Source organism: Vibrio sp. 10N.286.49.B3, assembly GCF_002873395.1.
In the GTDB taxonomy this organism is placed as follows: domain Bacteria; phylum Pseudomonadota; class Gammaproteobacteria; order Enterobacterales; family Vibrionaceae; genus Vibrio.
Map to the genome: position 1 here is coordinate 230686 of NZ_MCUV01000046.1, position 50606 is coordinate 281291.

General features: G+C 42.6%; 40 protein-coding genes and 1 riboswitch (1 of these 41 running past the window's edge). Of the genes, 7 read left to right on the forward strand and 33 right to left on the reverse strand.

The features are described 5' to 3' along the window. Positions 1-869 carry the 3' portion of an alkaline phosphatase gene (locus BCU68_RS15290; RefSeq protein ID WP_102565604.1) on the forward strand. 628 nt of this gene lie to the left of the window's left edge, so 869 of the gene's 1497 nt are visible here — the last part of the coding sequence; its start codon lies beyond the left edge, outside the window; the stop codon is at positions 867-869. 101 nt (positions 870-970) lie between these two features. On the opposite strand, the gene BCU68_RS15295 is transcribed toward BCU68_RS15290, so the two are convergent. The 29 genes from BCU68_RS15295 to BCU68_RS15435 all read right to left on the reverse strand — a co-directional run bounded on the left by BCU68_RS15295 (position 971) and on the right by BCU68_RS15435 (position 33780). Then, the gene (locus tag BCU68_RS15295; RefSeq protein WP_102565605.1) at positions 971-1423 is read right to left on the reverse strand and encodes an MSHA biogenesis protein MshP; all 453 of its coding nucleotides are present in this window, start codon (positions 1421-1423) and stop codon (positions 971-973) included. Then, entirely contained in the window at positions 1413-2153 is a 741-nt protein-coding gene (locus BCU68_RS15300) for a prepilin-type N-terminal cleavage/methylation domain-containing protein (RefSeq protein ID WP_102565606.1), read from the reverse strand. Before BCU68_RS15300 ends, BCU68_RS15295 begins: the two co-directional genes overlap by 11 nt. After that, positions 2153-2695, reverse strand: coding sequence for a prepilin-type N-terminal cleavage/methylation domain-containing protein (locus BCU68_RS15305; protein ID WP_102565607.1), 543 nt, complete (start codon positions 2693-2695; stop codon positions 2153-2155). The genes BCU68_RS15300 and BCU68_RS15305 overlap by 1 nt, the downstream gene beginning before the upstream one ends. Then, a complete protein-coding gene (locus BCU68_RS15310) occupies positions 2692-3228 on the reverse strand; it encodes a prepilin-type N-terminal cleavage/methylation domain-containing protein (RefSeq protein WP_241901388.1) in 537 nt (178 codons plus the stop codon). The genes BCU68_RS15305 and BCU68_RS15310 overlap by 4 nt, the downstream gene beginning before the upstream one ends. Positions 3229-3412: 184 nt before the next feature. Beyond that, the gene (locus tag BCU68_RS15315) at positions 3413-3877 is read right to left on the reverse strand and encodes a type II secretion system protein (RefSeq protein ID WP_102565654.1); all 465 of its coding nucleotides are present in this window, start codon (positions 3875-3877) and stop codon (positions 3413-3415) included. Between the two features lie 49 nt (positions 3878-3926). After that, positions 3927-4484, reverse strand: a complete 558-nt coding sequence (locus BCU68_RS15320; protein ID WP_102565608.1) for a prepilin-type N-terminal cleavage/methylation domain-containing protein — start codon at positions 4482-4484, stop codon at positions 3927-3929. Positions 4485-4563: 79 nt separating this feature from the next. Further along, entirely contained in the window at positions 4564-5031 is a 468-nt protein-coding gene (locus BCU68_RS15325) for a hypothetical protein (RefSeq protein ID WP_102565609.1), read from the reverse strand. 1 nt (position 5032) lies between these two features. Next, positions 5033-6247 (reverse strand): type II secretion system F family protein, encoded by a 1215-nt coding sequence (locus BCU68_RS15330; protein WP_102565610.1) that lies wholly within the window; start codon positions 6245-6247, stop codon positions 5033-5035. An 8-nt stretch (positions 6248-6255) separates the two neighbouring features. Next, a complete protein-coding gene (locus BCU68_RS15335) occupies positions 6256-7989 on the reverse strand; it encodes a GspE/PulE family protein (RefSeq protein WP_102565611.1) in 1734 nt (577 codons plus the stop codon). Continuing rightward, the gene (locus BCU68_RS15340; RefSeq protein ID WP_102565612.1) at positions 7979-9127 is read right to left on the reverse strand and encodes a tetratricopeptide repeat protein; all 1149 of its coding nucleotides are present in this window, start codon (positions 9125-9127) and stop codon (positions 7979-7981) included. The genes BCU68_RS15335 and BCU68_RS15340 overlap by 11 nt, the downstream gene beginning before the upstream one ends. Then, the gene (locus BCU68_RS15345) at positions 9124-9969 is read right to left on the reverse strand and encodes an AAA family ATPase (RefSeq protein WP_102565613.1); all 846 of its coding nucleotides are present in this window, start codon (positions 9967-9969) and stop codon (positions 9124-9126) included. The genes BCU68_RS15340 and BCU68_RS15345 overlap by 4 nt, the downstream gene beginning before the upstream one ends. A 17-nt stretch (positions 9970-9986) precedes the next feature. Then, the gene (gene mshL / locus BCU68_RS15350; RefSeq protein ID WP_102565655.1) at positions 9987-11600 is read right to left on the reverse strand and encodes a pilus (MSHA type) biogenesis protein MshL; all 1614 of its coding nucleotides are present in this window, start codon (positions 11598-11600) and stop codon (positions 9987-9989) included. Between the two features lie 15 nt (positions 11601-11615). Further along, positions 11616-11936 (reverse strand): MSHA biogenesis protein MshK, encoded by a 321-nt coding sequence (locus BCU68_RS15355; RefSeq protein WP_241901389.1) that lies wholly within the window; start codon positions 11934-11936, stop codon positions 11616-11618. A gap of 7 nt (positions 11937-11943) precedes the next feature. Further along, entirely contained in the window at positions 11944-12594 is a 651-nt protein-coding gene (gene pilO / locus BCU68_RS15360) for a type 4a pilus biogenesis protein PilO (RefSeq protein WP_102565615.1), read from the reverse strand. 2 nt (positions 12595-12596) lie between these two features. Then, the gene (locus tag BCU68_RS15365) at positions 12597-14048 is read right to left on the reverse strand and encodes an MSHA biogenesis protein MshI (RefSeq protein ID WP_102565616.1); all 1452 of its coding nucleotides are present in this window, start codon (positions 14046-14048) and stop codon (positions 12597-12599) included. A 21-nt stretch (positions 14049-14069) separates the two neighbouring features. Further along, positions 14070-16052, reverse strand: coding sequence for an RNase E specificity factor CsrD (gene csrD / locus BCU68_RS15370; protein WP_102565617.1), 1983 nt, complete (start codon positions 16050-16052; stop codon positions 14070-14072). Positions 16053-16369: 317 nt separating this feature from the next. Next, positions 16370-17185: an endonuclease/exonuclease/phosphatase family protein gene (locus BCU68_RS15375; protein WP_198591752.1), complete on the reverse strand. Its 816-nt coding sequence runs from the start codon at positions 17183-17185 to the stop codon at positions 16370-16372. Between the two features lie 87 nt (positions 17186-17272). Further along, positions 17273-18901 carry a PTS transporter subunit IIBC gene (locus tag BCU68_RS15380; RefSeq protein ID WP_102565618.1) on the reverse strand — a complete coding sequence of 543 codons (1629 nt, stop codon included), beginning with the start codon at positions 18899-18901 and terminating at the stop codon, positions 17273-17275. A gap of 59 nt (positions 18902-18960) precedes the next feature. Further along, entirely contained in the window at positions 18961-20694 is a 1734-nt protein-coding gene (locus tag BCU68_RS15385; RefSeq protein ID WP_102565619.1) for an alpha-glucosidase, read from the reverse strand. A gap of 72 nt (positions 20695-20766) precedes the next feature. After that, positions 20767-21732, reverse strand: coding sequence for a LacI family DNA-binding transcriptional regulator (locus BCU68_RS15390; protein WP_102565620.1), 966 nt, complete (start codon positions 21730-21732; stop codon positions 20767-20769). Between the two features lie 549 nt (positions 21733-22281). Further along, entirely contained in the window at positions 22282-23022 is a 741-nt protein-coding gene (locus BCU68_RS15395) for a PaeR7I family type II restriction endonuclease (RefSeq protein WP_102565621.1), read from the reverse strand. Beyond that, the gene (locus BCU68_RS15400; RefSeq protein WP_102565622.1) at positions 23023-24693 is read right to left on the reverse strand and encodes an Eco57I restriction-modification methylase domain-containing protein; all 1671 of its coding nucleotides are present in this window, start codon (positions 24691-24693) and stop codon (positions 23023-23025) included. Between the two features lie 271 nt (positions 24694-24964). Continuing rightward, entirely contained in the window at positions 24965-27154 is a 2190-nt protein-coding gene (locus tag BCU68_RS15405; RefSeq protein ID WP_102565623.1) for an AAA family ATPase, read from the reverse strand. Then, positions 27151-27594: a VPA1267 family protein gene (locus BCU68_RS15410; protein WP_102565624.1), complete on the reverse strand. Its 444-nt coding sequence runs from the start codon at positions 27592-27594 to the stop codon at positions 27151-27153. The genes BCU68_RS15405 and BCU68_RS15410 overlap by 4 nt, the downstream gene beginning before the upstream one ends. An 8-nt stretch (positions 27595-27602) precedes the next feature. Further along, positions 27603-28043 (reverse strand): hypothetical protein, encoded by a 441-nt coding sequence (locus BCU68_RS15415; RefSeq protein WP_102565625.1) that lies wholly within the window; start codon positions 28041-28043, stop codon positions 27603-27605. Continuing rightward, positions 28043-30166, reverse strand: a complete 2124-nt coding sequence (locus tag BCU68_RS15420; protein WP_198591753.1) for an integrase — start codon at positions 30164-30166, stop codon at positions 28043-28045. The genes BCU68_RS15415 and BCU68_RS15420 overlap by 1 nt, the downstream gene beginning before the upstream one ends. After that, positions 30166-31737 (reverse strand): site-specific integrase, encoded by a 1572-nt coding sequence (locus tag BCU68_RS15425; RefSeq protein WP_198591754.1) that lies wholly within the window; start codon positions 31735-31737, stop codon positions 30166-30168. The genes BCU68_RS15420 and BCU68_RS15425 overlap by 1 nt, the downstream gene beginning before the upstream one ends. Further along, positions 31730-33046 (reverse strand): site-specific integrase, encoded by a 1317-nt coding sequence (locus BCU68_RS15430; RefSeq protein WP_102565626.1) that lies wholly within the window; start codon positions 33044-33046, stop codon positions 31730-31732. Before BCU68_RS15430 ends, BCU68_RS15425 begins: the two co-directional genes overlap by 8 nt. Before the next feature lie 179 nt (positions 33047-33225). Beyond that, a complete protein-coding gene (locus tag BCU68_RS15435) occupies positions 33226-33780 on the reverse strand; it encodes a single-stranded DNA-binding protein (protein WP_102565627.1) in 555 nt (184 codons plus the stop codon). A gap of 272 nt (positions 33781-34052) precedes the next feature. Between BCU68_RS15435 and BCU68_RS15440 the strand changes: the two genes are divergently transcribed. Next, positions 34053-34697 carry a LuxR C-terminal-related transcriptional regulator gene (locus BCU68_RS15440; protein ID WP_102565628.1) on the forward strand — a complete coding sequence of 215 codons (645 nt, stop codon included), beginning with the start codon at positions 34053-34055 and terminating at the stop codon, positions 34695-34697. Between the two features lie 138 nt (positions 34698-34835). After that, entirely contained in the window at positions 34836-35708 is an 873-nt protein-coding gene (gene galU / locus BCU68_RS15445) for a UTP--glucose-1-phosphate uridylyltransferase GalU (RefSeq protein ID WP_102565629.1), read from the forward strand. 176 nt (positions 35709-35884) lie between these two features. Here the strand turns inward: galU and BCU68_RS15450 are convergent, their stop codons facing one another. Together BCU68_RS15450 and BCU68_RS15455 are read right to left on the reverse strand one after the other, a co-directional pair. Continuing rightward, entirely contained in the window at positions 35885-36538 is a 654-nt protein-coding gene (locus BCU68_RS15450; RefSeq protein ID WP_102565630.1) for a DUF2959 domain-containing protein, read from the reverse strand. A gap of 12 nt (positions 36539-36550) precedes the next feature. Beyond that, a complete protein-coding gene (locus tag BCU68_RS15455; protein ID WP_102565631.1) occupies positions 36551-36775 on the reverse strand; it encodes a hypothetical protein in 225 nt (74 codons plus the stop codon). A 196-nt stretch (positions 36776-36971) separates the two neighbouring features. Between BCU68_RS15455 and uvrA the strand changes: the two genes are divergently transcribed. Together uvrA and BCU68_RS15465 are read left to right on the forward strand one after the other, a co-directional pair. Continuing rightward, positions 36972-39797: an excinuclease ABC subunit UvrA gene (uvrA, locus tag BCU68_RS15460; protein ID WP_102565632.1), complete on the forward strand. Its 2826-nt coding sequence runs from the start codon at positions 36972-36974 to the stop codon at positions 39795-39797. Positions 39798-39880: 83 nt separating this feature from the next. Next, entirely contained in the window at positions 39881-41689 is a 1809-nt protein-coding gene (locus tag BCU68_RS15465; RefSeq protein WP_102565633.1) for a PglL family O-oligosaccharyltransferase, read from the forward strand. A gap of 60 nt (positions 41690-41749) precedes the next feature. Here the strand turns inward: BCU68_RS15465 and BCU68_RS15470 are convergent, their stop codons facing one another. Further along, positions 41750-42868, reverse strand: a complete 1119-nt coding sequence (locus tag BCU68_RS15470) for an alanine--glyoxylate aminotransferase family protein (RefSeq protein WP_102565634.1) — start codon at positions 42866-42868, stop codon at positions 41750-41752. Between the two features lie 239 nt (positions 42869-43107). Next, positions 43108-43285: riboswitch (Lysine riboswitch) on the forward strand. A 112-nt stretch (positions 43286-43397) separates the two neighbouring features. Here BCU68_RS15470 and lysC point away from each other — a divergent pair. Next, complete coding sequence (lysC, locus tag BCU68_RS15475) at positions 43398-44753, forward strand: lysine-sensitive aspartokinase 3 (protein ID WP_102565635.1); 1356 nt, start codon at positions 43398-43400, stop codon at positions 44751-44753. A gap of 103 nt (positions 44754-44856) precedes the next feature. Here lysC and metH read toward each other — a convergent pair whose 3' ends face one another. Next, on the reverse strand, positions 44857-48534 hold the full coding sequence (gene metH / locus BCU68_RS15480) for a methionine synthase (RefSeq protein ID WP_102565636.1): 3678 nt from the start codon (positions 48532-48534) through the stop codon (positions 44857-44859). 191 nt (positions 48535-48725) lie between these two features. On the opposite strand from metH, the gene BCU68_RS15485 reads away from it, so the two are divergent. Continuing rightward, positions 48726-50033, forward strand: coding sequence for a sodium:proton antiporter (locus BCU68_RS15485; RefSeq protein WP_102565637.1), 1308 nt, complete (start codon positions 48726-48728; stop codon positions 50031-50033). Positions 50034-50606: the final 573 nt, after the last annotated feature.

Sequence of the window (50606 nt, forward strand, 5' to 3'; positions counted from 1 at the left end):
GTCATGATATGTTAACTAATGGTAAAGCAGATCTAATTATGGGTGCGGGTCATCCAAACTTTAGCAGTAAGAGTATTCCTCGTGATGCGAGTAACTTTAATTACGTTAAAGAGTCTGACTGGGTAGCACTGACTAATAATGCACTGAAGCCAATTGGTTCAGATTTAGCATGGAACTTGATTGATGAAAAAGCTGATTTTGAAAGGCTAGCAAATAATGAGTTCGGCGATGATATCATGGGCGCTCCGTTATTTGGTTTAGTGCAAAACAGCTCAACATTACAACAAAGCCGTAACTGTGAAGATGGTCAAGATGCTAATGTTGCATTCGACTGTACTTACTTAGATGCAACACCTTCACTAGAAACAATGACTCAAGGCGCACTTAACTACCTATCTCAAAACGAGAAAGGCTTCTTCATGATGGTAGAAGGCGGCGCGGTTGATTGGGCTGCACATGCGAGAGACTCTGCACGTATCATTGAAGAGCAAATTGATTTCAATGACTCTGTTGCAGCGGTTGTTAACTGGGTAGAAGAGAACAGTAGCTGGGAAGAAACACTACTTATCGTAACAACGGACCACGGTAATGCATACGTTTTAGGTGGGACATCAGATCAAAATGCTTATGCACCAGTTGAAAACCCTGGTCAAGGTAAGATGCCAGAAGTGAAATACTTCAGTGGTAGCCACACGAACGAATTAGTACGTTTCTACGCTAAAGGTAATGGCGTTGAAGGTCTTGCTGATTTAGTTCAGGGTACTGATGCTGGTTATGTTGAACATTACCAAAATGAAGGCTCAACGGGTGACTACATCGATAACACCAATACGTTTGACCTAATGAAGCAGGTTATTACTCAACCTTAAGCAATACCATATATCTTATGTTGAGATAGCTACGATAGAATATTATCCCCGGTCTTATTAAAGATTGGGGATTTTTTGTTTCATCAAGAGACACCATCCTTTTATGCCCCATTACTCTCTTCCTTCACCCAGAGTTCTTGATTACGGCGCACTTCACTTTTGCCGCTGCCACATATTGCTGTGGACTTAAGTTTATAAAATGTCTCTTCGTTTAAAGTGCCAAACTCATCACAAACTAGTGTGATCGTATGGCAAGGGATATCGGTTAACAGAGCTTGTGGGGCGCTTGAATTTGGAATGCTCACACAAGCACTACTCACGGCTGAAGAAGCACCAAGTGGGTACATTTGAGTTAACGCCCATTCATTACTTGAGTGCGCCAACAACCAAGCCTGAGTGCCTAGCTGCTCTTTAGTTAATGCATCATGATTCGACCATTGAATGCGCCCCAAGAGCATGGCAAGAAAGCCCATTACCGTAATGACAAAAATCGCGACAATATACAAACTGCCACGTTGCTTTCGAGGTGAAGCTTTCCTTGCTTTATGGGACATTAAACACCTGCACGTCTTGTTGGTAATTACTGCTTTCATCTTGTTGAGTAAAGACAAAACTTAAACTGACCAGCCCAGCTTTATGCAGCTCTGGTGGCGTATAAGTAAAATCGGCACTGGTAATGCTATCGGCAACCGTGATGAAGTCATTAGAAGAGTCAACTTGACGAGATAGCTCTTGCCCCGTTAGACAGTACTTCACTTTTTCATCAAAGATATAGTGACGATCGGCAATCGAACGACCCTTTAATGAGGTATTCTCTAAAGTATAAATAAGATCCTCAGCCTGCAAGTCACCGACAGGATGAATATAGTCACTATCTATCAAGTCTTCTTGTCGAGTAGGGTTAATCACTAAGGTTAAGTCGGCAGGTAAAATATTATCGTCAGCAAGGCTATCAGAACCAATCAGAAACTGAATATCACTGCCTATCTCAGCATAAAAACCAGAATAGACGATGGGATAAAATGAGATGCATGGTTGACCCGCTAAAATTTCAACCTCTATACTATTAGGCACAGCATGACGCAGTTCACGGGTCATTTTTTCGATGGTGAATTGCGCTTGAGTTTGAATGCGTTGTCTATCCACAGAATCGATAAAACCACGCGTTCCTAATTCGACAAAGCCAGCAATACCAAGCACTAACACACCCCCAACAATAATGGTGAGGATCAGTTCGACCAATGTAAAACCTTGCTGCTGAGATGTGCCTCTTGCCGCTCGCATTAGTAGTTACCTCGATACGCAATCAACTCAAACTCAATATGACGACTGGCCTTCACCGTTAAGGTGATCTTTTTCATCATATCGTCACTTGCTACTAACTCTGATGTCGCCTCAACTAGTTCAATGTTGATCAGCACGTGCATGTTTTTATATTGCTGATAACTATCTTCAAACAACATGCTTAATTCATTTTGCGGCTCTGCTGGATAGTCACTGCATTGAGTGATATCACTGCCATACCAGCAGCCTTGATAGTCATCGATGCCATCAAAAGTTAAGCTGCCACTTGAGCTTGCACACACTAAACCATTTTCACCACAGCGCACCGCCCCACCATCAGCGCCACTGTTTGCGGCGAAGTTTTTCGAGAGAATTTGATCCATTAAGCTTTGCCCTAAAGCCACACTACGCGTTTGATAATGCGGATCAGCAGAGCGCTCGATTTGTGGGAAGAGTAAACTGGTTAAAGTGATCATAGCGATCGCCATAATGACCATCACTACGATACTTTCGATTAAGGTAAAGCCAAGTGTGCGCTTCATTGGCAACCTCCTTTGCTCACGTAACCTTGCGAGTTGATGCACAGTGGTGCGTCTCCACCAGCGGTATGTAAAGTGATATCAACGCCACTGGACAAGGCTAATAAAGGATTGCCGAGTAAGTCAAAGGTAACCAGCCCTTGACCACTGTTAATTGAGGCGCTGATAGCAAGGTGATCACTGGCGCTGTCTTGATTCTGGTTTGTGCATGCGTAGACGCTACCTAAGCAGTTGGGTGACACTTCTAACTGGGTGCGCTGGCACATATTACTTAGCGGGTTACTTGGGGTGCTGAGATCAGGATCGCATTCGCTATCAGCATAGTTGGTTTGCATACGGGTGAGTTGCACTTGACGAATGATAGAGATGGCCTGATCTTGCAATGGTCCAGCAGAAAAACTGGACACACCAATATATCGGCTCGCCGCGTAGCTTGATATGATAGCAACAAGAATGATCACCACAATCAGCTCGACTAAAGTAAAGCCATGCTGTCTGTTTTGTGCGCTCGATGTTGGGGTGATCATGGGCTTCATTGCGTACTTCCTGTTGCAAAATGGTCATGTCATTTGCAGGTTAACTGGATGTCTGCAGCATCGGTTCAACCGTGTTCGAACATGCGGTATTTTTACTTGAAGCTATCAGGTAGGGTTAACTTCAAGTAAAAAAGGCCAACTTAACGATAAGCTGGCCTTTCACGTTGACGAGGCAACTTAACGATTAGTCACAGTCTTTTACTTCAATTGTTGGTTCTGCTGAAGCTGAATCTGCTTCTGTATAAGCTACATAACATTTATCAGTTACTGAACTATTTGAAAATGAATAGTATATAGCACTAGATGCTGGTGAATCTGGTGTTATTATTTTCCAATCCTCAGAAGCCAGTCCACTTACCGCATTACCAATACCAGCTGATGTTGCCGCTGGGTAGCCAAATGCTAACTTGATACTATCAACTGCAGCGCTAGCATCTGATGAGTCGAGAGCTTCAACACCATTAATCGCTGCTTTGCCGTAAACGATACCAGCTGCGCCAGCCATTGCGCCCTTAAGACCTTGCAGTGATGAATTACGTGCATCATCTTGTAAGTTTAAAAAACGCGGTGCTGCTGTTACGGCTAAAATGCCTAGAATAACAATAACCACGACCAATTCTATTAACGTAAAACCATTTTGTTTTTTCATATCCATATACTCTAGCTATTTAAAATTAAACACATTTATAAAAAAGAACTTAGTCTTTTAACACCACGTTTACGCTGCCATTTTTCACATCGTAATCGAAATAATGAGCTTTGCCTTCGTTTTGCGTATAGCGACATACACTGTCAGTGTTGGGTACGAGTTCAGCAAAGTATTTAATGCCACTTTCCGATGACGTAGCAAGCGTCACTTTTGGTGGGTTCTGTAATAAGGTTTCCATCAAGCGAATACATCTATCAGCATCAACTGTCACAAGGTAGCTATCAGACTCACCCGTCTCGTCACCTTTAACAACAGCAGGGTAACCATCACGGTAATCAGGTGTTGAACTTGTTGTAAGCCAGAACTCCTGCCCGTCATAGTCGACAAGGTTGTCACCATTCGCATCAACAGGGCGAGCTTCGGCTTCCCATTGTGCACGAGCCGATAAAACAGCGGTTGCAAAACCACCCGCAACACCTTCAATACTGGCTTGCTTAGCTTGGTCAGTCACATTCAAAAAGCGTGGTAAAGCGGCAGCCGCTAATAAACCCAACACCACAATCACGATGACTAATTCAACAAGTGTGAAACCTTTTACTCTATTCATTTAATTATCCTTAACTATTAAGCGCTTGCATTATAACCTGATGTAAAATTAATTCATTATCTAACGTCAAATAAATCACTCACGACAAAAAAACAACACTTACTCGTATACTATTGATTTTATCAACAATAATCACAACTTCTTCATTGATCTTAAAATGACATCGATAGCTTTCCTCTCTATCTACCTCATCCTGCGTTACCTGCGCATCATCGAAGTTATTTGTCGGTAGTGTCAGCAGGGTTAACAAAAGGTTACAATTGTTTTTACCACTCTTTAATGGCTTGATCCAGCCTTTACTATCAAAGTTAACTTGTTGTTCATAAAAAAAAAGTGATGCTGGTTGACCATTCAATTGCCACGCTTCATGGTATTGGTTGGCTTGCCTTTGCATTGCGTTCGCCAACACCATACCTTGCACGCGTTGCGCCTCATCTTCGGTTGTGCGCCAAACGTGCAAAAAGAGAGCAATACACAGCAAGACAACGCTATAAGCGACTAACCTGCGCAGCCAAACTAGATTCAACAACGCATAGAATCGATCCATGTTAACCCTTCATTGCGTCCATCATTCCCCACATAGGTAAGAAGATACCAAGTGCTAAAGTCAGTACCATACCCGCCACGATAACCAGTAGAATCGGCTCAATGCGTGCGGTTAAGGTTTTTAGATCATAATCGACTTCTCGATCATAAAAATCGGCTACCTCTAATAATAGTTCATCGATGCGACCGGTCTCTTCACCCACGGAAATCATTTGGATCACCAACGGGGTAAAGATGCCACTATTCACCGCTGTTGATGACACGGTTGCCCCGGCCTCAATCGCCGCTTTCATTTCCAAAACTCGCAGCTCTAAATATCGATTACCCAACGCCTCACCCGAGAGAGACAGGGAGTGATTTAGCGGTACACCAGAACGCAGCATCAAAGCAAAGGTACGAGAAAAGCGCGCCAATTGTGCTCGGTTAATCACGCTGCCAACCACGGGCATATACAGGCGAAATTTATCCCACCGTTCACGCCCTTTTGCCGTACCTAGCCATGTTTTAAAGGCGAAGGCTAAACCGACAATCACGGCAATCATCACCATCCAGTAATTTACAAAAAAGTTCGACATGCCAATTAAAATGCGTGTCGGCAGTGGTAGTTCCACACTAAAGCGAGCGAACATACTGGCAAACTGTGGTATCACCTGAGTATTAAGAATAAACATGGCGATTGTGATAAAACTCAACACAAACACGGGATAACGCATCGCTGTTTTAATCCGTTTACGCGTTTCTAGCTCTTGCTCGTAATACCCTGCCAATTGCCACAGAGCCTGCTCTAGCTGACCGGTGTTTTCACCCACATTAACCATAGAGACAAACAGTGGGCTAAAGACTTTGGGGTGCATACGCATTGAAGCTGCCAAAGCTCGACCATTGGTTAACTCTTGCGATACTTCTTCCAACGCTGTTGCTAACTGCTTGTTGTCACAGTTTTGTGTTAAGCCTTTTATCGATCGCAATAAAGGCACGCCGGCTTTCGTTAAGCTGTATAACTGACGGCAAAACAGCACCAACACCTCAAGCGGAACCGCAGGGCTAAACAGAGAAGATAAATCCAGTGATGCCCCTTTTTTAGCCACACTCAGGGAGATCGGAATAATCGATTTATTCATCAAGCTTTCCACCGCAGCGTCTTCACTACTTGCTTCAAACTTACCTGATACTTTCCTGCCATCACTATGACGACCTTGATAACGATAAATAGGCATAGCGTTCCTTACATCAAGATAGCGTCGGTCATACCCGAGGCATCCCCTTCACCCAAGTTCATCACTTCTTCTAAACTCACCGTCCCTTGTAAAGCCAGTTCCATCGCAGAGGCAAGCAGCGGTTTATATTGCTTAGATTGACGAGCCGTTTGAGCAAAGCCAACTGCATCATTTCGGCGCAGTGCATCCATCATATCTTGGTCTAGTTCGAGCATTTCAAACACCCCGATACGCCCACGATAGCCCGTTAGGTTACAGTTTTGACAACCATGACCTTTTTTAAAGCTTGCGTTGGCTTGATTTGGAAAACGCATCGTTAACCACTGTTGGCGCGCGGCATCAACGCTATCGTCCACCCGACAGTCTGGGCAAATCTTACGCACGAGACGCTGAGCAACAACCGCACGTACCGCACTGGCAACCAAGTAACCGGGAGCGCCCATATCCATCATTCGTAACGCACTATCAACCGCATCGTTGGTGTGCAATGTACTTAATACTAAGTGACCGGTTAAAGCCGCTCGCAGACCAATTTCAACCGTTTCTTGATCACGCATTTCCCCGACTAAAATGATATCGGGATCTTGACGTAAGAAAGTACGCAAAATGGTTGAGAAATCGAGATTGATCTTAGGATTCACCTGCACTTGGTTTACTCGTGGCAGGCGATATTCCACCGGATCTTCGGCGGTAATGATCTTCTTACCCGGTGTATTTAACTCTTTCAGTGCGCCATATAAAGTGGTGGTTTTACCTGAACCAGTAGGACCAGTCACCAGAATCATGCCATGTGGACGACGCAGTTGCTGTCGTAAACGCACGAGTAGTTCGCTAGGTAACCCTGACTCATCCAGGTTACGCAGACCTGTCGATTGGTTTAATAAACGCATAACCACCGACTCACCATGCTGAACGGGCATGGTCGACATACGAATATCCACTGACTGGTTTTTTACCTTGATATTAAAACGTCCATCTTGAGGCAGACGCTTTTCTGAAATATCTAAGTTCGCCATTAGCTTAAGGCGCAAGACAAGTGCTGAGGCAATATTGACTTCATTGAGCAAGGTTTCATGCAGCACACCATCAATACGTTGACGAATGCGCAGTAAATTGGCATCCGGTTCGATGTGGATATCTGACGCTGCCACCTGAATAGCATCTTCAAACAGAGAGTTAATCAGCTTAACAACCGTTACTTCATCACTGTCATTGTCAACGGTGCCTAATTCAAAATCAAAGGCATCACCACCTTGGTGCTCAAATTGCAACTGCTCTGCAAATGACGCGATCTCTTTGGTGCGACGATAGTAGCGATCAAAACCTTCTACCAACTGCTTTTCTGGCGCAATAACAAACTCTAATTGAAACTGTTGCAGTTGATCTAATAGTGACTCTTGAGCAAACAGATCGGCAGGATCACTCATGGCAACGCGCAAGGTGTTATTGTCATTATGAGCAATCACTAACGCACGTAATCGACGCGCATGCACTTCTGGTAGCAGCTGCACGGCATCAATATCGACATTGGCACGGCTTAAATCAATCAGTGGTAAATCAAGCTGTTGAGATAGAAACAGGAGCATCTCTTTTTCAGATAATGCACCAAGCTCGATAAGTGTATCACCCAACTTTTGACCGGAACGACGCTGTGCGACCAGTGCTTGTTCAACCTGCTGTTCGGTGATGATCCCTTCTTCAACCAGCAGATCACCTAAACGCTTACGTAATTTAATCTGCATCTGAGCCTTCCTCTAATTGTGCTAATACGCCTAATCGATCGCGAATAAAAGTCTGCGACTGAGAAGAGATGCCAACTCGAGTCAAAGCCTGTTGATAAGAGTGAGTGGCACTAGGCAGATCTAAACTGCGCTCTTGTTGAATTGCCAACCCTAACCACCAGCGAGCATTTTCACTCTCTAATTTAACCAACTGCTGATAACTTTCGAGTGCCATTGGTGTACGCTTTGCCTTTTGGCTTAATGCCGCTCGCATCTCTAAATACTCTCGACTGGCATGACGAGGAAGGTGCTGCAGTGGATTCAATGCCGACTCATCTTGACCGCTACGGATCAAAAGCTTACTTAAACTAAGGCGCAAGGTTTCACTGTCGTAATTACGCTTAATTCCAGCTTGCAGTAACTCGTAGGCACGGCGCTCATCCCCTTTGCCGTAATATAAAACCGCTAGTTTCTGACGAGTCTCTTCATTATCAGGGCTATAGCTTAATGCCTCTCGATAACGGATGATCGCTTCATCCATATCTTGATCATTTAACGCTTCTTGGGCACGTTTTAAGGCGCGCTGAGCAAGTTGCTGTGGCGTTAACTCAACCTGCTCAATCTGCATCGTTTGTTCACCAATAGCGGGGGTTGATTGAGGCGACGTTGGTTTAGATGCTGTTGGTGGTTTGGGTGCTGTTGGTAATTTAGATGCTGTCGGTTTGACAGGCTGAGAAGTCACTGACTGTGCTGCGGGTACTGCCGCTGCCACGCTTTTCACTTGAGCCAATTTGATCGATTCAGCTTTCGGCTCTGTTGCCTGTTTTGCCGTGACGGATTTCGTTGTAACAGATTTAGCGGTGACGGGCTTTTCAATGCTCGGTTTGTTCGCTACAGAATGGTTTGCCACAGGCTCAACCACGGCACTCACCTCAATAGGATCGAGCGCTGTTGAGGTCACGATTGGGCTAGTCACGTTTGACTGAGAAACCGCCCAACTGCCCACCCCTAAGCTCAAACCAAAACCGGCAATCAACCATAGCCACGGCTTCTGCTGCTTAACTGGCGCGATATCTGCTCGCTGAATGGATGACGCATCACCCGCTGGCTTAGCCTTTTGCTCTGCCAATTTAGATAAGGCGTGATTAATGGCACTCATGGTTGACTCCATCCCCATAAACACGGGGTTTTAAACTTTGGTTTACATACATCAAAGGTATCGCTGATCGCTAAGTAGAGGTGACGATTGTCGACGTTATTTTGATTATCGGTAAAGGTTAATAACAAGGCTTTATGACACAATTGATTGATCAAACGTGGAATGCCTCGACTCGAACGCCAAATCGCTTTTTTTTGCATCAGTGGAATAATGGACTCACTGCCAGCTGCAATCTCTAAACGATGATTAATATAAGCGACCGTTTCAGCCAGTGATAACGCCCGTAATTGAGCGCTAAAAGTAATACGCTGACGAAATTGGCGTAAGTGACGCTGAGCTAATCGTTCATCTAATTCCGGTTGTCCAATTAATACCATCTGTAATAATTTGCTTTGCTCTGTTTCTAAATTACCAAACAAGCGCAGGGCTTCTAATGTCTCATCCGATAACGCTTGCGCCTCATCAACCAGTACCACCGCTTTGCGCCCTTGAGCATGAATATCAATTAACTTGGCTTGAATATCATCCACCAATGACGCATCCGACGTTGCTGTAATCGCCAGCTCTTTCGCCACCGCTTGACGCAACTGCTCGGCGCTTAGCACTGGGTTGGGTAAATAGATCAGTGCGACCTTAGCGTCGAGTTCATTAACCAACATTCGACAAACCATGGTTTTACCCGTCCCCACTTCACCACTAATTTTGATTAAACCTTCGCCCATCTCTAATGCCGATAGAACGGTTTGAATCGCTTCATAGTGTGGCGCTAACCCATAAAAGAAATCACTGTTTGGGGTTAAGCTAAAGGGTTGCCGACTAAAGCCAAAGTGGTTGCGATACATCGTCTACTCTCCGCCCGCTATTGCGAATCAGGGAACCATTCTTGTAATAAATCACGCGAACGCTCTAGCTCTTCTTGCCAGGTATTAACACCCACAACGGTCGGCTTTAATAAAATTACCAATTCTGTTTTTTGAGCAACGTTGGAAATATTACGGAATAGATGCCCTAAACCTGGAATATTACCAAGGAGAGGTACTTGTGAGACTAATTCTGTATTCGACGATTTCATCAAACCACCAATTACTATCACATCGCCATCACGCGCACGAACAATTGAATCCGACTCTCGTATTGAGCTTTTTGCCAATGGCAGTTCAATCAAGCTATCACCGTATAGTATTTCTCGGTTACTTTGCTCCACTTCAATGACAGCGGGATGAACATGCATTAACACATTGCCTTTATCATCAATTTGCGGTGTCACATCGAGTGAAATACCAGAGAAAAATGGCGTTAGCTCAAAATCAGGAGCTGGGTTCGAGTTATCACCGGTACCAACAACACTGGAAAAATCCGTTACATAATATTCATCAGTACCGACTTTAATCACCGCTTTTTGGTTATTCGATGCGGTCACTCGTGGGCTAGAGAGAACATTTAAGTCACCTTGGGTATCCATAAAGCTCATCACCGCTTCAAAGCTACCATCTGAAATCGTTACATTGGTTTGCCCACCTAATAGTGTGCTAATGGTGTCACCAAGTAGAGTACCAGCAGCACGTTCAATCTCGACACCACCACTACCAATGGATTTAGAAATATTGCTCCAGTTGATCCCTTGCTGATAACCATCACTTAAGGTCACTTCCAATATCTTCGCTTCTAAGATCACTTGACGATGAACACGCTCTTGAGAAATCTGTAGGAAACGACGAATTTCACGTAATTGATCAGGGTAAGCTCGCACGGTGATCACACTCGCTTGCGGAGAAACCACAACGCTTTGCCCACTGCCCGAACCAATCAAACCGCCAACCGCGGCTTCAAGCTGAGACCAAAAATCACTTTCACTGAGCGTTTCTATTTCTGTGCCGCCAGTCGAACTGGTCGATGAACTGCTAGAGCTAGATGAACTAGAACTGCTATCGGAATATGAGCTAGAGCCGCTATCTGAGCTGGTGATCGAACCTGATGTAATGCTCGTTAATGAGCGCCCTGAACGCGTTAGCTGTAGATAATCAACCGGCATAGTGACCGTGCGAATGCCCGCAGGATACACTTGAATAACCTTACCTTGCGTCACGATGTCGTAGCCATAGATGTCACGTACAACATCAAGCACTTCATCAAGCGTAACATCGGTAAGATTAACGGTAATGCGCCCTTCAACGTTTGGATGAATAGCGGCACTAAAATCGGTGCCTTGCACTAAGCTGGTGAAAAATGCTCGAGCTTCTACACTATTGGCTTGTACTCGGAAACGCTTGAGTGATCCACCTGTTGCCGCTAGGCCACCACTCAGATCGGGCATCAGATCGTTTTGCACTGAAGCGGGTAAATCTTCTAATGCATTTAGGTTAGATTCATTAATAGCTTGATTCAGCGCTTCTTTAATTTCAACCGGATCTCTATGTCCCATTGAGCACCCTGATAAAGCAACAACGGTTAATAGCGTTATAATTTTATTCATCTGATTCATCAACTGTTATTCCTTTATATCATTCGGGAAAAGCGATAGGTTCCATTGTTTCCCACTACGCTGAATCGTGACATATTTATCGTTAACTGTTTTGACGCGATAACCGCGAAAGGTATCACCTTGACCAACAACTTGACCGTTTAATATGGCGTAACAAGGGGCATCGGTTTGGCACATCACGCTTTGCAATGTTGGTAACCTTGCCTGCGTCACTACCCTTCTTGGTGGCGCTTTTTTCTCTGCAGGAGCCGTCCACCCTAACGGCGCGGTCGGATCTTGTGAGGCTTGGCTTGAAAATGAGAATAATGCCAATATGAGTGATAGCACGCTAACTCTAACCACCGATAAACTCCTGTCTTGTACCTAAGGTGTAGACTTGCAAAATAAGCCGAGCTTGTGGGTAAGATTCCACTGAATAGTGAAAACTACGCCAATAATATTTCACTGGCAGTGCTTCTAGTTTTTGTAAATATTCACTAATCGCAAAATAGCCACCCGTTAACTCAATACGTACAGGGTGAACAAAGTAGCCAGAATATTCTGATGTCTGTTTTTTATCAGCGATAGGTTCGGCTTTTAATGACTCTAAAGAGACTAACTTCAAGCCTTTCCCTTTCACCAATACACTTTCTAAAAGCGCCGCCATTTCACTCGGAGAGATCAGGCTTTCCACCACTTCTGACAACTCTTCTGATAAGTCCTGACTCAGTAACATCAGATCAGCGAACTCAACATTGATCGCCTGATTGGGATCTTTTTTCAGCTTTGCCTGCATCAGTAAGACTTCCGCCTCTAACTTCTGATTCGATAGTGTTAGAGATTGCTGCCTTTTTTGCTGCTGTTGATGCCGCTCAATGACAGGTTCAACAACAAAGGTAAGTAAGAGAAAAAACACACCAACCACACTACTTAACGCAATCAGCCACTTTTCACGCGTTGATAGTGCCGAAAATTTTTCATTCATCGATAGCCATAAATCGTTCATGGTTATTTCCCTTCGGTGCGAGTGTGCAATTCAAATGTGATGATGTCTTGCTCGTTGCGACCCATCTTTATTTTTTCAAAGGTGCGCCCAACTAAAGTCACTTCATCTTTAAATTGATTCACCCAGTTTGGCACTGAGCTTGCGTTACGAGCCAAACCCTTTAAATCTAAGGTGTTACTATTGATGTAAATATCACTTAGTGAAATATCATTACGCCCTAATTGAGCCAGTGAAGCCATTACCCCAGAGTAACCAATTTGTTGGCTGTCATCGTATTCACCCACAGCATGAAGCGCTTCTTTTTTGGCTTGAACCTCACGCTTTAAACGCTCAACTGCAGCAACAGTGGTGGCCTTTGGTTTATGTTTTACTAACTGCTCTGATAATGATTTCTTTTGACTATTCCATTGGTTATTAGCACGTTGAGCTTGTTTTAATTGCGTATCAACTTGCGTTAACTGGTAGTGATAAAAACCGTAAATGCCACCCATTAATAACGTCATAACAAGGCAAGCTAATACAACATTGGTTAGGCTAAAGTGATCTTTTTTCGGTTTAAGATGAGCGGGATATAAGTTCACTTTCCAGTGCGGTTTGGCATTGGCGGCTTGCAATAAAACCTGTGCAGAGTTCATCGCGCCCTGCTTTTGAACCACAAGATCCTGATCCACCAACGGAGAGGCTTTGATATTAAGACGCTGATTTAAAGCTTCAACCAGTGCTTGAGTGTCTTCCTCGTCACAACAGATTTTTAGTTGATGAAAAGCGGTCCCTTTGGCTTGAGCGGATAAGTAGTCAACCGAACGTTGCATCTCAAGAGCCAGCCCATCCAGTTGCAATTCACTTGAAGCAACACCGGTTAGTGGTGAAGTAACATTACGAATTGAACGTTGGAAGCAGGGAGTATGTTCAACAAAGCCACTGATTTTAAAGCGCCCTTGTTTTGCCCTTTGTAGCAACATGAAGTTATTTAATTCACCAGCGGTATAGCCCCAAACTTTATCATCTGGGATCACTTGGTTTAGCGTCATGCCACTCTTTTCAACTAAGCTAACCAACTGAAGGATGGTCTTCTTAGCAATGACATACGCCTGAATTTTCTGGCTACTTGGCAGTGAAATCGCATCGGCAACAATGTCAGTCACGCGCTCTGTAATCACCCCTTTTAATAAAAAAGGCAGCGCGATTGGCCATTCATCTTCAGGGATGCTTGGTTTGTCAATTTGATAGGTTTGGTAAAGAGCGCTGTGTAAAATAATGCTCACATTGCGGTTATCGGTCTTGGCGGTTTGTAATGCCTTTTCTAGCGCAACTTCCCAACCTTGATGCTCAATAGTGATAGATTTATCATTATCACCCGACAGGTAAATAGCATCACTTTGAACCACGGCAAATAAAGGCGGCTCATTTTTACTCACTGGACTGAATTTATTGAGAAACGATTTTAATTTCATACAGGCTCAATTGTTTATTTTTTATCGCCAACGATTACGCTTACCAGGCTTAATCCTTGTGTCTATTTTTGTCTTAGGTAATAACGCTACCTCAGGAGAAAAATGACGCCCTTGACCACCATGGATGCCAAGATCCATTAATGCTTGCCACTCTTTTTTAGTATCTACTCCAACAGCAATAACCTGTGCTTGTCCATCACTACAAGCACCGACAAGGCTACGTACAAACAACTGATTTTCATGACGTTGATCGATACGTTTAATTAAGCTTCGGTGCAGTTTCAAATAGTTAATATTGAGGTCTTTAATATAGTGCGTACTGACGATGCTACGCCCTGCTTGATCAACCCCAACTTGACAACCCAGTCCCGCAATTAAACGAATAATAGGACGCATATGATCTAAATGACGAACGATATTCGCTTCAGAAAATTCGAAACTCAATTGACTCAATTTTTGGCGAGATAATTGCAATAGTTCATATCTAAACCATTTGCAGTATTCTTTATTAGCAAACGGTATAGTATTCATATTAATAGCATAACATGACGGATTTTCTGACGCTTTCAAAAAATTGACTATTTTAACTAAAACAGACCGATCCATTTGCGCTTCATAGCCCACAGATTCTAAGGCGGAGATAAATCGTGCTGCTTTGATTTCTCCCCTTTCAGGATCATGGATACGAACCAGAACCTCATGGTGTAAGAATTTAAGCCGATTTCCCTTTAACAATTCGTTACATGTTTGATTGTATAGCAATATATTCTCTGGTCTTAAGGCGGTGTCAAATAATGTGCGCCAGCGAACACTCCCACGGTAATCTTCTTTAACATCTTGTTTTTTAAACCGTGTCCAAGTATTGATTTTTTGCAGTTGGGCACTTTTTAGCGCCGTTTCCAACTCTTCCATAATCAGAGCTTGTTTCTCACCTTTCTGATACAGAGTTAAACCAATATGTACCCAGTTATCGATATCAAGTGGCGTTGGTGGTGTCAGCTTTTCTAACTGGCGAATGCATTGCCCAGCGAGGTTAAAAATATCTTTTGAGCTTTGATGAGGAATGAGAACGGCAAAGTCAGCATCGTAGTAACGTGAAAAAATAACATCAGGATAACGCTGAGCAAGGTTTAATAATACCTGCCCCACTTCAATGATAAATTCATCACACTCTGCTTTTTCATTTTCGGCTTCGACTTGTTTCCAATCCTCAATTCGAATCAACAACACACCACCATTACCTGAACTTTCATGTAATGCCGATTCAAGCTTACTATCAAATAGCACTCGGTTTGCTGTTCCGGTTAATTTATCAAGGAAAGTTTGCGTTCGGATGAAGGTATCAAAGCGACTTCTTTCTTGGCGAGCGTATTGCAACTCTTCAATCAGAACATCCAAGGCTTCGCTGGCAGTATAAGGCCATTCACGCACATCACCGATTTTATACTCTTCCACTTTTCCCGCTAAAATCATCCGCCCACGCTCTTCGAGCAATTCCGAGCCAACGAGTTGCTCCTTAAGCCATTGGACCCCACGCATTAAACCAAAAAGGGCTAAAGCGATGGCTAATGTCACCGACCATAAAGCCTCAAAGGAGTAACCATGACCAATATAAGGAGGCTGAACTTTAAAGTGAATATTGTAGTCAGTGTGGTGTTCGAGTTGAAAGTCAGCAGAGTAGAGACGCTCACGGTCAAGATCTGGTGAGGTATTTTTGAAGCGATAAATCACGCCAACCGAGTTCGATAATGTCATTTCAGCGACATCATTCACTTGCAGCATTTTCGGTACCCAACGCTGTAATTGGTAGGCATTATCGGGATCAGCCAGATCGCGATCAATCGCACTGGTGATGCCTTGCAGATCACGATCGAGAAATTCTTGCGAAAGACGTTTAAACGATAGTGAACCGCCGATAAATAAAATAAACATGGCACTGATCACAATCATTGTGACAAAAGCAACAAGCCGCGTGCTCAGTTTTAGCGTCGGAGTGTATCTCATGTGAATGTTGAATTCCTTTCCTATTCACGTAGTTAATGCATTTATTACTGCTCGTTATAACAGTATATACAATATTTAACACATGAGTATAGATAGTCATAAAAGCGATAAAAAAACCCAGTATTTCTGCGTTTCAGTATAATAAACCTACGTAATTATTTTGTGAAAATAGAATTCTTAATATTTTAGACAAGGTGGGCTGTCACACGATAAACGTGGAGGTATGGGATTTGGTATTAGAATATGCTAATGATGAAGCCTCGTCCTATTATAATCTATCGAGACTTCAGTTTATTCAGACGGCTGCAAATTATGATTCAAAGCTGTGAAATAATATCGACTTCCACCAGCACCCCAAAGTGATCCGATACAACTGGATAAAAATCGTTATTAAAAATCACCTGATGCTGCTTTACCACCACCGGTTGATTACTAAGAACCAAATCAATCCGTAGCGCTTGGCTATTTTTTTCCCAACCATCAATATTTTTAATCACAGTGGTTCCGGCATCTTTTATTTCTGCTATTTCATAACAATCTATCAAACCGCGCTGTAATACATAATCATAACCTTCATTGCGTATATGGCTTGGGTTGTTGAAATCACCTAATAGAAAGCTCAACTCTGTTGATAATGTTGCCTTTATTCGGTTGAACTGATCCTCAAATGAGTTCTCAGAGTCATTCCACCAGCCGCAATGACAATTATAAAGATTGAAATCACCTTGTTGAGAAGTAACCTTAATACGCACTGCTCGTCTATGTTTCCAAAAGCTCACATCATAGTTATCACTTAGGTCAATGACCTCATGTTCGACAATCGGCAGCCGCGTCAAGAATGCCAGCCCCTCTTGATATACGTCATAACTTTGATGAACGAAATCCCATGTAAGTTGGTAGTGATAACCGTATTTCATGAGTTCTTTCTGTAATAAATAACCATAGTTATCAGCGAACACGGTGTGATTAGTTAATATATTGGCATCAACAGCCGGGCTATCTTGATGTTGATTAACTTCCTGTAATACAACGACATCGCACCCTTGCTCGATAATGGCTTGCGCTACCACTTCCAACTTTTCTAGCTGTTTATCTTCTTGCCAACTATGGGTATTTAGCGTCATTAACTTCATTTATTATTCACTTCTTTATTGTCGTGAGATAAAACGCAGCGCAAAGCTGCGTTTCTCGAGGTTATTATATCTAAAATAGAGAAAGAATTACGCAGGTTGTGCTGAATACTTCTCAACTAATCTAGATTTAATGACATCCACTCCAGGACCATAAATAACTTGTACTCCTTGCTCTTTAATCACAGCGCCAAGTGCTCCTGTCTGCTTCCATAACTCATATTCAGCAACCAACTGCGGATCATTAACTGTAATGCGCAAGCGAGTCATACAAGCATCAATCTCAGCAATATTGGCACGGCCACCTAAATTCTGAATAATAATGTTCAACTTCTCATCTTCTGACATGGATTCTGAACTGTCATCGAGGTAGTTACCCATGCGGCCTGGTGTTGGCAATTTAAATTTAACAATGAGCACACGGAATAATCCATAGTTAACAGCAAAGAAAACAATAGAAACCAATGCGAAGCGAACCAAGTCACCACCGATTCCCGCTGAAACCATCATTGGAATCCTAGTGAATAACTCAATCAAACCAAAGGCATGTACACGTAGGTCCATCACATCGACCAACGCAAATGCAACCCCTGTTAATACCGCATGCGCAACATACAAAACAGGAGCAATAAACATAAACATGAATTCAATAGGCTCTGTCACACCGGTTAATAACACAGCAAGACATGCAGATAAAAACATTGGCTTGTATTGTGTGCGCTTATCACTATCAACACTGTGATACATGGCAAGTCCAATACCAATCAATGAAGACGCTGCGATAATAACTTGGCCCGCTTTAAAACGTGCTGGATGTACCGTATCTAATAGATGTTGGTAAGTTGTCGGATCGCTTAATTTAAGATTATTTAAATCGCTAACCCAAGCAAGCCATAATGGATCTTGACCATAAACACTTGAGCCTGCATTCGCCCCAGTCAAAAGTTCATAAGTACCACCCAACTCGGTGTAATTCATTGGAATAGTTAAAGTGTGGTGTAAACCAAATGGCAGTAATAAACGCTCTAACGTACCATACAAGAAAGGAGCAGTGATCGGCGCAGTGTCTTTAGAGGTTGCAATCCATTGACCAAAATCATTAAGTGCACCTTGAATTAAAGGCCATACGATTGATAAAGCAAACGCAATAATCATCGAATAGAAAATAACAACAAAAGGCACAAAACGCTTACCGTTGAAAAATGCTAATGCCTGAGGTAAGCGAGCGAAGTCATGATAACGGTTAAATAAGTTGGCACCTAAATAGCCAGACATAATACCGATGAACACACCCATATTTAAGGCAGGAGCACCCAAAATATTAGTGAAGAATTGAGAGACAGGTAGCTCAGAACCAAATAGGCTCATCACAACCGCCTCGGGATCACTAAGCATAGCGTTATCTACACCCAGTATCACTCCAGTAGTACGGTTGATTAATATGAAAGCAATGAGCGCGGCAAATGCACCACCTGCACGCTCTTTTGCCCATGAGCCACCAATAGCGACAGCAAATAATAGGTGAAGGTTAACTATGACCCCCCAGCCTATGTTTTCCATAATAGCGCCTAGTGTTTCAATGGCACCAATACCACCGGCATACATTGCGACAACTTTACCGAGTGATATCATGATACCAGCGGCTGGCATCACCGCGATAACAACGATAAGGGATTTCCCAAATCGTTGCCAAAAATCAAAAGATAGTAACTTACTCATAAATGATTCCTTGTCTTAAATGCAGGGTAGCCTTATCAAGGCCCTGCGAAAAATATAATTTAGTGCTTTTTTGCAAATATATACGCAGCATAAGCTGGGGCAATTTGCGTCGTTATAAAGTCTGAGCGAACGTGTTCATTGTTGACATTCTGATTATCAAGCATTAACTCGCCTAATTGCGTGCAGTCGATATCAACGACGCTCTCTTGTGGACTTAAATTGGTAATAATGGTCCATGTCATATCTTGAGCAACACGTTGATAAACATAGATATTAGGATCGTTAGGCAGCAGCAATTGATAGCGACCAACCACTAAGCTTACATTTGACTTACGCAGAGCAATCAGCTGTTTATAGAAACTCAAGACCGAATTTGGATCTTTCTGTTGTTGCTCAACATTGATATCTGCGTACTGTTGATTGACGGAGAACCAAGGTTGCACCTCAGAGAAACCGGCAAAATCCTGGTCATTCCATTGCATTGGCAAGCGACTATGGTCGCGAGATACTTGATTTAACAAGGCTAAGATGTCTGCATCGCTTTGACCTTGTTGAGATAGTTTTTGAATTAAATTTCTAGCAGACACATCATTAAATTCGTCAAGAGAAGTAAACTGATGATTTACCATACCAATCTCTTGACCCTGATAAATAAACGGGGTCCCTTTCATCAAGAAATAACAGCTCGCTAACGCGGTAGCACTGGCATATCTAGAGTTAGGATCGGCAAAAGTATCAATACTACGTGCTTGATCGTGGTTTTCTAAATAAAGCGCATTCCAGCCTTTACCTTCTAAGGCATCTTGCCAACGCGATAAAATGCTTTTGAACTCCACTAGATCGAAATGCTCGTTGCTTTGTTCTTCCGACCATAGTTTCATGTGTTCAAACTGAAAAATCATGTTGAAAACACCACCTTGATCGTGCTCGGTCGCTTCGGCAACCCAAGGTAATGCGTTGTCGGCAGTAACCCCATTAGCCTCACCAACTGTCACAATGTCAAAGGGATCAAACGCCTGCTCTTTTAACTCATGCAGATGTTTTTCAATACCTGTCACATTCATATGATAATCAAACGAGGAGACATAATTTTCACCCTTTGGATTGGGTAAAGAGGGTAAGCCTGGTTCTTTCTGAATGTGGCTGATTGCATCCACACGGAAACCATCAATACCACGCTCCAACCACCAATGAATCATTTGAAATAGTGCTTGTTTAACTTCTGAATTTTCCCAATTCAGATCAGGCTGTTTTTTAGAAAATAGGTGTAAGTAGTATTGTGCAGTTTTTTCATCATATTCCCATGCACTGCCATGAAAAATACTTTCCCAATTGTTTGGATCGCAAGTCGGTTTTTCAGCGGTAGGCTCACAACCATCACGCCAAATATACCAATCACGCTTAGGGCTATTTTTGTTATCTCGAGATTCGATGAACCATGGATGCTCATCACTAGTGTGGTTGATTACTAAATCCATAATTATGCGAATACCACGCTCATGAGCAGCAGCGATCAGTTTATCCACATCCTCTAGGGTTCCAAAGTCAGGATGAATCGCTTGATAGTCACTAATATCGTAACCGTTATCATCATTCGGTGATGCATAAAATGGACATATCCATATTAAATCAATACCCAAATCAGCAAGATAATCAAGCTTTGCAATGATTCCGTTAATATCACCAATACCGTCCTGGTTTGTATCATAAAAACTACGAGGATAAATTTGGTAAGCGGTTGCTTTCTTCCACCACGCGAGTGGCTTTGAGTGCATTTTATTGGCGTGTGTCATCAGTTACATCTACGTTATGTGTTATCGTTAACACATAGTGTTAAATGGAACCTATTTGGACTCAACACAATTTCAGAGTAACTGTGAACTTTCTCTCATTTTTATGTCGAATGTGCCTTCAACGGAACTGAAATCTCGCTTGAGCAATTTTTTGACAGCTTGGTAGCCCACTTGATAGTAGTTAAAAGAGACAGTGGTCAGGCTCGGGACTAACAAATCGCTGTAATCATAATCACCCATGCCTACAATCCATACGTTATGACCAATCTTGAGTTGCTGTTCTTTGGCGCGACGATATAAACGAATAGCAATATTATCGGTGGCACAAAAGTAGACATGATTGGGCTGTAATTGGATTGCTTGGTAGCCGGATTTTTCCTCCGAATTGGCCAGGGCTTGCAGGGCAAAATTTAACTCAGGTACGGTGTCGGTAATGGTGGCTTGCATCAACTTAGTGCGGCTAGAAAGCATACGCTCATCATAAATATAATGTACGGCTACCAGCGGTGCCTGTTGCTGTTTTAACTGAGTGATGGTTTGGGAGACAAGTGCTTTAATTGCGGCATGATCGGGGTAATATAAACAGCAATGGTGGGGGGTGTTTTTGCCAATAAATAACACATTGTCTAAAGTTCGATAAAAAGTCTCTTCGACACTGTGCTTTGACGCAATAATAATCGTGCCCAGTGCATTTAAGCCGTTAAACTCTCTCACAGCTTGGCATTCTGACTCATGATTAAACCCTGTGGCATGAAACAGCATTCGAACTTGTGATTCATTAGCAGCAGCCAGCGCCCCTTTAATCACTAAACTCGTCGTATATGACTCAATTCGAGGCGCTACGAAACCAATAATGTTGGATTGACTACGAATAGAGCGAGCAAATATATTAGGCGTGTAATGACTATCTTTGACGATAGCATCAATTTTAAGGCGGTTCTCAGCCGAGACATAACCGCCATTAAAGTAACGTGACACAGTCATTGTTGAAATTCCAATCTGCCTTGAAATCTCAGCCATAGTCATTTTTTTACTCATTACATATTTCCTTCAATAATGCACTATTGCCATACTCCCAAGTGACTTCAAGATGCAGGATTCAGAGTTGAGTCACTTGGGTATAGTATCCAATATATTGGCTTACAATACAGTAAATAAAACTGGGTGTGCGCATGAGTGCTTTATTTTTACTCACAAGATTTAGACCTGCACTCAAGACTAATAAAAAAACCCAGCATTTCTGCTGGGTTATGAGGTATTTTTCTGTTTAAAAGTGTTTATTCTTACACTTTCAACTTATACAGGATCTAGAACGGTAGTAACGGTAAAAAAATCAACGCGTGAGTGAATGAGTGAGTTGGTAAATCAAATTAAAACAATAAAATACAATGAATTAAATGCAATCCCAATGTCATTCAACTTACCCTATTATTACACTTCTTAATTTATTGTAAATATAAGTTGCTTGAAAGCCAATTTACTCATCTATTTCTTACAGTCTACATAGGTTCAATCAAACATCTAAACTTATCTCTACAAGCTTAACTGATCTTTGCTAACACCCAAAGCATGCCCTTGTTGTTCGATCTAATAATCGTAACTTGCAATAAGCTTACAATGATTATCTAATTTGGTTAGAAAAGTGTTAATGCCCGTTTGGGGGCTCAAATCACGATATTGCCCGACTTTTGCAAAAGATTGATCAGCAACAATAAGTGCCGTTGCTGTATATATTTTTTTAAGAACTAGCCGCTTACATAGAAGATCATACCTTCCTAAATAAGAGATACCTTTAACCGTAGGGTACACCCCTGAAGACGCATCAGGTTGGTAACTAGTTTTTCTTATATTTTCATCAGCAAGAAATCCAGGCATCACAGGGAAAAAGTTCATACTTACCTTTGGTGAACCACGTGTTACGTCTGAGTCTTCCACTAGAATCAGATAACCTGTAAATATCTCTGCATCATCCCCAAATGCTCTTTCTTCAATTGCAGTATAGAGATCAATCCCACTACCCAAAACTTCTTCTGTTCTGTTATTGAAATTATTACCAATAGAGCCTACCTGAGATTTCAACTCAATTGCAGCTATAATTCGCCCTTGTGATATTGCAACAATATCCCAAGATTTATGAGGACGAAAATAGCCTGGAAGTTGAGATGAATTCTTTCCTGTATAAATTTCAACATTGATTAAGCCAGAGTTTTTTATAATGCTTTCAATAACCATTATAAATCCATCTAGTGTTTTTCCGCTAAGCACTCCTTTTCCACCAGATCTAACAGTCCAAAAGTTCTTAATAGCATTGTTAATTGTATTTTCCATTTAGCAACCTAATACTTGTCTTTCTTTTTCAGTAAAGTTATACAAATCAAAAACTAACTCTTTTGCAGCAGCTACGTTTTTATCAACAGCTGCATCCTCAAGCCTATCTCGAAGATCATCAGGAACAGACTCCCATAACGGAAGGCGAATCCTTCTGAGGTGTTGAGCTTGAAAACGAAGATTTCCACCTGATATTTTTGTTGAATAAATCTCAACAAACAATTGCCCAAGTCCTGAGATTAAAACTGCCTGTAATGCCTTTAAGCTCCAGGAGTTTGAAGTAACATAATATATGGTGTTATTTGGATGATATTCTCCATTATCGTAAACCACTGTAAGCTGTGATTTAATATCAGGTATCAGCAGTTTCTCTGCTGAAACTCTACTCGGATGAACTCTATCAATTGTTCTAAACCAAGTGACAGGATTATTTTTAGCTACATGTCGAGATTTTAATGCCTTTGAATGGACTTCCAAGTAAGCTTTTAGCTTCGGGAAATCATCTAAATCAATGACACCATTATCGTCATAAGTATTGATAATAAACAGTCCTGAATCGATCAAAATCCCCGAACTAATATCTTTTGCTTCAACCATAGGAAGCCTACGGCTAGGCTCAATATCCAATTTATTATCAACCATATATACTTTATTATTACCTGTGGCTGCACCTATAAAAATTTGACAATTCGTATCTTCAATTAGAGGAAATTCCTGCTCTAAACGTTTAATCAAAGCAAGTTCACCAAAAGAGCCGAACGTCCATGGTTTTGCACCATTAACCACGTCTTTTCTAATGTTTTTTCCTTCGAATGTCACTTTATCACCAGCTAAAGATCTTGCAACAAGGTTAGAAAAGTCAACAGTAATCGTTGGGTTATGGATTATCAGTGTCTGTACATGTTTTCGTTTTGATATTTGCGTGATAGCAGGGTACGTAAGCACATCTGACTGAAATGCATTTTGACCATACATATCGACAAATAGGTCTAATTGATATGATGCTGCTACATAATTTCGCAAAGAAGAGCCATAACTATTTTTAGTCCATCGATCCGTACAGATGAACGAAAGAACCCCTTTTTCTTCCAATAAAGATAAAGACTTCTCAAAGAAAGCCACATAGAGATCGGCACGTTCAATCATCGTAAAAAACTTAGATCTATACGCAGTAAGTAATTCTGCTGGTATATTCTCTATACGGACGTATGGTGGATTACCGATGACATGTGTATATAGCGATTTCGTCTCAATAAGCAGAAAATCATCATTCTTATACCATTGAGCCACAAGCATAGCTGCATCTGAATCTTCAAATACAGATTTTAAAATTTGGTATGTCTTAGTTTTGGCAATCTCTATACTGTCATTTGAGATATCATAGGCTGCAACCAAATACTTGAACCTCTCTGCCTTAACTAACTTTTTAGAATCCAAAGATTTTAGCTTCAAGCAAAGCTCTTTAGCAATAGCTATAACAAACTCACCCTGCCCACAGGATGGCTCTAAAATTCGAGTACTCGGTATCAATAAGGAATCACTAACACCTGAAGTTTGAAGCATGAAGAGTACAATCTCAGGTTTAGTAAAAACCTCTCCCTTCTCAGCGTCAGAGTCCCCCCAAGCTAAAGAATGTTTTGATATATTGTCGATAGCTATGGTTGATAACACTGTTCTAGCCTCTATTTTGCATGATCATAAGTAGTAAATATTACCACAAATATCGCAGTTAGATCTCCTTCATGGTGATAGACTGTAAAATGCATGACTACCTACTGAATTGAGACATTCAAAGCTAAAGTGGATAAAGCTAATAAGCTCAATGCTTAAAGAATGAAAAGCATTCAGCTAGGGGAATATCCTTCAAAACACAGATTAATATTTGAAAAACACTTCGTATTTACACATAGCTTAATTCCGCTTATCACCCGTAGTCACTAAATCAAGCAGCCATATTTTCTTTGTTATTATATTTAGTAAGTAGTATCGGTAGGTAGGTATTCCGTAAGCTCGTATGGCTTGGTGATTTGACAACCTTAGTCATTAACTCTTTAGAGCCAACAATATGAACTTCAGCCTCTGCTCTCGTAATCGCAGTGTACAACCAAGCTCGGTCAAGCATCCTAGATTCATCCAATGCTATGATAATACGAGGAAACTGGCTTCCCTGCGCTTTATGTAATGTTATCGCATAGCCCAAGCGCAATTGCTCAATGATCATGTTATCAACGTTTAGCGTCTTACCATCATCAAGAGTAATTACACCAAGACGCCCCTCTGCTTTGCTGACATCGGTTAATTCACCAAGTAGACCGTTTTGCACACCACGTACATAATCATTTTTAGTAAATAACACTTGGTCGCCTTTACGCATTTTCGTATACCACTCATTACCACCATCGATGAACATAATAGGCTCTCCCGTACCATTCACACGGCACTGTACGAGGTCATTAATGCTATTAACCAGTTTGTTCGTTGGAGCTATTACACGGGAGTTATGGGAGGATTGAGCATATAGCTCTGTGCATATTGCAGCGATATCAGCTTGATTGCCTGCTTCATGGAAAGTAATTCCGCCCACAGTTAACCTATCAGGAACAATTCCTTCATTTATCGACTTTGAGTACTCTGGAATGCCAGTTGTCCCTTCCTGTCGCTTCACAATATCCAACGTTGTACTAACGATTACTCCACTGGCAATGACATCCGCTAAGATACGCCCTGCACCAATGGGCGGCAGTTGATTTGGGTCGCCAACGAGTAGTATTCTGACATCAGGTGCAATGTGCGTAATTATTCTATACATCAAAGGTAAATCAACCATTGACGCCTCATCAATAACAACAAGATTTTTCCCTTCTGTAATTGTTTGATTGCGTAAAAATGCTGCAATGGTCATGGTTTCAAAACCGATACTCTCATGTAAACGCATAGCTGCACGACCACTGAGCGCCAGAGCATGAATCGTATAACCTAACTGATGAAAACTACGTAATGCTGTTCTAAGAACCGTTGTCTTACCCGTTCCAGCCCCACCCGTGATACAAGCCACTGAATTATCAAGTGAATACATAACGGCTTCACATTGCCGTGGTGTCAATTCATATGGCAAGTCACCTTTAGCTTTAACAAAAGCTGCGTTAACCACTTCAGTATAAAGATCATCTCTGCTTGATAGTGAAACTAAACGTTTAGCAACCACAGCCTCCATCAATAACTGCCCTGTAGGGTGGTAAGTAATAGTTTCACTGTTGAAGGTATACCGAACCTTATTCTCCCCAATTTTTAATGCTAGCCCTGTAAGGTTCGAATCTTTTAAAATGGAGTTAACGGCTTTTCGTAAAGTGGGTTTATCTACACATGTATGCCCTTTGGCTACTTCTTTTTGCATAGCAGCTTCAACAGCCGCAACCAATCGCCTATCATCCGTAGGTTCAATTGAAAACTTCCCCAGGGCTAGAACATCCGTTCTAGCAAATCCAAGCCCAAAGGTCATTAACCGATACGGATCATCTTTAATTGCGTCAATAGTCGCCTTACCGTGTGCTTTAAATAATCGCTGCTGTATGTCATAAGGTATTTCGTGCTTCACCATCCAATTAGCAGCTTTCAGGTTTGCATATTTTTCATAGCCAGCGTACATCGCATCAATGGATAAAGGGGTTAGCTCCTCAGCTAACTCCTGACGATGCTGCTCGGTATCCTCTGAAAGCAAAATATAGATACGATCTTGAAACCTAGCCCACAGCCCACGTGCTTTCTTCTCACCGACATCTTTAAAGTCTTTCTGGGCAGCGATGAATCTAACAAACCCCTCAGAAGAAGCTGGCATTAGACAATTTAAAGTGGCATTACTGTACCTGTAGTCATCAATTTCATAATCACCCTGCGTGGTCTTAGTAATATCCCTAATACCCTCAACTTCCCAATGCTGTCCAATAGATGGTTTAACAGGTACATCAGTAGGGTTAATACCTACACTAATAATGTATTTACCACTGTTGACCTTGTAGCTGTTCCTTGCGATTGGCACACCTTTCAGCACCATATGGCTGCTTGATGAAACAAAAAAACTAGTCAGCCTAAATTGTTCAACTGTGCTTTTCCGATTGGTCGCTAATTTAGTCATCTCGGAATCATCCCCAACTCAGAAACCACATCAGATAACTCCTTAAGCCTGCTTAATTCACGCTCCAACTCATGGTTTTTTGCTCTTAAATCGATGACCTCGACCTCAAGAGCTTGAAGCCTATTATTTTGAGTTGCTAGTTTATTACCTTCCCCACTGTACAGTTTTGGCGATGTATCCGCTTTTTTTGCTTTAGCTTCAACGGTAAGTGGCGGCAAAACATTGCGATTGCGTAGGTTATCTTCAAGCTCATCTAACTGACGCTTAAGTTCTGGGTTCTGTCTTAAAGCAGAGCGCCCACAATCAATTGCTTTACAGATTTCGCTGCGGCTCAGGCTACCTCTGTAGATTATTTGTGAGTATGACTCATCATCTTGAGTAGCCTTCCACATCTCAAAGGCTGCAACTGTTGCTTTCGCTGCATCACGTCCATTAGCCATAAAATTTACTAACCTCCTGTACTGCGATTAAGCTGAATCAGTGGTTTTTCCAGCATATCTATTGCATCGTCAAGACTATCTATCCTGATGCTGTTTTTATAAGCATTATGCTGCCAAAGAATGAATCTCTGTTTATAAGCGTCATTTAGGCTTTCTAAGCGCTTCACTTCAGCCTCTAGAGCGGAAATCTTACCTAAAAGGTATTCTGCATCCACATTGTAACTAGGTGTCGCAACAGGCTCTACAGGAGTCCTGAGCGCCTCCTTCTTTTCCGTGTAAGAATTTTGTATCTCTTTATAAGCAGACAATGACTGCCTCTGGACACCATCAATACCTAACTGCAACGCAACCTGCTCACACAATAATGACCATGTCAGTTTACCTTGCCAATTATTAATCAAGTCCAATACGTCAGGTAGAGTTTCTGCTGTGATTACAACCTTAGGCATTATAAGTCCTCCATCAAATCAAATACATCATCAGAAAAACCTTCATCTTCGGAGCTAGAACCTTCTACCGCTTGCACCAAGTCTTCAGTTGTAATCCCGATCGTATCTGGTGACACAATTTCATCGTCGAAGCCCTTTTTGCGTAAAACCTCTTTGACTGGTGAAGGGTCGTACTCTTCAGGTATACGTACAGGTGTACCATCAGGCGTCTTCTCATCTTCTAGGATTCTGATTTTTGTTCGTATATGTGCGAGTCTCCAACCATGTGGAGCTATCCATCGTTCTGAGCCGAACACTCCCATATCACGGTCTGTTATAGATTTTGCCAACTGAGAAGCGACTTCAATTTCTCGTTTTTTTAAGTTTTCCAGCGAGCCTTCCATACCTTTTATGCAAACTAGTTCTTTGCAAACTTCACAATCACCGTTGTTCCCACAAGGCATCATACTATAATCGTGCTCACAAACACCGAGTTCAGTGACTATCGCGCTGCCTGGTAAATCTTTGCCAATATCTTGAAACAACACAGGTAAATTCATCTCAATTTTATCTAGTATCGTTACATCTTCGACATCCAAAATACCTAACGTATCAGCCATCTCATCGCTTTTTTCATCTTCAGTTCGGTTATCATATCTCTTGTTATCTTCAACTTTTGCACGCCCAGCCCAGTTAGCTAAAACGAGGGCTTCCATTCCTCCCTGCTCCGCCTTCGTGCTTAACCAGTGCCTCGCATTGTGGGATTGAACTTGAATTTGTGAGCCATCAGACTTTGTAACTCCGTTCTTACTCCAAAGAGATCTGCCATCCCGAGAATCCTTTTGCACAAATCTGTCATTGATTTGATTCACTGTAGGCAGTAAGAACGAGAAGGCTCGTGGATTAAATTTTTCGTGAAACTCATTCTCACGATGCAGGAGCAAGCAATCAGAAACTTTTACATGTTTAGCTTTATCCGCATATGGCCATTTCTTGAATTTTTTAATTAACTTCGCGTATTCGTATCGCCCCAACGCTTCATAAGTCACGCTTCCATTATTCTCTTTTAAGATCTCTATTAGCCACTTGGGTGTTGGAGCTGTGGGGTTAAAGTTTTTCAGATTTAATCCCATAGCTGCATTGAATTGCTCGATAGTGAGTGGGGTCGTTTCTTTAAAGCCTTCAGGGGTGATACACCCAGAATGTCGCATAAATTTATTAGGGTTAACTTCGGCAAACTTTGCAGCTTCACGCGCTGGCGCACCAATTTTAACGAGCCGCTTAAGCGACTCCTGCACTGTTTCCTGCATAACGGTAGGTGTCCACTTAACACCCGCTTTGCCTTTTTTGGCAGGAACCCACTGCAAACCCAACTTCCAATCTCCAGCTCGATTCTGTTCCCATACCTCAGGACGGACTCTAAGCGTGGTAAGTTCTGAGCCGCGTGATGGAGCCGTCATCAGCAGCGCCATAATAGCGGTGTAATACTCAGTTTCCACACCAAGTGTCGGTGCATTACTAAACATATGAGCGATTAAAAGCATTTCTTCATCGGTTGGAAGCTTGTCTGAACGATATTCTTTACCTTTTTCGTCCAGTGAGACAGTTAAATCCTTTATCTTGCTATAAGGATTCGTCCATTCAGGCAAGCTAGGCGCAATCAAATTATCTCTGCAAAAATCGAGCAACAACTCCATTTGATAACCAGCTTTATTTAATGCACTGGGATTACTTAGTTGCTGTTTAAATACATCATCCAATTTGGCAAGTACCACACCATTCAGACTTAGAATGTCTGCCGTTCCATGAACATCAAGTAAAGCTTCTTCTAATACTCGAAGTGCTTCAAACTGACGCTGTAAGTTAGTCACTGGCTTAAGCGAATATGTGTATTTAATGTATGCTTTTGCAAAATCTAAATATGGTTTACTTAATGGCTCATAGCTATAGGATGTTGACGGCTTTGTTGCCGTTGAGAAGCGTGCAACAACCCTCCTTGTACCATAGTAGGTTTCCCATTTATTCTCAGCCCACTTATCTGCATCAAAAACCATTAAACCTCTGACTTTATTAATGAAAGAAGCTAGATTTACCGCAGATGTCAGCTCAGCCTGAGGCTTAAATTGAAATACGTTATCGTCCATTATTTAGCACTCCTTTTAGCATTCATCTCAGCGCATTTACTTACAACCCATTCAACAGCAAGAATTAACCTGTCTTTTGTTGATGCATATTGTTCACTCTTCGTCTCTTTTAAGCGCTTCTCTTTTTCTGCATACAGCATATGAAGAAACTTTTCATGAGGCGCATCAAGCAAAGGCTGAAACTTACGACACAAATAGCAAGCCTCATACCCTTTAACGCAAAAGTCATTTGTTCCGCATGCGCCGACGACCTCATTATCTATATCAGGGATGTGTGCAGTAGGATCATCTCCTCGCGCACCATCGGCAATGTCTAAAATGATTTCGCCCATGAATGCCTTTGCAAACGGGGCTAACTGCTTACCAACAGACTTATCGAGGTAGGTTACTGTCTCAGCAGTATCTTCTGTGTAAATCATTACATTTTGTATATCTAAATGATCAAGCGCCTCAGCAATAATAAATGCACTAAGATTATGACGTCCAAGGTTTGTTCCACGAGTATGTCGGAATCTGCGAGCGGTAATGTGTATGTAATCCTTTGTGCGTTCAGATCTGGCTTTCTGCTTTACTTTAAACGGATATAAAACATTATCGCGAAGCTGAACTTCAGATAGATGCAGCACATCCGAACTCAATAGTTCAGATGAAACCTCAATCCCCTGAATTCTAAATTGATTTGCTATTTCCCAGTCTAGAAATATAGGAACTTGCTTGGCGTGTAATGGGGATAACTTCTTACCAAATAACTCTTCCAGCTTCAAAAGCTCTGACTTAGCAAGGTTTTTAATAATCAAGTACAGATCTTCAGTTATTGAATAGCGTTTAATTTGTCCACGGAAGCTACCACCTCGCTGCTTAGCGCGTGGTATGTTTAAGTAAAAATTTGTCGCTTTAGTTTCAGGGTTATAATCTCTAATAACATCACACGCTTTTAATTGTCTAAGTTGAACGGGACGTTGGGCTGTTGCTTGCAAAGCACTAATATAGGCGTAGGTAGTCAGATTTAATTCATTTTTTTCAAATAACCGAATTAACTCTTGGTTCAGAGCAAGCACCTCATTCTCAGTAAACGCACCAGAATAAGGGCAGCGATTGGCTACCGCTACCCCTTTTTTATTACCCGCTAGTGTCAAGCCTTCTAAAAGACGAACCATATCAGCAGATACACCAAAATGACCATATTCATACCAGCTTATTAAAAAGCCTCGCAGCGCTCCTAAATACCACTCATTCTCATCATCAAGTGTTACTCGCCAATTCAAAATCGTATTTTCATCAATACTGGTTACTTTTGTATCTCGAATCATTCGTTGAAAACGATGATACATATTTATAGTGTGCTTTGCAGATAACTCCATAGCGAACTGTGCAAGCGTTTTTCTCAATCCATCCAGCAACTTAGGCTCTAGAGCCAACACTTCCGCTTGAAAAGAAAGAGTGACTCCTTTATTTAACCGCCAAGTATTAGCATTGATGTTAAAGCTATAACCATCTTTGGATACACGCTCTCCTACTGCCTCTCTTGGGGAGGCAACTACTCGGCTTTTCGCATGCGCTAAATTACTCATGACTATTCATTCCCTTTAGTTTTTTTAGTTGCTTTTCCAAGTTTTTTTGCTCTTCGAGAGACACTTCATCTGCACGCTTTTTGATGTGGCGTTTATTATAAACTGACGATGATTTTTCACTACTGTGACCTAAGTGATGCTGCCTCATCTTCGCTTCTTTGCCTGGATCAATCCGCTTATGCTTAGTTGACCCAGCATCAACTAATGCATTAATGGTATCGATTTTAATTGAATAACTTTCATTCCAGTCATGTCTAAAATAATGCGCATGAAGGTCAGCAAACCGTGAATCTACAGCTTTCATCATCGGTATGATTACAGTATCAAATGTACTTGAGCTAAGTGGGTGACCTTGAGTGCTACCCTTGCGATGGGTAACAAAGAGGAATGGATGCTTATTAGCATTGGGGGTGTGTCTGCGATAATTAAGGATATATTCATCAATTAGTACAGCAGTCGTTTTTTTAATGCGTAACTTACGCTCTCTAGTTTTAACGACGGGTTGAACTTTGCGAGGATCAACTAAGCTATCATGATCTCGTTTTACAAAAATAGAAGGCTTTTCACCAACCAAGTTCATCTCCGAAATATTCAGAGACAACAACTCACCACGCCTAATACCTAGCTCCTTAAGGAGTACAAACATCAAATGGTTACGCCTTTTTGTTACCTCTCTATTGAATGGGTTCAAAGGATTATCGTAATGAGCAACTTCTAGAAAATCTTCAACTACGCCATCTGCCAATAACATGCTGTCATGCCTATCGACTACATTTTGTCCCTTCCCTTTCGGTCGATGTGACTTGATCCTTTTTGTCATTGCAGTGACAGCTTTCATATATTTACTTGAGTTCTGATGATGTCCTGCAACCTTAGCAATGAAGTCCAAATACTCAGCTATTGATGTCATTCTGTTGTAATGATGATTCCGACTCACCTTTGGTATCGTATTGATCAACTCTGGAGCAGAGTCAATTTTGATCACTTTATTACGAGTGTTTTTTTTAGCAATGCCTTTAATAAATGCAACATTGAGTGATAGGTGCATTTTGATATTCTCAATGTCCACATCATCAGGAAACTTACCTTGCTGAAACTCAGAATATAAATCCCGATCACTCTCTTCTTCCCATTTAAGAAACCACTTCAAATCTGAAAGACAATTTCTAATTGTATTCGCAGCCATTGATGAGCGTAACTTTGTCGTCACCCAAAGTGTTCCCCAAAAGTGCGGCATGCCATCACTACCCATCAGTATCGGGTAACGCTCACCATCACTCAAAATCAAAATCTCAATTTTGTATTCCATATGAAAACCACTCCTTCACCCACTTATTCTTACGCTTTAATTATACATAAACCATAGAAGATGTATGTGAAGTGAACAGCAAAAGTGACAGAAATAAAAAAACCCAGCAAAAATGCTGGGTTAGAATCAATTTAGGTGTAAATTTATCTTTTTATTTACACTTTTAATTTATATAGGAGCTAGAACGGGATATCGTCGTCGAAGTCCATTGGCGGCTCATTGTACTGCTGCTGAGGCTTTTGAGGCGCTTGTTGTTGTGGTGCTTGCTGTTGAGGCGCTTGGTATTGTGGTGCAGCCTGCTGTTGTGGTTGTTGAGGCTGACCCCATCCACCTTGCTGTTGCTGCTGTGGTTGACCGCCCATGTTCTGACCGCCACCTTGACCACGACCGCCAAGCATTTGCATTACACCGTTGAAGCCTTGAACAACCACTTCTGTCGTGTAACGATCTTGACCGCTTTGATCTTGCCACTTACGCGTTTGTAGTTGACCTTCAATGTAAACTTGAGAGCCTTTACGTAGGTATTCACCCGCAACTTCAGCTAGCTTGCCAAACAGAGCAACACGGTGCCATTCTGTTTTTTCACGCTGTTCGCCAGTTGCTTTATCACGCCATGACTCAGACGTAGCAATTGTGATGTTCGCCACGGCACCGCCACTTGGCATATAACGAATTTCAGGGTCATTACCTAAATTACCCACTAAAATAACTTTGTTTACTCCACGGCTTGCCATGTCTTGCTCCGTTCTGGTTGCTGCATATTTAAATTTGAGCGCATAAGAATAACACGCTTTGCTATTATGAAAAACTCAATCGTATTGTTATTAATTTTAGAACAGAACTCACCACTAGCGTGTGAAAACTTTGCGCCAGATAATAAAAACCTAAGTAACAAAGCTATCAGTTACATGACGCTTCATTGCTAGTCACAAAAAAAGGCCGTGAAATTATAAATCCCTCGCTATTACTGACAGGTTAACGGTCCATTTTTAGCAAGGAAAAAACGATGACCTTATTAACTCGCTCGCGCAAAATGTACTTTTTGACTAATAATGATAACGAGCACAACCTCTTTATTCATCGCCTCATGAATGAGTTCAATACCCCTATCGAGAACCTCAGTCCCTATTCAATTCAAGGTCCGAGTGCGCAGCATTTTTATCGCATTTTAATTATCGACTATAGCCGTTATGCACTTTTCCTTGAGAAGCAACCCAACTTACACCTATTACATCAAAACTATGAAGTTGTACTCTTTAACGTAGAGAGGCGCTTAACAACAAAAGATTTGATGACCTTTAACCACTTAAAAGGCTTCTTTTATAAAGAGACACCTTACCGCGATATTGTGCGTGGGTTTCATTCTATTTTATCTGGTGTCGATTGGCTGCCACGTGAGATTTGCGCTCAGATCCTACATGCTTACCGGCAAGGGCTTGGCGTTTCACCGGCCGAACTCAAACATCCACTTTCTCTGCGTGAATCTGAAGTTCTCGAGTATTTAAAAGTTGATATGCCGACACACGATATTGCTGAGGAATTGAATATCAGCATCTATACCGTCAAATCTCACCTTGCCAGTATTTATCGAAAAATATCAGTTCGCAATCGCAGCCAGGCACAAGTGTGGGCGAAAAGAAACACCAACTAATCATTACCCTTTTTTATCAATAGATAGGTAAATTATTCACACTTTTTTCCATCTAGATATTGGATTAATTTTACTGTCAATTAAACCATGTTAAAGTGAGTAAAATAACTTAAATATAAATAGATAAAGGGCTTTATCATGATTAAAAAATGCCTTTTCCCGGCAGCTGGCTATGGCACTCGTTTCTTACCGGCTACTAAGTCAATGCCGAAGGAAATGATGCCAGTAGTGAACAAACCACTGATTGAATATGGTGTGGAAGAAGCAATTCAAGCGGGTATGGACGGCATGTGCATTGTGACGGGTCGTGGCAAACACTCGATCATGGATCACTTCGATAAAAACTACGAGCTTGAGCACCAAATTAGCGGCACTAACAAAGAAGAATTGTTAGATGAAATTCGCGGCATCATTGATTCTGCGCACTTCACTTACATCCGCCAGCGCGAAATGAAAGGTCTGGGTCATGCGATCCTAACCGGTCGTGAGCTTGTTGGTGACGAACCTTTTGCTGTCGTACTTGCCGATGACTTGTGTGTCAATGAGCAGCAAGGTGTACTGGCGCAAATGGTCGCACTGTACAAACAGTTCCGCTGCTCTATCGTTGCGGTACAAGAAGTTCCAGAAGACGAAACTCACAAGTACGGTGTGATCTCTGGCGAAATGATCAAAGACGATCTTTTCCGTGTAGATGACATGGTAGAAAAACCAGAACCAGGTACCGCGCCAAGCAACCTTGCTATTATCGGTCGTTACATCTTAACACCGGATATTTTTGAGCTGATTGAGCAAACAGAACCAGGCAAAGGTGGTGAAATCCAAATCACTGACGCTCTGCTAAAACAAGCGAAATCAGGTTGTGTATTAGCGTACAAATTTAAAGGTCAACGTTTTGACTGTGGTAGCGTAGAAGGTTACATCGAAGCAACAAACTACTGCTTTGAAAACCTATACAAAAAAGACAAAACGAAAGTTGAGCTAGATAAGCACTCAACGACCAAAGAAGCGTAATTTCTAGATTTATGCAAATAGGTTAATAACCATACACAAACTGGGTTTTTGACCACATAAAAACTAGGCTGAGCATTAAAAAGGCGCCAAGATAAGTATTTCGCTATCTTGGCGCCTATTTTTCATCCAGTCATTGATAACGATGTGATAGCTGCTGATAGTGCCAATAAAATCGGCTACTGTGCACCAGGATCCATCGCAGCAATAAACTCATTAGACTCTGCAATCGACTTATTCATCTCATCGATTAAGCTCGTAATATCAGCCTGCAAACTATCAAACTCACCTTCAATCGCCCCAACCGCCTGCGCATTCAGGTTGTGCTTTAAGTAGAGCATATTGTCTTTCATCGCAGTTAAGATTGGTGGCATTTTCGCTTCAGCGCGACGCATACCTTGCACTAACGAAGTATAAGAACGCTGAGTTTCCCTCAACTTATTCATACTGCTACTACGTAAGCTCGCTTTGCTGATTTCTTGGATTTCATCATCCCACTCAACAAATAACGCCTCTGCGACCTCTTCTACTTTATCAATGCGATTACTGACATCATCCGCTGCCGACTGCGCCGATTCATACTCATCTTTCGCTTTATTGTATGCCGTTTCTAAATCGCCACCATCAAAAGTCAATAAAGCCTGCATCTCTTCCAGCGCGGAACTAAATTGCGCTTGTGCCTCTTCTTGTGACTCTTTAGCCTCTTCCACTCGATCGACCATAATATCGCGCTTGTGGTAACCCACTTTTTCCATCGCACCATAATAAGCACTTTGACAGCCACCCAATAATAAACTTGCGCTGACCACTGCCAATAAAATCCGTTTTTTCATCATCACTCCTATTTACCCATTCGCTTTAAACTTCGCAGCATCAATAATGCTCCAGAGGTGAAACAGCGCGCCGATAATTGCCGGAATAATCAGTACCCAGAAAAAGTAGCACACCACCGTAATACAGAAAAAGAGTAGCGCTGCGAGAAAACGCCCCTGCACCAACTGACCTAAACCCGGAAAGAATAAACTTGCAATCGCTGCTAACACATTACCAGCCGAACCTTGTTGAGACATTACACCACCCTTTAGTTGTAAACACCATGTTATAACAGTGTACGAAGTTAAGACCAGAATTGACAATTAAATATCAGTAATAAACAGAGAAAAAAGGCGAATTCACCACCAGCCAACTGTTTTTTTATCCAGTATTCTTTGCACAACTCCAACACTGTGTAATACTTATTCTTCTGATCATAGCTGAGCATTAAAGATGGATAAAATAGAAGTAAGGGGCGCTCGAACCCATAATTTAAAAGACATTAACTTAACCATTCCACGCGATAAGTTAATTGTTATCACAGGTCTTTCTGGTTCTGGTAAATCTTCTTTAGCTTTTGATACCTTGTATGCTGAAGGCCAGCGCCGTTATGTTGAATCCCTGTCTGCCTATGCTCGTCAATTTTTGTCTTTGATGGAAAAGCCTGATGTCGATCATATCGAAGGGCTTTCTCCTGCTATTTCTATCGAGCAAAAATCGACCTCTCACAACCCACGTTCAACCGTAGGTACGATTACTGAAGTCTATGATTATTTAAGATTATTATACGCACGTGTTGGTGAACCTCGCTGCCCAGAACACCATACACCACTTGCCGCGCAAACCGTCAGCCAAATGGTTGATAAAGTGCTTGAGTTGCCTGAAGGTTCGAAAATGATGCTGCTCGCTCAGATCGTTAAAGAGCGTAAAGGTGAGCATGTTAAGACGCTTGAAAATCTGGTTGCTCAAGGTTTTATCCGCGCAAGAATCGATGGTGAAGTGTGTGATCTCTCCGATCCACCAACCCTTGAACTGCATAAGAAGCACACCATCGAAGTTGTGGTCGATCGCTTTAAGGTTCGCCCAGATCTAAACCAACGTCTCGCGGAATCATTTGAAACCGCACTTGAGCTGTCTGGTGGTATTGTCAGCGTGACTTGGATGGATCAAAGCGATCAAGATGACATCATGTTCTCGGCTAACTTTGCCTGCCCTCATTGTGGCTATAGCGTGCAAGAACTTGAACCACGTATGTTCTCCTTTAACAACCCAGCCGGTGCGTGCGGGACGTGTGACGGGCTTGGTGTACAACAATACTTTGAAGCGAGTCGCGTGATCTTAGATAACAATCTCAGTATTGCCGAGGGCGCGATCAAAGGTTGGGATCAAAAGAATTACTACTACTTCCAAATGCTCACATCGCTTTCTGAACACTATGGTTTTGATCTCTTTGCGCCATTTAAAAGCTTACCGAAAAAGATCCAAGACATCATATTAACAGGCTCAGGGCGAACGGAAATTGAGTTTAAATACGTCAATGATCGTGGCGACCTACGTATCAAGAGCCACCCTTTTGAAGGCATCTTAAATACCCTTGAGCGTCGCTACCGTGAGACCGAATCAAACTCGGTACGTGAAGATCTGGCTAAATACATTGCGACCAAATCGTGCTCAAGCTGTGATGGTACTCGCCTGCGCATTGAATCTCGCAATGTATTTATCGATCAAACACCGCTGCCTGAAATTGTTGAAATGAGTATCAGCGATGCGATGCTGTTCTTCCAAAACTTAGCGCTCACCGGTCAACGTGCACAGATTGCCGATAAAGTTCTTAAAGAGATCAACGACCGCCTGCACTTTTTAATCAATGTTGGGCTTAATTACCTTAACTTATCACGCAGCGCTGAGACATTATCGGGCGGTGAAGCGCAACGTATCCGTCTTGCCAGCCAAATCGGAGCAGGATTAGTTGGCGTGATGTACGTACTGGATGAGCCATCGATCGGTCTCCACCAGCGAGACAACGAACGCTTATTAAAAACCTTAACCCATCTGCGTGATCTGGGTAATACCGTTATCGTTGTTGAGCACGATGAAGATGCGATCCGCACCGCTGATCATGTGATTGATATTGGTCCTGGCGCTGGTGTTCACGGTGGCTTTGTGGTTGCCGAAGGTACGATGGATGACATTCTTGCAGAGCCTAAATCACTGACTGGGCAATATTTAAGTGGTGCAAAATCCATTGCTATTCCAGAAAATCGTACCCCTATCGATAAAAAGAAAGTGGTGCAGATCATTGGCGCAACTGGCAACAATTTAAAAGAGGTCACCGTCTCTATTCCAGTGGGGTTATTTACCTGTGTGACTGGCGTTTCAGGCTCTGGTAAATCAACCTTAATTAATGACACCTTCTTTAAGATTGCTCATACCCGTTTAAATGGTGCGACGACCTCAGAGCCAGCGCCTTTTAAAGATATTAAAGGTCTTGAGCATTTTGATAAGGTTATCGATATTGATCAAAGCCCAATTGGTCGCACGCCGCGTTCTAACCCTGCGACTTACACTGGGATCTTCACTCCGATCCGAGAACTGTTTGCAGGCACACAAGAGTCGCGTTCACGTGGCTATAAACCTGGTCGCTTTAGTTTCAACGTACGTGGTGGTCGCTGTGAAGCGTGTCAGGGAGATGGCGTGATTAAGGTTGAGATGCACTTCTTACCTGATGTCTATGTTCCGTGCGATGTATGTAAAGGCAAACGCTATAACCGTGAAACATTAGAGGTACGCTATAAAGGCAAAACCATTGATGAAGTGCTGGCGATGACCGTTGAAGATGCTCATCTCTTCTTCCAACCCGTGCCAGTGATTGCTCGTCGACTGCAAACCTTAATGGATGTCGGCTTGTCTTACATTCGCCTTGGTCAAGCAGCAACCACGCTTTCTGGTGGTGAAGCGCAACGAGTTAAACTGGCTCGTGAGCTATCTAAACGCGACACAGGGAAAACTTTATATATCTTAGATGAGCCAACAACCGGTCTGCATTTCCATGATATTCAGCAGTTGTTAGTGGTACTACATCGCCTGCGTGAACGTGGTAATACCGTTGTCGTCATTGAGCATAATTTAGATGTGATTAAGACTTCAGATTGGATCATCGACCTGGGACCTGAAGGTGGACAAGGCGGTGGTGAGATTGTGGCACAAGGTACGCCTGAAGATGTGATTAAAGTTGAAGGTTCTCACACTGCACACTTTCTTAAGCCTATGTTGAAATAGAAAAAACCAGTAAGATAGACAAACCAGCAGCATGGTAATTATTCACCGCTGCTGGTTTCATTTTATCTGGGAAGCGAATAACTATGGCCACGGTACACGTCAACGGCACTCAACTAGAACCTCAACAGGAATCTGTTCCACTAAATAAAGTATTTCTAGCCTCGATTGGCGTAATATTTTTAGTCGCGATGCACTTTTTTATGCCGAATCCAGGTGGGTCAGGGCTTGCGCTCTCATTTAACCCAACCACTTGGCTTGCACTGAGTATCACGATTGCCATCGGCTGTTATCAACTCGCCACCAATCGTGTATTACGCTATTCAAAGTTAACGATAGGACTGCTGATCAGTGCGCTTATCATGTCGCTACCCATCTGCTTTCCCAATGCGGATATCTCTGCCACTGCTCCGCGTCTATTCGGCTTATGGGCAGGATTAGCTCTATTTGTTTTACTGCAGCAGTTTCGCTTTAGTAATCGTCATAAACAGCGCTTATTGTGGTTTATTGTTTTAGCGACCTTAATACAAGCTCTGTTTGGTCTCTACCAATACACCTTACTTGAGCCAGGCAATATGTTTGGCTATAACACGGTTGCCAATTTCCCTTCCGGTATTTTTCAACAGAAGAATGTGATGGCGAGTTTCTTAGCGACGGGCTTGATTGTCTCTGGCTACTTACTTGCTCGTCAGCCAGACACGAAATATCATCATAAGATCAGTGATATTATTATCTTGTATGTGATCCCAGCGGTGACGATTCCTTTATTGATCGTACTTGCTTCACGTACTGGTTGGTTAACAGCTGTGCTCGGCATCATCTGTATCTTGCCTTATATCCATAAATACACCTCATTAAGGCGCTTTTTAGGTTGGACGGGGTCACTGGTCGCAGGCTTAATTCTCGGTTGGGGACTTTTAGCCAGCCAAGGAAAAAGTGAAGCGGTGATCAAAAAAGCGGATTTCGATACCCCGCGTACTTACACCTTTCCACAAGCACTGGATATGGCGATTGAGAAACCATTTACAGGCTATGGCTATGGTAAATTCGAATCACAATACATTCTTTACACCGCCAGACAGCATCAACTGAATATCAATTATCCTGCGGGTTTACCGGCGATGGATCACCCTCATAATGAGCTATTGTTCTGGGCTGTTGAAGGTGGATTAATTCCGATTGTGGGGATTTTACTTGCTGCCTATCTTGTGTTGAGTCGTATACAGACCAATAACCAAGGCACTCGATTAGCGACCTTTGCGCTCTTTATTCCTATCGTGGTTCATTCACAATTGGAGTATCCGTTTTATCACTCTGCGGTTCACTGGATCACTTTTATCATCTTAATTTACTGGGTTGATCAACGTTCATCTCAATATAGAACCGTGCCTTTTAGCATCGTCTCAAAAACGTTACTGCGTGTATCAAGCTTGCTGCTACCAGCACTCACAGCTTTCTACATGCTAAGCGCTCTGCATACGAATTATGTCTTAACCCAATTTGAAAAGTCGCAACCACGCGATCCAGAGATCCTTAACCAAGTCTCTAACCCTGTCGTATGGAAAGATCGTTTCGATTGGAATATTTATAGTACCTACCTGAGCATGGGACTCTATTCAGGGGATAAGACCTTGATACAGCCTTATGTCGATTGGTCAAACACCATTATTCAATCTAAGCCAAGACCAGCCTTTTATCGCAACCTGATCTTAGCTTATCAAGGTCTGGGTGATGATAGTCGTGCGCGACAGGTGCGTAGTGAAGCTGAACTGCTATTCCCTAAACAGGATTTTTCACAACTCCACTACCAACCACCATCGAGTGCGCCAGCCAGTCAAAGCAGTAGTCAGAGCAGCAGCCAAGGCTCTGAGTTAGCCAATAACAGTGATGACTAACAGCAAGGTTTAACTATAGAGAAAATAGATGGGCTGTGATTAGTTTCATCGCGACGATTGTTATTTAAGCGATGCTTCTAGCGCTTGCAAACATAGGGCAACATTTTCATTGCGTGCTCCATAGCCCATTAAACCAATTCGCCACGTTTTGCCGGCTAATACACCAAGCCCAGCGCCAATCTCTAAATTATATTCATTCAGTAAGTGCGAACGAATTTGTGCTTCATCAACACCTTGTGGCACATATACCGCATTTAGTTGTGGTAAACGGCTCGCTTCTTCAACCACAAAACGAATCCCTAACGCTTCTAATCCCGTGCGCAACTTTTCATGCATTTGGCGATGCCTTGCCCACGCACTCTCTAACCCTTCGGTGTACAACATCAATAAGGCTTCATGCAGTGCGTATAAGCTATTTACCGGCGCGGTATGGTGATAACTACGCTTACCTTCCCCACTCCAGTAGCCTAAGACTAAACTCTGATCGAGGAACCAACTTTGAATCGGTGTGGTTCGTGCGTGGATCTTGGCAATTGCCGCTTCAGATAAGGTCAGTGGCGATAGACCCGGTGCACACGATAAGCATTTCTGACTGCCAGAGTACACCGCATCGAGTTGCCATTCATCCACCAGCAAAGGGACGCCACCGAGTGATGTCACCGCATCGACAATGGTTAGTGCCTGATATCGTTTCGCAATTTTACTTAACGCCTGTGCATCCGATAATGCTCCCGTTGATGTTTCTGCGTGAACGAACGCTAAGATCTTGGCATCGGGATGCTGCTCAAATGCCTGCTCAACTTTAGCGATGGATACCGGCTTGCCCCACTCATCATCCACCAGCACCGCTTCACCACCACAGCGAATCACGTTCTCACGCATGCGCTCACCGAAGACACCATTGCGGCAGACGATAACTTTATCGCCCGGTTCAACTAAGTTAACAAAACACGCTTCCATTCCCGCACTGCCTGGCGCAGAGATCGCAATGGTAAAGGTATTTTCAGTCTGAAATGCGTATTTTAATAGCTGTTTTATTTCATCCATCATCCCAATAAAAAGCGGGTCTAAATGCCCGATGGTTGGACGACTTAAGGCTTGTAAAACGGGTGGGGAAATATCTGAAGGCCCCGGTCCCATCAAAGTACGATGCGGGGGCATAAAGTGCGTTATTGTCATTATATCTTCCTTTTAGCAGAGCAATAGCTAAACAGATTATAGTGAATTTTGCGCAAAGAAAGCTGGTATGACCTGATGAGCATCACATAATGGTAAAACCGCTTATCGTGGAGAATAAAAGCATAGAGAGATTGTGGGATGATGAGAATCGCGCTTTCAAACTTTGTTAATGAATAGTGTCGGGTTTATGCACTTTTTCATTGACTTTTTACACTCAAAAACGTTCAATGAAACCGCTATCTAGCAGAAGAGGAGCATTGCCCAGGCAGGTGTTTTGTAGAGCCACAACTCTAATACAAAATACTGATGGGGAGTAATGCCGAGATGAGTCAAAGTTGTTGGTTTTGATTTGTCGGTTGATTGGGCTGAATCCCTTCAACTGTCACCAGCCCTATCTGGTGATGAGCTTCTGAGGTTTGTGTCTACTCACTTTCATGCCTCTCGCTCCCTTCTCGCTATAGACATTATTCATCACGACGCTGAAGCATCGGTGTCATTTTAATTGTAGAAAGTCAGGGAGATATCTATCGTGAGCGCATTCACTGTAAGTAAGTTTGGTGGCACAAGTGTGGCTAATTTTGAATCAATGAGCCGTTGTGCCGCTATTATTGAAAGCAACCCAAAAATCAAACTGGTTGTCAGCAGTGCATGTTCAGGGGTAACCAATTTACTGGTTCAACTTGCTAACGGTATCGCCGATGCTAATCAGCGCTTAGAACTCATCGGGCAAATTACCGCGATTCATCACGAGATCATTCGTGAACTTGACGATGCTGAACCGGTTCATGCTGCGATTGTTGATATCTTAGAATCGGTAGAAAGCGCCGCTCAAGCTGCCTCTTTCCAATCAAGCAAAAAGCTAACCGATCACTTGGTCGCATGTGGCGAATTAATGTCGACGCATATCCTGACGCAATTGATGAAAGAGCGTGGTATCGATGCGGTTCGTTTTGATATCCGAGATGTTTTACGTACCAATAGTGAATATGGTAAAGCGGAACCTGAACTCGCCACCATTGCACAATTGGCAGAAGAAAAACTGACACCACTTTGTCAAAAACATGTGGTGATCACTCAAGGCTTTATTGGCGCAGACAGTGAAGGTATCACCACTACGTTAGGTCGTGGCGGCAGTGATTACAGTGCTGCTTTAATTGCGGAATCGGTCCAAGCAGCCGGTCTTGAAATCTGGACGGATGTACCAGGTATCTACACGACAGACCCACGTATCGCCCCAAAAGCATCGCCAATTGCAGAAATTAGCTTTAGTGAAGCATCAGAAATGGCGAACTTTGGCGCTAAGATCCTTCATCCATCGACTCTGCTACCCGCACTACGTCATCAGATCCCAGTGTTTGTCGGATCATCAAAAGCCCCAGAGCAAGGCGGTACATGGATCCGTCAAGAAGTGGAAAGTGCGCCTTTATTTAGAGCGTTAGCATTACGTAATAACCAAACTAAAGTGACGCTGCGTAGCCCAGATATGTTCCATGCCTACGGATTTTTAGCGGAAGCCTTTAAGATCTTAGCTAAGCATAAGGTATCGGTGGATCTGATCACAACCTCTGAAGTGAGTGTGTCGTTGACGCTTGATCAAACGGATACTTCAGGTGGAGCGCCAGAATTACCTGTTGCTGCACGTGCAGAGCTTGAAGCATTTTGCTCTGTTACCGTTGAGCACAACCTAAGCTTAGTAGCATTAATCGGTAACCAAATGAGCAGTCAAAAAGGCTACGCTAAACGTGTATTTGGTACTTTAGAAGACTTTAATCTGCATATGATTTGTTCTGGTGCTAGCTCACACAATATCTGCTTTTTAGTGGATGAAGTGGATGCTAAGCACGTCATTCAGACACTGCACAAAGCACTGTTTGAAGTGGAATAACGCTTTAATATCAATATAAAAAAGGCTGCCATTCTTATTAAGAAGGCAGCCTTTTTGTTTTCATCCGCTCACTAACGCTAAGCGCAATTTACTACGGCTATAATTAGTTAATGTTTGGACCAAGCCAACGCTCTGCCGTCACTAAATCCCAGCCTTTACGATCGGCATAGCTGTTTACTTGATCTTGTTGGATCTGAGCAATCGCAAAGTAACGCGCATCAGGATGTGAGAAATACCAACCAGAAACCGATGCCCCTGGCCACATGGCATAACTGGTCGTCAATGACATACCGATCGCCTCTTCTACGTTAAGAAGATCCCACAATGGTCCTTTTTCACTGTGCTCTGGACATGCTGGATAACCTGGCGCTGGGCGAATACCTTGATACTTCTCACGAATAAGATCATCATTTGATAGCGCTTCATCTGCTGCATAACCCCAGATCTCTTTACGCACTTTGGCATGCAAGTATTCAGCAAAGGCTTCGGCCAGACGATCGGCTACCGCTTGGATCATGATCGCATTGTAATCATCACCATTGGCTTTGTACTCATCCGCCAATTCACGTTCACCAATCCCACCCGTCACTGCAAATGCACCAATCCAATCTGGCTTACCGCTCTCTTTCGGCGCGATATAATCCGATAGGCAGTAGTTAAAGCCTTTTGGTTTCTTGGTTTGCTGACGTAAGTTACACAATACCTGTGCGACTTCGGTGCGTGATTCATCGGTGTAGACTTCAATATCATCACCAGTGCTCGCGGCAGGGAACAAGGCACACATACCACGCGCTTCGAGCAGTTTCTCTTTCTCTACTCTATCGAGCAAATCATTGGCATCACTAAATAAACGACGCGCTTCTTCACCCACTTCTTCATGGTCTAAAATGGCAGGGTATTTACCCATTAGTGTCCATGTCATAAAGAAAGGCGTCCAGTCGATATACTCACGCAAGACAGCAACATCAAACGCTTCAAAGATATGAACACCTGGCTTTGCAGGAACCGGCGGCGTGTAGTTATCCCAATCAATGGCGACTTTATTGGCACGAGCTTGCTCTAGGGTTACCGGTGGTGTGCGTGGCTTTTTACGGCTGTGCTGCTCACGGACGCGTTCATAATCTAAATCGAGCTTTTCAATAAAGGCGGGCTTTCTCTCTGCCGATAATAGATCGCTACATACCCCAACCGCTCGTGATGCGTTGTTGACATACACAACCGGCTGATTGTAGTTTTGTTCTATTTTCACTGCAGTATGCGCTTTCGATGTGGTTGCGCCACCAATAAGCAATGGAATATCAAAACCTTGACGCTCCATCTCTTTAGCCACATGCACCATTTCATCCAACGAAGGCGTGATAAGACCAGAAAGTCCGATAATATCAACGTTCTCTTCAATCGCGACTTTGAGAATTTTTTCGCATGGCACCATCACGCCTAAATCGATGATCTCATAGTTATTACACTGCAAAACAACGCCAACAATATTTTTACCAATATCGTGTACATCACCTTTTACTGTCGCAAGTAAGATCTTACCGTTCGTAGCGCCAACCGCTTTGGTTTCTTCAATATAAGGTTCTAGGTAGGCAACGGCTTGCTTCATAACTCGCGCAGATTTAACCACTTGAGGAAGGAACATCTTACCTTCACCAAACAAGTCACCCACCACGTTCATACCATCCATTAAAGGACCTTCAATCACTTCAATTGGTAGCGTTGAATTGGCACGAGCTTCTTCGGTATCTTCAATAATAAACTCGGTAATACCTTTAACTAATGAGTGCTCTAAACGTTTTTTAACCGGCCAAGTACGCCACTCAAGCGCTGACTTATCTTCAACTTTACCAACGGCACGTTCTAAAAATTCGGTCGCAATATCAAGTAGACGTTCGGTGGAATCATCACGGCGGTTAAGCACCACATCTTCCACCGCTTCACGCAACTCTTCTGGGACGTTATCGTAGATCTCTAATTGACCGGCATTGACGATACCCATATCCATACCGTTTTTAAAGCAGTGGTAAAGGAATACTGCATGAATCGCTTCACGGACATAGTTGTTGCCACGGAAAGAGAAAGAGACGTTGGATACGCCACCTGAAATCATCGCATGAGGCAGTGTCTGTTTTATCTCGGCAACCGCTTCAATAAAATCAACCGCGTAGTTATTATGCTCATCAATTCCGGTCGCAACCGCAAAGATATTAGGGTCAAAAATAATATCTTCAGGCGGGAAGCCAACCTCATCGACTAATATTCGGTAGGCATTGGTACAGATTTCAACTTTACGCTCACGGGTATCGGCTTGACCAGCTTCATCAAAGGCCATCACAATCACAGCTGCGCCATAACGACGGATCAGTTTTGCTTGATGGATGAACTTCTCTTTGCCTTCTTTCAGCGAGATAGAGTTAACGATGCCCTTACCTTGAATACACTTAAGACCCGCTTCGATCACTTCCCATTTTGATGAGTCGACCATAACAGGCACTTTGGATATTTCTGGTTCAGAGGCACACAGATTAAGGAATTTAACCATGCAAGCTTCGGCATCGAGCATCCCTTCATCCATGTTGATATCGATGATTTGTGCGCCATTTTCAACTTGCTCACGGGCAACTTCTAGCGCTTCATCATACAACTCTTCTTTGATTAAACGTTTAAAACGCGCTGAGCCTGTTACATTGGTACGCTCACCAACGTTAACAAATAGGGATTCTTTTTCGATGGTTAGCGGCTCTAATCCCGACAATCGACACGCCACTTTTAGCTCTGGCAGTGGGCGAGGCTGAACCCCTTCAACGACTTGAGCCATCTGACGAATATGCTCTGGCGTCGTACCACAACAGCCACCAATTAAGTTTAAGTAACCGCTTTGTGCCCACTCTGCAACATGCTCTGCCATCTCTTCTGGTGAGAGGTCATATTCACCAAACGCATTCGGTAGACCAGCGTTAGGGTGCGCAGAAGTAAAAGTTTCAGAGATGCGAGATAGCTCCGCGACATACGGGCGTAGCTCATCAGGACCCAGTGCACAGTTAAGACCAAATGAGATCGGCTTAACGTGTCGCATGGCATTATAGAAAGCTTCAGTGGTTTGTCCTGAAAGAGTACGACCAGAGGCATCGGTAATCGTGCCTGAAATCATGACGGGCAGCTCAAAACCAAGTTCTTCAAATACTGACTCAACGGCAAAAGAACACGCCTTGGCATTCAAGGTATCAAAGATGGTTTCAATTAATATGATGTCTGCGCCGCCAGCAATTAAAGCGCGCGTTGATTCTGAATAGGCAACAACCAGTTCATCGAAAGAGACATTACGAAAGCCAGGATCGTTCACATCAGGGGAAAGTGAACAAGTTCGGTTCGTTGGACCTAATACACCGGCAACATAACGTGGTTTATCGGGGGTCTTTTCTGTCCATTTATCGGCAGCTTCACGGGCAAGCTGCGCGGCTACAAGGTTAATCTCATAGCTTAAACTTTCCATGTCGTAATCAGCCATCGCAATCGTCGTGGCATTGAAGGTATTGGTTTCTAGAATATCAGCGCCAGCTTCTAGGTATTCGTTATGAATGCCCTGAATAATGCTTGGCTGAGTTAAAACTAATAAATCGTTGTTTCCTTTGAGGTCGGAATGCCAATCAGCAAAACGCTCACCGCGATAATCAGCTTCTTCTAACTGATAACCTTGGATCATGGTACCCATACCACCATCGATAAGCATTATTTTCTGTTTCAATTGTGCTGCTAATTGCGCTTTTTTATTACTTCCCACGATGCACCTCATTCCTTAAGTTATCTTCACATCCTATCACAGAACAAACAGAAATCTAGACGTCTAAATGCACTTTGAAGTGTTAATTTCTGGTGAATATTCTATGGCAATAAAAAGTAAAATCCGTTTGCTATTTCTCTGAGTTGATACGAAAATTCCCTTAACATTTCGTTACAAAATAAGAAGAGAACATGTCCGTCTATTACATCCTGTGTATTTTATCAGCTATTGCTATGCTCATGGCATTTATCAATAATAAAATTGGTCGTATGCAAACCACAATCGCGATAACAGCGGGCTCGATCATTTTATCATTAATCATCATAATTGCCGGTCAAAATGGGTGGTTCGAGCTTGATAATATTGCCTCTACAACGATGGCAAAGATTAATTTTGAAGATTTTTTACTTAAAGGCATTCTAGGATTCTTGTTGTTTGCCGGGGGACTTGGTGTCAAATTAAGTCACTTTAAAGATCAAAAGTGGGAAATCACTACGCTAGCCTTAGGGGCGACATTATTTTCAACCTTCTTTATTGGCTTTGTGCTGTACGGGATTTGTCAGCTCATTGGTATTCCATTTGATTTAATCTACTGCTTATTATTTGGGGCATTAATCTCCCCTACCGATCCCATTGCAGTATTGGCTATTGTAAAAAACCTTAATGCTCCGGAAAGAATTTCTACTCAAATTGAAGGTGAGTCGCTATTTAATGATGGTTTTGGCTTGGTTATCTTTGGGACACTATTTGCGATTGCGTTTAACCATGAAGAGCCAACGATTGGCAGTGTCAGTATGATGTTTATGCAGGAAGCGGTAGGCGGTATTGTGTATGGATTGATACTCGGTTTGATTTTCCATTATTTAATTAAAGCTACCGATGATCACTCGATGGAATTAATGCTAACAATCCTTATTCCAACAACAGGGTTTGTCGTTGCAGATATACTGGAAGTATCCGGTCCTCTCGCCATGGTCTCTTCTGGTATTTTGATTGGTAACTGGACGCGATTTGTTGCTTTTACCAAAGAGAGCGAAGGGCACCTTGATCAGTTCTGGGAGTTGATTGATGAGTACTTGAACAGTATCTTATTCTTATTGATTGGTATGTCTATGCTACTGTTCCAATTCCATCAAGAAGATTGGATTGTGATGTTTATTGCTGTGCCTTTAGTTCTCATCGCTCGTTATTTAAGTATTCTACTTCCTTATCAAGGTTTTAAGCGTTTTCGTTCTTATAATCCATGGTCGGTGAGAATTCTTACTTGGGGTGGCTTGCGTGGTGGCCTTGCGATTGCGATGGCGTTATCAATCCCTGCTGGCATCATGGTTGTTCCTGATAAGCAGATTGATGTCAGAGAAATTATTCTCGTGATGACCTATGCGGTGGTTATTTTTTCTATCTTGATTCAAGGTTCAACGATTACACCGATGATTGAGAGGGCGAAAGTGGAAGAAGCAAAGGATAAAGCTGCGCAAAAATTAAAAGATCAGCAGTAGTACAGTTATCAATTCATGCCTATCAACACCATAGTGCTACTTTCCTACAGACGTACAAAAGCCCAAGTCTTTCGACTTGGGCTTAGTATAGTGGCGGAGTGGACTGGACTTTCTATTCACCTTGAGAGCAACACGTCCCCGGCGTGACTGGCCGCCAAGATTTTAAAGAATAGCCTAACCAACTGAACGACTACTCCGCAGTGTCTATTCAGCATAAATTCATATCTATCAACGCCATAGACCTACTTTCCTACAGACATAAATTCACGCCTATCAACGCCATAGATCCACTTTCCTACAGACGTAAAAAAGCCCAAGTCTTTCGACTTGGGCTTAGTATAGTGGCGGAGTGGACGGGACTTTCTATTCACCTTGAGAGCGACACGCCCCCGGCGTGACTGGCCGCCAAGGTTTTAAAGAATAGCCTAACCCACTGAACGACTACTCCGCAGTGTCATTCAGCATAAATTCATATCTATCAACGCCATAGACCTACTTTCCTGCAGACATAAATTCACGCCTATCAACGCTATAGATCCACTTTCCTACAGGCGTAAAAAAGCCCAAGTCTTT

Coding starts and splice junctions, on each gene's coding strand:
- BCU68_RS15295 (WP_102565605.1), bottom strand. CDS start 1,423: ATGTCCCATAAAGCAAGGAAAGCTTCACCTCGAAAGCAACGTGGCAGT.
- BCU68_RS15300 (WP_102565606.1), bottom strand. CDS start 2,153: ATGCGAGCGGCAAGAGGCACATCTCAGCAGCAAGGTTTTACATTGGTC.
- BCU68_RS15305 (WP_102565607.1), bottom strand. CDS start 2,695: ATGAAGCGCACACTTGGCTTTACCTTAATCGAAAGTATCGTAGTGATG.
- BCU68_RS15310 (WP_241901388.1), bottom strand. CDS start 3,228: ATGAAGCCCATGATCACCCCAACATCGAGCGCACAAAACAGACAGCAT.
- BCU68_RS15315 (WP_102565654.1), bottom strand. CDS start 3,877: ATGAAAAAACAAAATGGTTTTACGTTAATAGAATTGGTCGTGGTTATT.
- BCU68_RS15320 (WP_102565608.1), bottom strand. CDS start 4,484: ATGAATAGAGTAAAAGGTTTCACACTTGTTGAATTAGTCATCGTGATT.
- BCU68_RS15325 (WP_102565609.1), bottom strand. CDS start 5,031: ATGGATCGATTCTATGCGTTGTTGAATCTAGTTTGGCTGCGCAGGTTA.
- BCU68_RS15330 (WP_102565610.1), bottom strand. CDS start 6,247: ATGCCTATTTATCGTTATCAAGGTCGTCATAGTGATGGCAGGAAAGTA.
- BCU68_RS15335 (WP_102565611.1), bottom strand. CDS start 7,989: ATGCAGATTAAATTACGTAAGCGTTTAGGTGATCTGCTGGTTGAAGAA.
- BCU68_RS15340 (WP_102565612.1), bottom strand. CDS start 9,127: ATGAGTGCCATTAATCACGCCTTATCTAAATTGGCAGAGCAAAAGGCT.
- BCU68_RS15345 (WP_102565613.1), bottom strand. CDS start 9,969: ATGTATCGCAACCACTTTGGCTTTAGTCGGCAACCCTTTAGCTTAACC.
- mshL (WP_102565655.1), bottom strand. CDS start 11,600: ATGAATAAAATTATAACGCTATTAACCGTTGTTGCTTTATCAGGGTGC.
- pilO (WP_102565615.1), bottom strand. CDS start 12,594: ATGAACGATTTATGGCTATCGATGAATGAAAAATTTTCGGCACTATCA.
- BCU68_RS15365 (WP_102565616.1), bottom strand. CDS start 14,048: ATGAAATTAAAATCGTTTCTCAATAAATTCAGTCCAGTGAGTAAAAAT.
- csrD (WP_102565617.1), bottom strand. CDS start 16,052: ATGAGATACACTCCGACGCTAAAACTGAGCACGCGGCTTGTTGCTTTT.
- BCU68_RS15375 (WP_198591752.1), bottom strand. CDS start 17,185: ATGAAGTTAATGACGCTAAATACCCATAGTTGGCAAGAAGATAAACAG.
- BCU68_RS15380 (WP_102565618.1), bottom strand. CDS start 18,901: ATGAGTAAGTTACTATCTTTTGATTTTTGGCAACGATTTGGGAAATCC.
- BCU68_RS15385 (WP_102565619.1), bottom strand. CDS start 20,694: ATGACACACGCCAATAAAATGCACTCAAAGCCACTCGCGTGGTGGAAG.
- BCU68_RS15390 (WP_102565620.1), bottom strand. CDS start 21,732: ATGAGTAAAAAAATGACTATGGCTGAGATTTCAAGGCAGATTGGAATT.
- BCU68_RS15395 (WP_102565621.1), bottom strand. CDS start 23,022: ATGGAAAATACAATTAACAATGCTATTAAGAACTTTTGGACTGTTAGA.
- BCU68_RS15405 (WP_102565623.1), bottom strand. CDS start 27,154: ATGACTAAATTAGCGACCAATCGGAAAAGCACAGTTGAACAATTTAGG.
- BCU68_RS15410 (WP_102565624.1), bottom strand. CDS start 27,594: ATGGCTAATGGACGTGATGCAGCGAAAGCAACAGTTGCAGCCTTTGAG.
- BCU68_RS15415 (WP_102565625.1), bottom strand. CDS start 28,043: ATGCCTAAGGTTGTAATCACAGCAGAAACTCTACCTGACGTATTGGAC.
- BCU68_RS15420 (WP_198591753.1), bottom strand. CDS start 30,166: ATGGACGATAACGTATTTCAATTTAAGCCTCAGGCTGAGCTGACATCT.
- BCU68_RS15425 (WP_198591754.1), bottom strand. CDS start 31,737: ATGAGTAATTTAGCGCATGCGAAAAGCCGAGTAGTTGCCTCCCCAAGA.
- BCU68_RS15430 (WP_102565626.1), bottom strand. CDS start 33,046: ATGGAATACAAAATTGAGATTTTGATTTTGAGTGATGGTGAGCGTTAC.
- BCU68_RS15435 (WP_102565627.1), bottom strand. CDS start 33,780: ATGGCAAGCCGTGGAGTAAACAAAGTTATTTTAGTGGGTAATTTAGGT.
- BCU68_RS15440 (WP_102565628.1), top strand. CDS start 34,053: ATGACCTTATTAACTCGCTCGCGCAAAATGTACTTTTTGACTAATAAT.
- galU (WP_102565629.1), top strand. CDS start 34,836: ATGATTAAAAAATGCCTTTTCCCGGCAGCTGGCTATGGCACTCGTTTC.
- BCU68_RS15450 (WP_102565630.1), bottom strand. CDS start 36,538: ATGAAAAAACGGATTTTATTGGCAGTGGTCAGCGCAAGTTTATTATTG.
- BCU68_RS15455 (WP_102565631.1), bottom strand. CDS start 36,775: ATGTCTCAACAAGGTTCGGCTGGTAATGTGTTAGCAGCGATTGCAAGT.
- uvrA (WP_102565632.1), top strand. CDS start 36,972: ATGGATAAAATAGAAGTAAGGGGCGCTCGAACCCATAATTTAAAAGAC.
- BCU68_RS15465 (WP_102565633.1), top strand. CDS start 39,881: ATGGCCACGGTACACGTCAACGGCACTCAACTAGAACCTCAACAGGAA.
- BCU68_RS15470 (WP_102565634.1), bottom strand. CDS start 42,868: ATGACAATAACGCACTTTATGCCCCCGCATCGTACTTTGATGGGACCG.
- BCU68_RS15485 (WP_102565637.1), top strand. CDS start 48,726: ATGTCCGTCTATTACATCCTGTGTATTTTATCAGCTATTGCTATGCTC.